The organism is Polaribacter vadi (genome assembly GCF_018861005.1).
In the GTDB taxonomy this organism is placed as follows: Bacteria; Bacteroidota; Bacteroidia; order Flavobacteriales; family Flavobacteriaceae; genus Polaribacter; species Polaribacter vadi_A.
Map to the genome: position 1 here is coordinate 57672 of NZ_JAHKQL010000001.1, position 57671 is coordinate 115342.

General features: G+C 28.2%; 44 protein-coding genes and 1 other RNA gene (2 of these 45 cut by a window edge). 20 read left to right on the forward strand and 25 right to left on the reverse strand.

Annotation, left to right across the window (positions count from 1 at the left end; translation table 11 throughout):
• Positions 1-1521, reverse strand: the 5' portion of a protein-coding gene (locus KO506_RS00215) for a tetratricopeptide repeat protein (protein ID WP_215992914.1). The gene continues 1515 nt to the left of window position 1, outside the view; only the first 1521 of its 3036 coding nucleotides appear in the window; the start codon lies at positions 1519-1521; the stop codon falls past the left edge of the window.
• 161 nt (positions 1522-1682) lie between these two features.
• On the opposite strand from KO506_RS00215, the gene KO506_RS00220 reads away from it, so the two are divergent.
• The 3 genes from KO506_RS00220 to KO506_RS00230 are packed head-to-tail and all read left to right on the forward strand — an operon-like array spanning position 1683 to position 4052.
• The gene (locus tag KO506_RS00220) at positions 1683-2369 is read left to right on the forward strand and encodes a cell division ATP-binding protein FtsE (protein WP_215992915.1); all 687 of its coding nucleotides are present in this window, start codon (positions 1683-1685) and stop codon (positions 2367-2369) included.
• Positions 2369-3247 (forward strand): glycosyltransferase family 2 protein, encoded by an 879-nt coding sequence (locus tag KO506_RS00225; RefSeq protein ID WP_215992916.1) that lies wholly within the window; start codon positions 2369-2371, stop codon positions 3245-3247. Before KO506_RS00220 ends, KO506_RS00225 begins: the two co-directional genes overlap by 1 nt.
• Complete coding sequence (locus KO506_RS00230; protein ID WP_215992917.1) at positions 3240-4052, forward strand: 2OG-Fe(II) oxygenase; 813 nt, start codon at positions 3240-3242, stop codon at positions 4050-4052. The genes KO506_RS00225 and KO506_RS00230 overlap by 8 nt, the downstream gene beginning before the upstream one ends.
• Before the next feature lie 2 nt (positions 4053-4054).
• Here the strand turns inward: KO506_RS00230 and KO506_RS00235 are convergent, their stop codons facing one another.
• The 3 genes from KO506_RS00235 to KO506_RS00245 form a co-directional block, all read right to left on the reverse strand.
• A complete protein-coding gene (locus KO506_RS00235; protein ID WP_215992918.1) occupies positions 4055-5131 on the reverse strand; it encodes a glycosyltransferase in 1077 nt (358 codons plus the stop codon).
• Between the two features lie 168 nt (positions 5132-5299).
• Entirely contained in the window at positions 5300-6643 is a 1344-nt protein-coding gene (locus KO506_RS00240) for a sensor histidine kinase (RefSeq protein WP_215992919.1), read from the reverse strand.
• Positions 6633-7970: a sigma-54-dependent transcriptional regulator gene (locus KO506_RS00245; RefSeq protein WP_215992920.1), complete on the reverse strand. Its 1338-nt coding sequence runs from the start codon at positions 7968-7970 to the stop codon at positions 6633-6635. The genes KO506_RS00240 and KO506_RS00245 overlap by 11 nt, the downstream gene beginning before the upstream one ends.
• Positions 7971-8176: 206 nt before the next feature.
• Here KO506_RS00245 and KO506_RS00250 point away from each other — a divergent pair, with 206 nt between their 5' ends.
• The 5 genes from KO506_RS00250 to KO506_RS00270 all read left to right on the forward strand — a co-directional run bounded on the left by KO506_RS00250 (position 8177) and on the right by KO506_RS00270 (position 16651).
• Positions 8177-9427, forward strand: coding sequence for an efflux RND transporter periplasmic adaptor subunit (locus tag KO506_RS00250; protein WP_215992921.1), 1251 nt, complete (start codon positions 8177-8179; stop codon positions 9425-9427).
• A 133-nt stretch (positions 9428-9560) separates the two neighbouring features.
• Complete coding sequence (locus tag KO506_RS00255; protein ID WP_068363072.1) at positions 9561-10238, forward strand: ABC transporter ATP-binding protein; 678 nt, start codon at positions 9561-9563, stop codon at positions 10236-10238.
• Positions 10239-10282: 44 nt separating this feature from the next.
• The gene (locus KO506_RS00260) at positions 10283-12727 is read left to right on the forward strand and encodes an ABC transporter permease (protein ID WP_215992922.1); all 2445 of its coding nucleotides are present in this window, start codon (positions 10283-10285) and stop codon (positions 12725-12727) included.
• A 32-nt stretch (positions 12728-12759) separates the two neighbouring features.
• On the forward strand, positions 12760-15159 hold the full coding sequence (locus KO506_RS00265) for an ABC transporter permease (RefSeq protein ID WP_215992923.1): 2400 nt from the start codon (positions 12760-12762) through the stop codon (positions 15157-15159).
• Positions 15160-15229: 70 nt separating this feature from the next.
• Entirely contained in the window at positions 15230-16651 is a 1422-nt protein-coding gene (locus tag KO506_RS00270; protein WP_215992924.1) for a TolC family protein, read from the forward strand.
• A gap of 44 nt (positions 16652-16695) precedes the next feature.
• Here the strand turns inward: KO506_RS00270 and ssrA are convergent.
• Positions 16696-17089, reverse strand: a transfer-messenger RNA (tmRNA) gene (gene ssrA / locus KO506_RS00275).
• Between the two features lie 153 nt (positions 17090-17242).
• Here ssrA and KO506_RS00280 point away from each other — a divergent pair.
• The 3 genes from KO506_RS00280 (at position 17243) to KO506_RS00290 (ending at position 19965) form a co-directional block, all read left to right on the forward strand.
• Positions 17243-18451, forward strand: coding sequence for an NAD(P)-dependent oxidoreductase (locus KO506_RS00280; protein WP_215992925.1), 1209 nt, complete (start codon positions 17243-17245; stop codon positions 18449-18451).
• Positions 18438-18674 carry a DUF3820 family protein gene (locus tag KO506_RS00285; protein ID WP_215992926.1) on the forward strand — a complete coding sequence of 79 codons (237 nt, stop codon included), beginning with the start codon at positions 18438-18440 and terminating at the stop codon, positions 18672-18674. The genes KO506_RS00280 and KO506_RS00285 overlap by 14 nt, the downstream gene beginning before the upstream one ends.
• Positions 18675-18738: 64 nt before the next feature.
• Positions 18739-19965, forward strand: a complete 1227-nt coding sequence (locus KO506_RS00290; RefSeq protein WP_215992927.1) for a mechanosensitive ion channel family protein — start codon at positions 18739-18741, stop codon at positions 19963-19965.
• Positions 19966-19971: 6 nt separating this feature from the next.
• Here the strand turns inward: KO506_RS00290 and KO506_RS00295 are convergent, their stop codons facing one another.
• From KO506_RS00295 to KO506_RS00320, 6 genes are all read right to left on the reverse strand, one after another.
• Positions 19972-20337: a DUF2809 domain-containing protein gene (locus KO506_RS00295; RefSeq protein ID WP_215992928.1), complete on the reverse strand. Its 366-nt coding sequence runs from the start codon at positions 20335-20337 to the stop codon at positions 19972-19974.
• Positions 20338-20842: 505 nt separating this feature from the next.
• Positions 20843-22258, reverse strand: coding sequence for a DUF4153 domain-containing protein (locus KO506_RS00300; RefSeq protein WP_215992929.1), 1416 nt, complete (start codon positions 22256-22258; stop codon positions 20843-20845).
• A 2-nt stretch (positions 22259-22260) separates the two neighbouring features.
• Positions 22261-22734, reverse strand: coding sequence for a Coq4 family protein (locus KO506_RS00305; RefSeq protein ID WP_215992930.1), 474 nt, complete (start codon positions 22732-22734; stop codon positions 22261-22263).
• 54 nt (positions 22735-22788) lie between these two features.
• Positions 22789-23085 (reverse strand): winged helix-turn-helix domain-containing protein, encoded by a 297-nt coding sequence (locus tag KO506_RS00310; protein WP_215992931.1) that lies wholly within the window; start codon positions 23083-23085, stop codon positions 22789-22791.
• Between the two features lie 29 nt (positions 23086-23114).
• On the reverse strand, positions 23115-23723 hold the full coding sequence (locus KO506_RS00315) for a hypothetical protein (RefSeq protein ID WP_215992932.1): 609 nt from the start codon (positions 23721-23723) through the stop codon (positions 23115-23117).
• 71 nt (positions 23724-23794) lie between these two features.
• Entirely contained in the window at positions 23795-24361 is a 567-nt protein-coding gene (locus tag KO506_RS00320) for a hypothetical protein (protein WP_215992933.1), read from the reverse strand.
• Positions 24362-24392: 31 nt separating this feature from the next.
• Between KO506_RS00320 and KO506_RS00325 the strand changes: the two genes are divergently transcribed.
• A complete protein-coding gene (locus KO506_RS00325) occupies positions 24393-24764 on the forward strand; it encodes a DUF1801 domain-containing protein (RefSeq protein WP_215992934.1) in 372 nt (123 codons plus the stop codon).
• Between the two features lie 27 nt (positions 24765-24791).
• Here the strand turns inward: KO506_RS00325 and KO506_RS00330 are convergent, their stop codons facing one another.
• A complete protein-coding gene (locus tag KO506_RS00330; protein ID WP_215992935.1) occupies positions 24792-25748 on the reverse strand; it encodes a transglutaminase domain-containing protein in 957 nt (318 codons plus the stop codon).
• 263 nt (positions 25749-26011) lie between these two features.
• On the reverse strand, positions 26012-26830 hold the full coding sequence (kdsA, locus tag KO506_RS00335; RefSeq protein WP_215992936.1) for a 3-deoxy-8-phosphooctulonate synthase: 819 nt from the start codon (positions 26828-26830) through the stop codon (positions 26012-26014).
• 69 nt (positions 26831-26899) lie between these two features.
• Between kdsA and KO506_RS00340 the strand changes: the two genes are divergently transcribed.
• The 3 genes from KO506_RS00340 to KO506_RS00350 are packed head-to-tail and all read left to right on the forward strand — an operon-like array spanning position 26900 to position 28832.
• Positions 26900-27934 (forward strand): M28 family peptidase, encoded by a 1035-nt coding sequence (locus KO506_RS00340; RefSeq protein ID WP_215992937.1) that lies wholly within the window; start codon positions 26900-26902, stop codon positions 27932-27934.
• A 50-nt stretch (positions 27935-27984) separates the two neighbouring features.
• Positions 27985-28467: a DUF4136 domain-containing protein gene (locus tag KO506_RS00345; RefSeq protein ID WP_215992938.1), complete on the forward strand. Its 483-nt coding sequence runs from the start codon at positions 27985-27987 to the stop codon at positions 28465-28467.
• An 8-nt stretch (positions 28468-28475) separates the two neighbouring features.
• Positions 28476-28832: a TfoX/Sxy family protein gene (locus KO506_RS00350; RefSeq protein ID WP_215992939.1), complete on the forward strand. Its 357-nt coding sequence runs from the start codon at positions 28476-28478 to the stop codon at positions 28830-28832.
• Positions 28833-28834: 2 nt separating this feature from the next.
• Here KO506_RS00350 and KO506_RS00355 read toward each other — a convergent pair whose 3' ends face one another.
• The 5 genes from KO506_RS00355 to KO506_RS00375 all read right to left on the reverse strand — a co-directional run bounded on the left by KO506_RS00355 (position 28835) and on the right by KO506_RS00375 (position 42145).
• Complete coding sequence (locus KO506_RS00355) at positions 28835-29914, reverse strand: nucleotidyltransferase family protein (protein WP_215992940.1); 1080 nt, start codon at positions 29912-29914, stop codon at positions 28835-28837.
• A 118-nt stretch (positions 29915-30032) separates the two neighbouring features.
• The gene (locus KO506_RS00360; RefSeq protein ID WP_215992941.1) at positions 30033-30212 is read right to left on the reverse strand and encodes a hypothetical protein; all 180 of its coding nucleotides are present in this window, start codon (positions 30210-30212) and stop codon (positions 30033-30035) included.
• A gap of 26 nt (positions 30213-30238) precedes the next feature.
• Entirely contained in the window at positions 30239-34624 is a 4386-nt protein-coding gene (locus KO506_RS00365) for a DUF6923 family protein (RefSeq protein ID WP_215992942.1), read from the reverse strand.
• Between the two features lie 334 nt (positions 34625-34958).
• The gene (locus KO506_RS00370) at positions 34959-35405 is read right to left on the reverse strand and encodes a hypothetical protein (RefSeq protein WP_215992943.1); all 447 of its coding nucleotides are present in this window, start codon (positions 35403-35405) and stop codon (positions 34959-34961) included.
• A gap of 101 nt (positions 35406-35506) precedes the next feature.
• Positions 35507-42145 (reverse strand): MG2 domain-containing protein, encoded by a 6639-nt coding sequence (locus KO506_RS00375; RefSeq protein ID WP_215992944.1) that lies wholly within the window; start codon positions 42143-42145, stop codon positions 35507-35509.
• Positions 42146-42315: 170 nt separating this feature from the next.
• Between KO506_RS00375 and KO506_RS00380 the strand changes: the two genes are divergently transcribed.
• A complete protein-coding gene (locus tag KO506_RS00380) occupies positions 42316-43668 on the forward strand; it encodes a UDP-N-acetylmuramate--L-alanine ligase (RefSeq protein ID WP_215992945.1) in 1353 nt (450 codons plus the stop codon).
• Here the strand turns inward: KO506_RS00380 and KO506_RS00385 are convergent.
• The 6 genes from KO506_RS00385 to trkA form a co-directional block, all read right to left on the reverse strand.
• A complete protein-coding gene (locus KO506_RS00385; RefSeq protein ID WP_215992946.1) occupies positions 43652-44764 on the reverse strand; it encodes a nucleotidyltransferase domain-containing protein in 1113 nt (370 codons plus the stop codon). The genes KO506_RS00380 and KO506_RS00385 overlap by 17 nt on opposite strands.
• Positions 44754-45881 carry a hypothetical protein gene (locus KO506_RS00390; protein ID WP_215992947.1) on the reverse strand — a complete coding sequence of 376 codons (1128 nt, stop codon included), beginning with the start codon at positions 45879-45881 and terminating at the stop codon, positions 44754-44756. The genes KO506_RS00385 and KO506_RS00390 overlap by 11 nt, the downstream gene beginning before the upstream one ends.
• A gap of 95 nt (positions 45882-45976) precedes the next feature.
• On the reverse strand, positions 45977-46147 hold the full coding sequence (locus tag KO506_RS00395) for a hypothetical protein (RefSeq protein ID WP_215992948.1): 171 nt from the start codon (positions 46145-46147) through the stop codon (positions 45977-45979).
• A gap of 27 nt (positions 46148-46174) precedes the next feature.
• Positions 46175-49051: a lamin tail domain-containing protein gene (locus tag KO506_RS00400; RefSeq protein ID WP_215992949.1), complete on the reverse strand. Its 2877-nt coding sequence runs from the start codon at positions 49049-49051 to the stop codon at positions 46175-46177.
• A gap of 174 nt (positions 49052-49225) precedes the next feature.
• On the reverse strand, positions 49226-50725 hold the full coding sequence (locus tag KO506_RS00405) for a TrkH family potassium uptake protein (RefSeq protein WP_215992950.1): 1500 nt from the start codon (positions 50723-50725) through the stop codon (positions 49226-49228).
• A 4-nt stretch (positions 50726-50729) separates the two neighbouring features.
• A complete protein-coding gene (trkA, locus tag KO506_RS00410) occupies positions 50730-52076 on the reverse strand; it encodes a Trk system potassium transporter TrkA (RefSeq protein ID WP_215992951.1) in 1347 nt (448 codons plus the stop codon).
• 169 nt (positions 52077-52245) lie between these two features.
• Here trkA and KO506_RS00415 point away from each other — a divergent pair, with 169 nt between their 5' ends.
• The 4 genes from KO506_RS00415 to KO506_RS00430 are packed head-to-tail and all read left to right on the forward strand — an operon-like array spanning position 52246 to position 57413.
• Positions 52246-54492 (forward strand): tetratricopeptide repeat protein, encoded by a 2247-nt coding sequence (locus KO506_RS00415; RefSeq protein ID WP_303435690.1) that lies wholly within the window; start codon positions 52246-52248, stop codon positions 54490-54492.
• Between the two features lie 38 nt (positions 54493-54530).
• Complete coding sequence (gene radC, locus KO506_RS00420; protein WP_215992952.1) at positions 54531-55217, forward strand: RadC family protein; 687 nt, start codon at positions 54531-54533, stop codon at positions 55215-55217.
• Positions 55218-55256: 39 nt separating this feature from the next.
• The gene (locus tag KO506_RS00425; protein WP_215992953.1) at positions 55257-56561 is read left to right on the forward strand and encodes a polysaccharide deacetylase family protein; all 1305 of its coding nucleotides are present in this window, start codon (positions 55257-55259) and stop codon (positions 56559-56561) included.
• The gene (locus KO506_RS00430) at positions 56562-57413 is read left to right on the forward strand and encodes a hypothetical protein (RefSeq protein WP_215992954.1); all 852 of its coding nucleotides are present in this window, start codon (positions 56562-56564) and stop codon (positions 57411-57413) included. It begins immediately after the preceding gene.
• Here KO506_RS00430 and KO506_RS00435 read toward each other — a convergent pair.
• Positions 57383-57671, reverse strand: partial view of a polysaccharide biosynthesis C-terminal domain-containing protein gene (locus tag KO506_RS00435; protein WP_215992955.1) — the 3' portion only. It continues 977 nt past the right edge of the window; the window shows 289 of its 1266 coding nt (coding positions 978-1266); the start codon falls outside the window, past its right edge; its stop codon occupies positions 57383-57385. The genes KO506_RS00430 and KO506_RS00435 overlap by 31 nt on opposite strands.

The following is a 57671-nucleotide window of genomic DNA, read 5'->3' on the forward strand; positions in this document are numbered from 1 at the left end:
ATCTATCAAAGAAAACTCTACCTTATTTATTGATGTTAAATTGTTTTTTGCTGATTTAAATTTGGCTAAAGCTTCTGTATAATTTTCTAAACGATACAGAGTTTCTGCTTCCCAATAATTTGCTTTTTGAGAAATTTCTGCATCATTTGCACTTTTAGCAGTTGTAAAATAAGGTAGAGATTGTTGTAATTTCTTTTGATTAAATAACTGAATTGCTCTGTATAAAGAAACTTCTGATGTTAGTGTTAAATTTTCTTGCGATTTTTTCTTTTTTAAATAATCTAATGCACCTTGATAATCTTGTTGATGTAAAAATGATGAAACTACCAATTCATTAATTTCGTTATAAGAAGTTGAGTTTGGATATTTTTTTAGATAATTCTGTAAAACATCAGAAACGTTTTCAAAAGGGTTACCTTCTTCGTAACTCAATTTAGCATAATTTAAAGCAGCATCTTGCTGAATTTTAGAGCTAAATGTCATTTCGCTTGCGGTTTTAAAAGCATTTAAAGCTTCGTTTTTTTTATCTGTATTTAAATAACATTCAGCTAAATGATAATATGCATTTTGTGATACTTCATTTTTTTGAGTGATGATTTTATTAAAATAACTAATGGCGTTTTCAAAATCGTTTTGCTTAAAATAGGCATAACCTAATTGATAATAATCTGTGTTATTCCATTTACGAGCTTTGCCTTTATATGCAATAAGGTAAGGAATTGCTTCTTCGTATTTTTGTAAGTTAAAATAACTTTCACCTACAATTTTTGATATTTCTGAAATGTCTTTTCTTTTGGCTGTTTTTAAAAGTTCTGGCCCCACTTTTACACAACGTTCAAATTGCCCAGCTTTAAAACTGATGTCTAACAAATAATAAGAAATTTCTGATTTGTAAGATTTATTATCAGCAATTTCTTTTAACGTAGATTCTGCAATGCCATAATCTTCTTGTTTGTATGCTATATAACCATAATAATACCTAGAATCATTACCATATTTAGCATCGTTTATTAATGGTAAAAAACGATCTTTAGCTAAGGTTAGTCTATTCGCAACTACATAACCATAACCCATTTTAAAATTTAATTCCTTTCTGTTATCCTCAGAAATTAAATCCATATTTACTTTTTGATACCATTTTAAAGCGTGTGCTGCTTTTTTATTGGCAAAGTAGTAATTACCTACATTAAAAAACGCTTTGTTTTTTTTATTACTTGTTGGGTTTTCATCAACAAAAGTTAAAACTTTATCATCTGCATTAGTTTGGTTTAATTTTACAGCACACATTGCATCGTAATAAGAAGCGTCTGCTTTTAAACTAGAACTTTCTTTGGCATCTGTTTGTACTTTTTCGAAGGTTTTTTGTGCAGCAGCATACGCTTTATTATTATAAAGTTTAAGTGCATTATTAAAGTCTGTAATTACACTAGCCTCTGCAATAGATTGTTGTGAAAAAGCAACAAAAGTTGATAGTAAGAAAGTAAATGATAAAATAGATTTTATACTAAAACTAAATTTCATACAATTGTTTTTGTTATAACCTAATTAACGAACATTTTTTTAATTTGTTGGATGATGTCTAAAAAAATATTCAAAATAATTTACTGCAAAAATAAGAATTATTGAATTTTTGTATGCTAAAATCATAAGAAACTAATAAGTTTGTAAAAACGACTATTTTTATGGAAAAACCAGTTTTACAATTAGAAAATGCAGATATCTATCAAAGAGATAACTTGGTGTTATCTAAGGTTAATTTAACCATTCAAAAAGGAGGTTTTTACTATTTAATTGGTAAAACAGGAAGTGGAAAAAGTAGTTTAATGAAAACACTTTATGGAGATTTAAGACTGCAAAAAGGTACAGGTTCTATTGTTGATTTTGATTTAAGAAACCTAAAGGATAAAGAAATTCCGTTTTTAAGAAGAAAAATAGGAATCGTTTTTCAAGATTTTAAATTATTAAGTGATAGAACAGTTTTTGGAAATTTAGAATTTGTTTTAAAAGCTACTGGTTGGAAAAATAAAGAAGAAATTAAAGCAAAAATAAATGAGGTTTTAGATAAAGTAGGTATGCAATCTAAATACTATAAAAATACTTTTGAACTTTCTGGGGGTGAGCAACAAAGAGTAGCTATTGCAAGAGCTTTGTTAAACGATCCAGAATTAATTTTAGCAGATGAGCCTACAGGAAATTTAGATCCAAAAACATCGTTAGAAGTTATGGGCCTTTTAAATGAAATTCATAAAAGCGGAAAAACAATTTTAATGGCAACTCACGATTATCAATTAATTGTAAAGTTTAAACACAATACATTAAAAGTAGAAGCAGGAGAATTGTTTGAGGTAGTGCAACAAGCAACAGTTTAATGCTTTCTGTATTAATACCAACATATAATTACAATACCTTTTCTCTGGTTAAAGAACTTTACCAACAATTAATTTTAGAAAATATTAATTTCGAAATTCTTTGTTTTGATGATGCTTCAAATTCTGAATTAAATTTAGAAAACCAAAAAATAAATATTTTACCAAATTCAACTTTTAAAAGCTTACCACAAAATTTGGGCAGAAGTGCTATCAGAAACTTATTAGCTAAAGAAGCTAAAAACAAATGGTTGCTTTTTTTAGATGCAGATGTTTGCCCAAAAAGCAAAGACTTTATTAAGCAATATATTACAAAATTTAAAGTTACAGATACTGTTTTTTGTGGTGGATTATTATATGAAGACACACAACAAAATAAACAGTTGTTACGTTATAAATTTGGTAAAAAACACGAAGCAATACCCGTAAAAGAAAGACAAGCTAATGCAGAAAAGTATTTTTTTACGTCTAATTTTTTAATTGAGAAAGCAGTTTTTAAATCAGTAAAATTTGAAGAGAAATTAATAAAATACGGAAGAGAAGATTTATTATTTTCTTTAGAATTAGTCAAAAAAGGTTTTAATATTGAGCATATTACTAATGAGGTATATCATTTAGGTTTAGATGATAATGCTACTTTTGTTGCTAAAACAAAAAAGGCAATGGAAAACCTTGTTTTTATTGAAAAAGAACAACTAATTGCATCAGAAAACATAACTTTATTAAAATTTGTAAATCAACTTAAAAAGGTAAAACTGAATAAAACTCTAGGTAAATTTTATACTTTATTTGAGAGGTTAGCTATAAATAAATCTTCAGTTTTTTACTTAAGCTGTATGAAAGTTTGCTATTTGTGTTACCTAAAATCGAGCTATGAATAGAATTGAAATAGGACATTTAATTTATAAAAACTTACTTAAAAATAAAGCTGTATTAAAAGAACAGTATTTATCTTCTAAAGATAAAATTGGGTATTTTTTTATTGATGATATTCTGCCAAAAGAATTAGCAGAAAGTATTTATAAAAAATTTCCTAAAACTGAAGATGCAATAAAGAAAAAGAATTTAAGAGAGTTTAAGTATTTAGCCTATCAAATGGATAAGTACGATGATCTTTTAGAAGAAGTTATTTATGCTTTTCAAGATAAAAAAGTAGTAGAAATTATTGCGGAAATTTGTGATTTGCCTTCTATTTATCCTGATGAAAATTTGTATGCAGGAGGTTTATCATTAATGGGAAAAGATAATTTTTTAAATCCGCATTTAGATAATTCGCATGATAAAGACAGAAATAGATGGCGTGTTCTAAACTTATTGTATTATGCTACTCCAAATTGGCAATTAGAAAATGGTGGTAATTTAGAATTGTGGCAAAATGGTTTAAAAGAAAAACCATTAACTGTAAAAAGTAAATTTAACAGGCTTGTTGTTATGGCAACACATAGTAATTCTTGGCATTCAGTTTCTAAAATATCTGAAGAAAATGTAAGAACTTGTGTGTCTAATTATTATTTTTCTGATAAACCAATTTTTGAGTCAGATACTTTTCATGTTACAACCTTTAGAGCAAAACCATCAGAAAAAATAAAGGATTCTTTGCTACAAATAGATAATACTTTAAGAAGTACTGTTAGAAAAGTTTTTAAGAAAGGAGTTAGAGAAAATCCGCATCAATATAAAAAGTAAAATTATTTAAAATGAGATAACAAGAGTTGTTCTTGTGCTTCCCAAATTAATTCTGATTTTGCTTTAACAAGTGCATTGCTAAAATCTTTTTTAAGCATGGTTTCTATTTGATTGGCAATTGCTTCTGGAGTTCTTTTTTCTATAATTTCACCAACTTTATATTCTGTAACAATTCTTTTCATTTCTGGTAAATCAGATACTAAAATGGGTATTTCTGCTTGAATGTAATCAAATATTTTGTTGGGTAATGCATATCTATAATTGAGTCCTAAATCTTCTTCAAAACTAATTCCAATATTAGCATTAGGTGTAAGTTTATGTAATTCTTCTGGATTTAATTTTCCTAAAAAATAGACTTTATTTTGTAATCCTTTTTCTGTAATTTTTGTTTTTAATGATGTTGCTATATCTCCATCACCAATAATTACTAAAATCGTATTATTTAAAAATGGAACAGCATCAATCATTAATTCTAAGCCTCTACCAACATTTAAAACTCCTTGATAAAGAATTACATTTTTGTTGGTTACATCAAAAGAAAAAGCATCTTTTATAACTTCTTTTTTCTTTGGTAGATTTCTTATCGTGGTAAAATTAGTTTGATAAAGGTTTTTGTAATACTCAGCAATACTATTACAAACTGTATACGTGTGTTTTAGTTTGGGTAAAATCATTTTTTCTAAACCCACCCAAATACTTTTCTTAAAAGGTTTGTTTACCAATTCTGGCACTTCAGAAAATAATTCATGACTATCGTAAACTAATTTTTTTTGCTGTAATTTGCTTACAAGAAAATTAGCTAATAAAGTATCTAAATCGTTAGCTAATAGTATGTGTTTCTTTTTAAAAAGGAGAAATAAAAATAAGCGAAAATTAAATTCGGCATAGAATAAAAAGCTCTGATTAAAAACTAATTTTAATCTTTTTGTTTTGTAGTTTCTGTCAATTTCTATTGATGATTTTAATTTTCTACCAACAAGTAGAACATCAAAATTGTTTTCTACTAAAGTAGTACAAACCTTGTGTACTCTTTGGTCTGTGGTTAAATCATTGGTAACAGAAACAATTACTTTTTTCAATTTTTTTCTTTTGTGCAATATAGAAATAAAAAACCCACTCCTCAGTGAGGAGTGGGAAAATTGCTATGAAAAAGAATGATAAGATTACTCTTACCATATACTAGGACGTATCTTTATTTAAAAAATTACAATCAATATTGATTTTAACATTTTTTTAATAAAAAAGGACTAAAAACTCAGACTAAAAACGGTCCCTTCATTTTCTACACTATTCACTAAAATTTTCCCCTTGTGTAATAACATGATTTGTTTACAAAGACTTAAGCCTATTCCACTCCCTGTAGATTTACTGGTAAAAAAGGGTATAAAAATATTTTCCATAATATCTTTGGGTATTCCTGTTCCGTTATCAAAAACTTTAATAATTGTATTGTGGTTTTGGGTTTGAGAAGCTGTAATTTTAATTAACGGTTTTTCTTGTTTTTGGCAAGCATCTTTTGCATTTAAGATTAAATTGATTAATACTTGTTCTATTAAATGCACATCAATATCTAGTTGTAATCTTTTAGAAGAAATTGAAAACTGAATATCAATATTTTTAGCTTTTATTGATGGAGCCATTAACAATTCAATATTATTAAAAAGCTCAGAAACTTGTGTTTTTTGAAGATTTAAGTTGGTTACTTTACTTAAACTTCTGTAAGTTTTTGCAAATTTTAATAAACCTTGACTTCTGTTTTTTATCGTTTTAATACCTGCATTTAAATCTTCTACCTCTAAAGAATTTTCATTAGGTTTCTCAATATTTAATTCTAGATTTCTTTGTAAAGTATCTGCTAAAGAAGAAATAGGCGCAATAGAATTCATTATTTCGTGTGTCATTACACTTAATAATTTTTTCCAAGCTTCAGATTCGTTTTTATTTAAAGTATTATCAATGTTTTGTAGTACAACTAGTTTAAAAGAATCTTCTTTTATCTGAAAAATGGTGTCAGAAATTAAAACTTTTAAACGTTCGTTTTGGAGTGCTATTGTAATTGAGTTAGGTTCTCTATTATAGGTTTCAAAAATAATATTGTATAATTCTGGTTTTCTATTTTCTACAAAACGAATATTTTTAAATGATGGAAAATCGATAATTTCTTTAAAGGTATCATTTAGCCATAAAACATCTCCAGTTTCTATATTATAAGCGATAATTCCAACATCAATCATTTCTAAAATTTTTTGCAGATAGATGTATTGTGTTTCGTTTTTAATGTTTATTTCTTTGATAGTTCTATTTACTTCATTAAAACCAGTATATAAAAAACGAATGTCTTTAGGACCTCTATCTTCTGGAAACCATCTAGAAAAATCTCTGTATTTTACAGATTCAAAAAAATCATCAATAGCAGAAAAACGTCTTTTTATAAATTGATATAAGTTTACAATGGCAATTATTAAACCAAAACTTAGTAAAATTGTGTATGTAATTTTATCTTGATAGATAAAATAAATGAGTCCCAGAATTAATGCAATAAGTATAAAAATTCTGAAGAATAGTTTTAAAATGTATCCTTTATAATTCATACTTTTCTAATCTTCTGTAGAGTGCAGCTCTTGTAATACCTAGTTCTTTGGCAGATTTAGAGATGTTGCCATTGTGTTTTTCTAAAACAGTTAGAATTGCATTTTTTTCTAAATCATCTAAATTTAGTGTTTCTGGAATATTGTTTTCTATTGATCTTTCTATGGATGAAAAGACCAAATCTTCTGCTTTTAAAATAGTGCCATCAGTCATAATTACAGCTCTTTCTAAAATGTATTGTAGTTCTCTTACATTGCCAGGAAAATTATGGTTTTTTAGTTTTTTAGTAAAACTTACATCAAACTCAAAAGTGCTTTTATTGTATTTCTCTTCATAAAGATTTACAAAATATTTAGCGAGTAAAACAATGTCAGTTCCTCTTTCTCTAAGTGGAGGTATTGTAATATCTAAAGTGTTAATTCTATAAATTAAATCTTTACGAAACTTCTTTTCATCAGCTAGAACATTAGGTTTTTCGTTGGTAGCACAAATTAAACGAATATCAATATTTATAGGTTGATTAGAGCCCAAAGGCGTTATTTGCCTGTTTTGTAAAACCGTTAATAAACGCACTTGTTGACCAAGAGAAATGTTACCAATTTCATCTAAAAATAAAGTGCCACCATTTGCAGTTTCAAAACGTCCTTTTCTATCTTCATTTGCACCTGTAAAGGCTCCTTTTTTGTAACCAAATAATTCGCTTTCAAATAAGGTTGTTGTTAATGCACCAACATCAACTTTTACAAAAGGCTTATTTTTTCTGTTAGAATTTTCGTGTAAAGCTCTTGCAATTAAATCTTTTCCTGTTCCATTTTCACCTAAAATTAAAACGTTTGCATCTGTTGGACTAACTTTTTTTAGTTTGATAAAAACATCTTTCATTACAGCACTTTCACCAATAATAGGAATGCTATTTGAAGAAAAATTGTCTTTCGATTTTTTTTCTGATTTTAAAATGGATTTAATTGTATTTATAATTTTCTCATTCTTCCAAGGTTTTATTAAAAAATCAGATGCGCCTTCTTTTAAACCTTTAACAGCTAAATCAATATCTGCGTAAGCTGTCATTAAAACTACAGCAATATTTGGGTTAAATTGTTTAATTTTATTCAACCAAAAAATACCTTCATTACCAGTATTTACTAAACCATTAAAGTTCATATCTAGTATAATTAAATCGAACTTTTTACTTTCAATTTGAAAATTGATATTACTCGGGTTTTTCTCTATTACAATTTCATTAACCAAAGGTTTTAGTAAAAGTCTGATTGCTGTTAAAACATCAACATCATCATCAATTACCAATATTTTTGCTTTTTTCAAAACCATATTTACAATATTACAATTTTATAATCAAGATTTTAAATTGATGAAAGAAAATTATTAAGATGATTTTTTTTGTATCAAAACCGAACAGAAACTGTATCAAAACCGAACACTTTTATTTTTGATGAAAAATTTAAAATACTGATAATCAGGATATTTAATTTTTGGCATCATCTTGTCTATGAAGTAAGAGAAATAAAAAAGTAAAAATGGACATTCAAATAGAAAAAAAGAAATTTTCTACATCAATAATATTAAAAATTAGTGGAATTGCACTTCTATTACTATTAATTATTTATGTGATTTATGCAACCTCTGGAGGCTCTAAACTTTCTGTAAATAAAGAACGAATTGCAATTAATACAGTTAAAAGTGGAGTTTTTCAAGAAAATATACCTGTAAGCGGAATTGTGTTACCCATAACAACTATTTATTTAGATGCTGTAGAGGGTGGTAGAGTAGAAGAGAAGTTTGTAGAAGATGGCGCAATTATGAAAAAAGGCGAGCCAATTTTAAAATTAGCAAATACAGATTTGGAGTTAAGTTTAATTAACCAGGAAACTTCTGTTTATAATTTATTAACGCAAATGCAAATTTCGCAGAATGCAGCAAGACAGAATACAATTAATAGATTAAATCAATTTACAGATGTAGAAAATAATTTAATTGAAGCGAAACGTTTGTTCGATTTAAATTCAAAATTATATGAAAAAGGGGCTATTGGGCGTCAAGATTATGAGTCTTCAGTAAATAATTACAACTACCAAAAGCAAAGAATGAAATTAACGAATGAAATTTTACAAGAAGATTCTATTGCTACAAAACAAGAAATTCAACAAGCTAAAAACTCATATCAAAGAACCCAAAGTGCTTTAAAATTGATGCGAAAAAAGGTAGAAGATTTAGTGGTTAGAGCTCCTATTGATGGGCAATTAACTTCTTTAGATGCAGAAATTGGTCAGTCTAAAAATAAAGGAGAAAGATTAGGGCAAATAGATGTAGTTACAGGTTATAAAGTAAGGGTAGATATAGATGAACACTATATTTCTAGAATATATACAGGACAAACAGGAACATTTAACCTAAATAACAAGCAATATACTTTGGTGATAAAAAAGATTTTTACACAAGTTACAAATGGACGTTTTCAAGTAGATATGGTTTTTGAAAACGAAGTGCCAAAAGGAATTAGAAGAGGTCAGAATTTACAAATTAGAGTGGCTTTAAGCGCAGAAAAAGAGGCAATGTTAATTCCTGTTGGTGGCTTTTTTCAAAAAACAGGTGGTAATTGGATTTTTAAATTAAGTGAAGATGGTTCTTCTGCTTATAAAGTAGACATTCAATTAGGAAGCCAAAACACAAAATATTACGAAGTAATTAGCGGATTAAATGAAGGTGATAAAGTAATTACATCTAGCTACGATTCTTATGACGAAATAGAGCAAATAATTATAAAGTAGTTAGATTTTAGACGAGAGAAAATAGAATAAAGAAAATAGATAAAAGAGTTAAGAATTAATATCAAAAGAGAAAAAATCAAATTTAAAAATCCAAAGCTAATAGCGAAAAGCGAACAGCGTAAAGCCAAAAATAATGATAGAAATTAACAATTTAGAGAAATTTTATAGAACAGATGAGGTACAAACCATAGCATTAAACAAGTTGTCTTTTGAAGTTAAAAAAGGAGAATTTGTTGCAATTATGGGGCCATCAGGTTGTGGAAAATCAACTTTATTAAACATTTTAGGTTTGTTAGATGATCCTGATGCTGGTAGTTTTAAATTTAATGGAGAAGAAGTAGCTGGTTATAATGAAAGAAAAAGAGCTCAATTAAGAAAACACAATGTTGGTTTTGTTTTTCAGAGCTTTAATTTGATTGATGAATTAACCGTTTTTGAAAATGTAGAGCTGCCTTTAATTTATACAGGTGTTAAAACATCAGAAAGAAAAAAACGAGTAGAAGAAGTTTTAGAGAAAATGCAAATTATGCACAGACGTAATCATTTTCCTCAGCAATTATCTGGAGGTCAACAACAAAGAGTTGCTGTTGCAAGAGCAGTTGTAAATAATCCTAAATTAATTTTAGCAGATGAGCCAACAGGAAATTTAGATAGTACAAATGGTAATGAAGTTATGGATCTGTTAATCGATTTAAATGAGGCTGGTACTACAATTATTATGGTAACTCATAGTGAGCACGATGCAAAATACAGCCATAGAATTATTAGAATGTTAGATGGCCAAAAAGTAACAGAAAATATTTTAGTGTAAGCGTTATTGCCTAAAATTAAAACCAACCCATAAAAACTGAGCAAATGTTTAAAAATTATATAAAAATAGCATTTAGAAATATGATGAATCACAAGGTGTTTTCATTCATAAATGTTATTGGTTTAACTATTGGTTTTAGTGCTTCTTTTATAATAGGTTTAATGGTGTATTACGATTATACTTTTGATGATTTTCATAAAGATGGAGATCGAATTTATAGAGTAGTTACCGATTTTAAATTTCCAGAAGGTGAGTTTTCTAATTCAGGAGTAACTTTAGCATTAAAAGGTGCTATACAAGATAATTCTAATTTTGATGTAGTTAGTGAGTTTTATTTAGAAAGACCAATGAAGGTTAATAATAGAACAGAAGATTTAGAATTTAAATTACCTAAAGATGTAATCTATGCAGATGAAAATTATTTTAAAATTTTTGATTACAAATTTATTGCTGGTGATGCTATTAAAACGCTACAAAACCCTAACGAAGTAATCTTAACAGAAGAACGCGCATCTAAGTATTTCCCAAATACAGCAGTTTCTGAAATTATTGGTAAAACCTTGGTGTATAATGATTCTATTAACACAAAAGTTACTGGAATTGTAGAGGGTTTTAAAAACAGAACAGATATTATTTTTCAAGAATTTATTTCTCATCCAACTTTGTTGCAAACAAGATTGCGTGGAAATATAATTGGTAAAAGATGGAATAATACTAATTCTAATTCTCAATTGTATGTTAAGTTGAGTGCAAACGCAAATAAAGCATCAATAAAAAATAATCTTAAAGAAATAGCTATTGAACATAGAGATGAAGATGATATAAAATATGGTGAAGAAAGAATATTTAACCTTCAACCTTTAAATGATATTCATTTTAATGAAAATTACGGAACTTATGATTGGTCTAGTGGACAAGCAAGCAAGTCTTTATTAAAAAACTTAGTATTTGTAGCCATCTTTTTATTGTTGTTAGGTTGTATTAATTTTATCAATTTAAACACAGCACAAGCTGCACAACGTGCCAAAGAAATTGGTATTCGTAAAACGTTAGGAAGTTCTAGAAATCAGTTGATTGGGCAGTTTATGGGAGAAACATTTTTGTTGGTTTTAATTGCTGCACTTTTATCATTAATACTTTCTAAATGGTTAATTAATGTATTTTCAGATTTTGTGCCTGCAGGCTTAAGTTTCGAATTATTTAAAGTACCTATAGTAGTAATTAGTATAATTTTATTATTAGTCTTAGTAACTTTTTTGTCTGGTTTTTATCCAGCCATTGTTTTATCAAAAATTAACACGATTTCAGTTTTAAAAAATCATTTAGGAGTTGGAGATAAAAAGGTGCGTTTAAGAAAATTTTTAACTGTATTTCAGTTTACAATTGCACAAGTTTTTATAATAGCCACACTTTTAGTAGGCAAACAAATTAATTTTTTATTGAGTAAAGATATGGGTTTCAAAAAAGATGCAATTGTATCTGTTTATAAACCTTTAGAAGAACAAAGTTTTGAGAAAATTAAACTGTATTCAGAAAAATTAGCAGCAATACCAAGTATAAAAGAAATTAGTCTTGGCGCTAATCCACCTGCATCTCAAAGCAGTAACAGAACTGATATGAGAAGAATGGTTGACAACCAAGAAGTGTATGGAGAAATACAATTACTTGCTGGTGATACCAACTATTTAAATCTTTTTGAAATTGATTTACTTGCTGGTCGTGTACAAAGAAATGATACCATAAAAGAACTGGTAATAAATGAAGCTGCAAGAAAATTTTTTAGATTTAAATCTGCAGAAGATGCTGTTGGTAAGTCTTTACTTTATGATAAAGAAAACTTGCAAATTGTTGGGGTTATTGGAGATTTTCATCAACGTTCTTTAAAGTCAGATATTAAACCTCTCACTTTGCATGGAGATTGGTACAGAGGTGAATGGTCTTATTTTCAAGCAGTGCATATTTCATTACAAAGCAATTCCACCGAAAATTTAAAAAATAGTCTTTCAAAAATTGAAAAAGTTTATAAAGAAGTATATCCAGGCACTAATATGAGGCTAGAATTTTTAGATGAAACCATTGCTAAATTCTACAAAAAAGAACAAAAAGTATCGAAATTATTAAACTGGGCAACAGGTTTATCAATATTAATTAGTTGTTTGGGGCTATTAGGTCTTGTAATTTATACAACTAATAGACGTGTTAAAGAAATTGGAGTTCGTAAAGTGTTAGGTGCATCTTTATTTCAAATTAACGCATTGTTGTGTAAAGAATTCTTAATCTTGGTTGCAATTGCTTTTGCTATTGCTGCACCAATTGCTTGGTATGGAACGTACAATTGGCTTCAAAATTTTGCTTACAAAACCAGTATTAGTTTTTGGGTGTTTGTTGTAAGTGCTTTTGCCATGATTCTATTTGCTTTAATTATTATTAGTGCAAAAACATTACAAGCTGCAAATGCAAACCCAGTAAACTCTCTACGTTCAGAGTAATAAAATTATTAAAAATTAGAAAACTTAAATTTATGTTTAAAAATTATATAAAAATTGCACTCAGAAATCTCCTTAAAAATAAGGTGTATTCGCTAATCAATATTTTAGGTTTAGCCATTGGTATTACAGCTACTGTAATGATTGGTTTGTGGATTAACGACGAATTGAATTACAATAATCATTTTGAAAACAGTAATACCATAGCACAAGTATTACAAAATGAAACCTATAATAACAAAACCGAAACTTCAGAAGCAATTCCTAGAGCCTTAGAATTTGCTATTAAAAAAGATTATGAAGATAATTTTAAACATTTAGTGATGTCTTCTTGGACACAACCTAGATATTTAAAATATGGAGAAATCAATTTAAATTTTCAAGGAAACTTTATGCAGAAAGGAGCTTGTGAAATGCTGAGCTTAGAGATTGTTTCTGGAGTTAAAAATGGAATAGATGACCAAAAATCAATAATGATTTCTGAATCAACAGCAAAAGCGTTGTTTAAGGATATAAACCCTATAGGAAAAATTGTAAGAATAAACAGTACAGATGATTTATCTGTAAGCGCAGTTTATAAAAACATACCTAATAATAATAGTTTTTCGAATTTAGATTTTATTGGTTCTTGGGATTATTATGTGGCTTCAAGAACTTGGATTCAAAATGCTAAAACTTCTTGGGGAAATAACTCATTTCAACTTTTTGTACAAATTAATGAAAACACAACAATGGATGCTGTTACAGCAAAAATTATTGATGTTAAAAAAATAGCATCTCCAGAAGAAGCGCAGTTTAATCCGCAAATGTTTTTATTTCCAATGAAAGATTGGTATTTGCGTAATAAATTTGATGAAGGAATACAAACAGGAGGAAGAATTGAAAACGTTTGGTTATTTGGTATAATTGGTGTGTTTGTGTTATTGTTGGCTTGTATCAATTTTGTAAATTTAAGTACTGCAAGATCAGAAAAAAGAGCCATTGAAGTTGGAATTAGAAAATCTATAGGATCAAAAAGAAGTCAGTTAATAGCACAGTTTTTAAGTGAATCTTTTTTAATAGTGGTACTTTCTTTTGTGTTATCAATTGGTTTGGTATTGTTATTTTTAAATGGTTTTAATGATTTAGCAAGTAAAAAAATAGTTTTTCCTTGGTCAGATTATCAATTTTGGGGAGTTTCTTTTATTTTCATCATCATCACATCATTTTTAGCAGGTAGTTATCCAGCTTTATATTTATCATCTTTTAATCCTGTAACTGTTTTAAAAGGGACATTTAAAACTGGTCGTTTTGCAGCTTTGCCAAGAAAAATATTAGTAGTTACTCAATTTACAGTTTCAGTTGCATTAATTATAGGAACTATGATTGTAATAAATCAAATAGATTATGCAAAAAACAGACCAACAGGTTATAACAAAGAAGGCTTAATACAAATACCTGTAATGACCTCTGAATTTAATGGGAAACAAGAGATGATGCGAAATCAATTTATAGCATCTGGTGCAGTTATAAATATGGCAGGTACAAGTAGCCCAATGACAGATGTTTGGTCTAATTGGAGTGGTTTTAAATGGGATGGGAAAGATCCTGAATTTCAAGAAGAATTTGCCTATACAAATGTTTCTTATGATTTTGTAGAAACTTTAGGGTTAACAATAATTGAAGGTAGAGGTTTTTCTAGAGATTTTGCTTCTGATTCTACTGCTGTAATTTTAAATAAAACAGCTGTAGAATATATGGGAATTGAAAACCCTATAGGAAAATACGTTAGAGATTCTGATGATGAAGACCCAAGAGAACCATTAAAAATAATTGGTGTTATAGATGATATTCTTGTACAGTCTCCTTACAGCCCTACAAAACAAGCTTTTTATGTTTTTGATAATAATGAATCAGCTAGTTATTATAACTTAAGATTAAACCCAAGCAAAAGTATTGCAGATAATTTATCAAAAATAGAAAGTACATTTAAAGCAAATTTTCCAAACTTACCTTTCATTTACCAATTTGTTGATGAGCAATATGGACAAAAATTTAGATCTGAAGAAAGAGTAGCAAACTTATCTAAAGTATTTACAATACTTGCCATTTTTATAAGTTGTTTAGGCTTATTTGGTTTAGCTTCTTTTGTAGCAGAACAACGTACCAAAGAAATAGGAATACGTAAAACATTAGGTGCTTCTGTAAGTCAATTATGGATTTTGTTATCCAAAGATTTTTTAAAATTGGTTGTAATTTCATTATTAATTGGTTCTCCAATTGCATATTTTATGATGAAAGAATGGCTGCAAAAATTTACTTATAGAACCAATATTTCTTGGACAGTTTTTGCAATTGCTTGTTCTGGTGCTTTATTGATTACTTTAATTACAGTGAGTTATCAGGCAATTAAATCTGCAATATCAAACCCTGTAGACTCTTTAAAAACAGAATAAGTTACAACTTAAGATTCATCAACAATAAATTTATTTCTTAGAACACTATAACAGCTTAAAAGTATTAAAAATGATAAAAAGAAGTTTCGTTTATTTAATTGCATTTGCTTTTAGCATTTCTATGTTTTGCCAAAATGAGCAAGAAAAAAAATATTCGCTAGAAGAATGTATACATATAGCTCTAGAAAATAATTTAAGTTTAAAATCAACCAAAAATACTGCAAAATCAACCAAAATAAATTATCAACAATCTAAAGCAAATTTATTACCAAATGTAAATGCAAATTACAATTTAGGTATAAATAATGGTAGAAGTATAGATCCGTTTACAAATGATTTTATCAATCAACAATTAACATTTTCAAACGCAAGTTTAAGTTTAAATGCAACTGTTTTTAATGGTTTTAGGTTGTTAAATACCTTAAAACAACAAAGATTAAATACCCAAGCTGCAAATTTAGAAGTTGAGCAAGAAGAACAAAATTTAATTCTTTCAGTAACTTTAGCCTACTTGCAAGTTTTAAATAGTAAAGATTTATTAGCGTTAAATAAACAACGATTAATAGCTACAAATAAGCAATTAAAAATTCAAAAAGATTTGTTTGATGAAGGTAGAGAAAACCCTGCAGATTATACAGATTTGTTAGGCCAAAAATCTTCGGATGAAACTAATATTCTTTCTGCAGAAATTGCTTTAAATAATGCAAAATTAAGTTTAACATCACTTTTAAATCTACAAGTTAAAATGGATGTTAGTGGAGATACTTTTTTATTAAGTTTAGATAAATACAAATTTACACCTAACCAAGTGTTTAATGATGCTTTAGAAAATTTGTCTACTTTTAAAGCAAGTGAATTACGATTAGAATCTGCAAAAAAAGGAGTAAGTGTGGCAAAAGCTCAATACATACCAGAAATATCTTTGTTTGGTGGTTTAAATACGAATTATTCAAGTGCAGCAGAAACTTTTACAGAAACAGGAACAACTATTGCAGAAACAGGAGATTTTGTGTCAATCAATAATCAAAATTCACCAGTTTTAACCAATCAAACCTTATATAGTACTCAGAATATTAATTATTTAGATCAGTTTGATAATAATTTTAATTCTGTAATTGGTTTTTCTGTAAGTGTACCAATTTTTAATGGTTTTCAGGCAAAAAACAATGTTGCTTTAGAAAAAGTGAATGTAGAAGAATCGTTAATTGCATTAGAGCAAACTGAATTAGATATAAAAAATGCCATTCAACAAGTACATTTTGATATGGAAGCTGCTTTTGCCAGATATCAAAGTTTAAAAAAACAGGTAGTTGCTTTTCAAAAATCTTTTGAGATTAATGAAACTAGGTTTAATAACGGAGTTTCTAATTTCTTGGCTTACATAACCAGTAAAAACAATTTAGAAAACGCAAAAATTAATGTTTCTATTGCCAAATACGATTATTTTTTAAGAGTAAAAGTTTTAGAATATTATAGAGGAGTTAATTTGTAGTTTTATAATAAAAAAACCTGTAAAATATTAATTTACAGGTTTTTAAGTGGAGACGCCGAGAATCGAACTCGGGTCCAAACAAGCAGCCAAAAAGCTTTCTACATATTTAGTTCTTATTTGGTTTTCGTTTAAAAGCTGATTAAGAACAACCCACTTATAACTTAGCTTTTTTAGTTTCGAAAACTTACCAAAGCTTTAAGTTTTCTATGTTTATTTTTACGATGCCCAAAAATGAAACGCCATAAACCAAGGCTTTTCGTGGACATAAAGCTTGCTCACCTTGTGAGCCTAGGCTAATCCTACTATGATTCGGATTAAGCAGCTAAAGCGTAGTTATCTTCGCCGTTTAAAAAGTTGAAATTAGGTTTTACGAGTGTTATTTCATAACTCGATATGCTTACAAATTCACTGACCTTGCTGTCAAAACCAGTCGTCCCCAAAATGTCAAAGAAATATTTTATATAAAATAAAATACGGTTTGCAAAAGTATAAAAAAATACAATTGTTAATCTCTTTAAAATCTAATATCTTCGAACAAATATTATACCAACTTTTACAGCAGTAATTTCAGTAACCTTTAAATCAATTATTATGAAGTTTGGCATCATTAAAGAACGTAAAAATCCACCTGATAGAAGAGTCGTATTTTCACCGGAAAAATTACAAGAGTTTAAAAATCAATTCCCTACAGCTTCCATAAAAGTTGAAAGCTCAAATATTCGAGTTTTTTCTGATGAAGCTTACAAAAAAGCCGGTTTTGAAATTACTGAAAATATGTCAGATTGCGATGTTTTATTTGGTGTAAAAGAAGTGCCAATTGATGCTTTAATCAACAATAAGAAATATTTTTTCTTTAGTCATACCATCAAAAAGCAACCTTACAATAGAAAGTTATTAAACGCAATTTTAGATAAAAATATAGTATTGTTCGATCACGAAACGATTGTAAAAGAAAACGGAATGCGTTTAATTGGTTTTGGACGTTATGCAGGTATTGTTGGTGCATACAATGGTTTTAGAGCAATTGGTTTAAAGAATAAAAATTTTAGCCTACCAAAGGCTGAAACTTTAGATTCACAAAAGGAATTAATTTCAAAATTAAAAAAAATAACGCTACCTATAAATTTTAAAATTCTTTTAACGGGTAATGGAAAAGTTGCTTACGGAGCCAAAGAAATGTTAGATGCAATAGCTATTAAAGAGGTTTCTGTTGATGATTATTTGAGTGAAAATTTTACTGAACCTGTGTATTGTTTGGCAGATGTTTTAGATTATAATAAAAGAAAAGATGGAAAAGTAATTGATAATTTTGATTTTTACGATCATCCAGAGAATTACGAATCAGATTTTATGCGTTTTGCAGAAGTATCTGATTTCTTTATTGCTGGACATTTTTATGGTAATGGAGCACCTTATTTGTTTACTAGACAAGATGCAAAATCAGAAAAATTTAAGATTAAATTTGTAGCAGATATTTCTTGTGATGTTGATGGTCCTGTTGCATCAACCTTAAGAGCATCAACTATTGCAGATCCTATTTATGGTTATAATTCTAAGACAGAAAAAGAAGTAGATTATACAGATGATAATGCAATTACTGTTATGGCTGTAGATAATTTGCCTTGCGAGTTACCAAAAGATGCAAGTGAAGGTTTTGGAGAAATGTTTCTCAAAAACGTAATTCCTGCTTTTTTCAATAATGATAAAGATGGAGTTTTAGCAAGAGCAAAAATGACAGAAAATGGGAAGTTGACAGAGCGTTTTGCCTACTTACAAGATTTTATTGATGGAAGAGAATAATTTTCAGAATAGACAATTCTTATTAGATTTAGCCAAAGCAAAAATGCCTTTTGGTCAGTTTAAGAATAGATATTTAATAGACTTACCAGAACACTATTTGGTTTGGTTTAAGAATCAAGGTTTCCCAAAAGGTAAATTAGGTTTACAAATGGCAAGTGTTTATGAGCTTAAGCTAAATGGTTTAGAAGATTTAATTAGAAATATTCAACAGACCATGCCTTAAATTTAAGATTATATAAAAAAAGTATATATTTACTTTTAATCTAACAAATTACGCTCATTACATTATGATATTAAATTATGTTTATTTTGGAATTTCTTTATTAGGAATTTTTCTATTTTTCTTCATTTTTAAAAAAATATTCAAAAAATTACAAACTAAACTAGATAAGCTAGATAGAAATGTTCTCTTCAAAAATAAAGAAGTTGCTAAACTCTTTCGTTTTATTACACCTAGAAGAGAAAAACATATTCTAAAATTTGCAACGAGAACTATTAGAATTGGTTTTAGCATTGTTTTTTTAGTATTGTATTTACCTTTTGTTTTTAAATTTATTCCAGAAACTAAAGAAATAGCAGATACCATATTTTCTTATGTTTTAAAACCAGTACATTTTGTTGTTGATGGTTTTTTAGAATTTATTCCTGGGTTGTTTTTTATTTTGGTGATTGTTTTTGCTACTAAATATTTATTAAAATTCTTAAAATATTTAACTGGCGAATTAGAAAGAGAAGCTGTTCGTTTAGAAGGTTTTCATGCAGATTGGGCTAAACCAACTTTTAATTTAATTAGAATTGTAATTATTGCTTTTGCAGCAGTAGTTTGTTTTCCATATATACCTGGTTCTGGTTCTGATGCTTTTAAAGGCGTTTCTATCTTTTTTGGAGTGCTTTTTTCTTTAGGATCTACAGCTGCTATTTCTAATATTGTTGCAGGTGTTGTAATTACTTATATGAGACCATTTAAAGTGGGGGATAGAGTAGAAATAGGCAATACAGTTGGCGATGTTACAGAAAGAAGTTTATTAGTAACAAGAGTTAAAACCATAAAAAACTTAGATGTAACTGTACCTAATTCTACCATTTTAGGGAATCATATTATCAATTTTAGTAAAAATGCAGCAGAAGAAGTTGGGGTTATATTACATACTTCTGTAACAATTGGTTATGATGTACCAAGTGGAGATGTTATACAGGCTTTAGTTAAAGGTGCTAAAAACACACAAATGATTTTAGACAAGCCAGAACCTTTTGTTTTGGTAAAAAGTCTTGACGATTTTTACATAAATTACGAAATTAATTGCCATACCAAACATCCAGAGAAATCTGCAGTAATCTATTCTTATTTACACGAAAGTATTAAAAATGAGTTACACAATGCTGGTATAGAAATATTGTCTCCACATTACAGCGCAATTCGTGATGGAAATGTTTTAACTGTTCCACCAGAAAATGTACCTAAAGATTATGTTAAACCAGGTTTTAAAGTGGGTAATTTTAATATTGGGAGATAACTTTTATTATTTAATTATTAACTTTTCAACGATTAAAATGGTTGCAACACCTAATGTATAAGCCACTAAATCTGGAATAGAAAAAGAGGTGCCTAAAATAAGTTTAAGAATACTTCTATATTTTAATGGATATAAATTTTCAAGATTTGTCAATTGTAAAAATTCAATTATATAAGCGATTAACAAAACAAAAAATCCTGCTTTAATAGTTGATATTTTTACAATGCTTTTAATAAAAGTGTATAATAGCATTACAGACAAATAATCTCCAAAAGTATGTCTTAAAAATCCTGTTGCATATTTTGCAATTAAAATTTCTGATACAAACAGAATTATAAAAATTACGAAATATTTTATATTGAATTTTATCATAATTTATTTTTAAAAAGAGCAAGGCTATTTACTTTAAAGTCTAAAGCCTTGCTCAAATCAACTTACTACTAACTAACTAACTAACTAACTAACTAACTTTTTCTGATTAAGTTTTTTTATTTATTTCTGGTTTGCAAAGCCAAACCCAAGCTTGTATTAATGTAAAAAAAGCTGTTATAAAGAAAATGCATACAAATATTTGAAATTTTGAAATTATAATTGAATAAGCACAAATACAAAAAATTACAATTGCATTATAGGGGAAAAAACGTCTAAAAAATTCATTATTACTCATCTTATTTCTAACAGAATAGTACAAAATTAAAATGCAGAAAAAAATAGTAAGAGAACATATAATAAATATTGGTATTATTGATAAAAAAACATAAGGTATAATTCCTATTACAGTACTATAATCTTCAAAAAGAATCTGTACCCAAAATATGATTGCAGATAAAACAGATGCTTTCAATAGTAATTTTGGTATTTTATTAGAATTTTCCATCTACTTTATTTTTAGATTATCAAATATCATTTCTTGCCAAGAATTACTCTCTAAATCAATTAAATAAAGTCTGTGTTTTTCATCAATTTTAAAATTTTTAATATCATTTTTCACAATGTAATCTTTTAATAAAAACACGTTGTTGTTTGATAGGTTAATAAGATATTTTAAATCAATTTGTTCAGCATAATTAATGTTATTATAAGTTATTATTTTATCCCAATTTATTGTTGAAGAAATAACAAGTATTACAAATGCAATTTGTGTATTTTTTCTAAATAAATACCATAAGTTTTTAATTTTTGTTACCTTAAAATAGGTTGTAATTAGGCCTATTGCAGTTAATAATAAAAAAAACAAAACTCCAATTCTTTTATAGGTTAACCCAAAAGAAAAAATATACTCAATGTTTTTTATTGCTGTAATTATGATCATTATAAGATTCAGAAAAATCCATATAAAAGTTAATATTTTTAAGTTTTTATTATCTTTTATAAAGTTTAAGCTTCCTCTAAAAAAATACAGAATTAATACAATTGCTAGTAAATTTGAAAAGATTAATGCATTTACACCTGTATGTACTTGTTCAGAAAGCTGTGGAGCTGTCATTTTATGAATTTCAAATAAGTATAATGTATCAGTTACCAAGAAAAGTACAATTAGAATATTTAAAGTAATTAATAATATAAAACCCATTTGTTTCTCACTTTTTATTTTTTTGGGTGATGTATATTTTAATTCTTCTTTAAGCAGGTTATTGCCAGTTTTTAAATCTGTAGAAGTTACAGGTTCTATTTGTAAGGGATTTGTAATATTATAGAATAAATAATACCCTAAGCCTGTAAAAACAAACCATTGAAAATTGATATAACTTAAATCAATTTTGGTTATTAAAGCATCAAATTTTGGATTTCCATTTCTGTATAAACTGATAAAAACTATTACTATTATTAAAGGAATTCCAGCAGTTTTAAACCAATAAACATAATCTATTTTTTTTCTTTTTTCTGGTTCTTTATTGCTATTTATTTTATCAAAATGTAAAGAAAAAACAGCAACAATAGTAGTATATAAACCGTTAATCCATTGTATATAAATTGATGATTTTTGTTCAGAAATACTACCTATAAGAGTAATAAAAGTAAGAATATTTGCAATTATTGTTAAGTTAGATTTAAAAAGAAAAATAGTAATACCTGTAATAAAATAACCAACAGTTATAAATAAATTTTGTTTTTTATTAAAAGATTTAGGTTTATGTATAGCCAATATTATAACAGTTAATACTGAAAATAAGAATAGATTTAAACCAAAATTTTGCTGATAAAAAAGTAGGCTAAAAAATATAGCACCTAATAAAATTACTAGTTTCATCCATTTTTTAGATGCTTCTTGTTTTTGAATATCAATTTCCATAGTTATTGAATTTGTAGTATTTGTTGTTTATTAAAGATTGCTTCTCTAATTTCTTGAAAAGAAAAGTTTAAAAGATTTTTATAATTAAAGTGATAAAATTGGTTGCAGTTTTTACCTAATTTGTAAGACTTTATATAGTATTTGTAGTATTCAGGCAGTATTAATGTGCCAGCTAAAAGCACACCAATTAAATACGGACTTCTTTTTCCATTACCAAAGCATACATATTGTAACGCAATTTCATCTTCCACAGTTGTTCCATAACCAGTTATTAAATGATAACAATCGTGTCTTTCAACTTTTGGTAACAACTCAAAGTTGTTTTCAATTAGTAGTTTTCCTAAATGATAACCAAAACTCTCTTCTGAATAGGTTAATAGTTCTTCTGAACTTATTTCCCATGGATTCTTGTTTTTATATTTGATATAAATTCTTTGAGAACACTCAAACAACCAATAAATAAACTTCTTTCTCATATTTTATTTTTTAAAAGAACTTTGAAATACAAAGTAAGTTGATAAAAAAATATTCTATTTATTTTTAATTAATTTTTCAAGAGCATCAATGTGTTTTTTAAACTCTTTTTTTCCTAATTCTGTTGCAATGTATTTTGTGTTTGGTTTTCTACCAATAAATTGTTTTTCAACCTTAATAAAATCTACTTTTTCGAGCGCTTTTGTATGGCTTGCTAAATTACCATCTGTTGCACCCAATAATTCTTTAAGCGTATTAAAATCTGCAAATTCATTAACCATTAAAACAGACATTATTCCTAATCTAATTCTATGATCGAATGCTTTATTAATATTTAAGATGATGTTTTTCAAAAACCTATTTTTAAGTTGCTAAATTACATCTATTTTCTATCGTACTTGTAGTACATAGATGCTCCATAAATAATATGCATAAATCCAAAACCAATTACCCAAAACCAAAACCCATAACTAGGGAAAACAGCACAAAGTAAACCTAAAACAATTTGAGTGTAACCTAAATATTTAACATCTCCCAAAGTATATTTTGATGCATTTAGCAATGCCAAACCATAAAATAAAAGCATTAAAGCTCCTGTTTGCCCATATTTTTGTTGATTTAAAATAATAAGTATATAAATTCCGCCAGTTAATAAAGGCACAATAAAACTTGTTAGTAGTCTTTTGGTTAATGAATCCCATATTTTTTCATCGTTTTCTTTTGCCTTTTTTGTAGTTAAAAGAATGGCAGTTCCTATACTTAAAACCCCAACAACAAGTAAGTCTAATATAAGAAAGTTGAAAATTTCACTTTCTATTACAATATATTCATTACCATCTAGTGTATAAAACCAATAAGCAAAAGAGGCACCAATTAAGGCGTATAAACCTGCTAAAATACCAGACAAACCACTCAATGAAATGAATCGTGATGATTTATTCATTAATGTTTTAATTTCTGATATGTCTTTTAAATAATCTTCTGAATTCATTTTTAAAGAACTTTGAAATACAAAGTAAATAATTATTTTTTACATTAGCAATAAAAATGATAAATAAATTTCTAATTACTTTTTACCACCAAACCATAAGTTATATGGGCAATTCCTAAAATTAAAAGTGATGAATACCAATAATTAGGAATCAAGAAACAGATTAAGGCTAAAAACAAAGAAACACCTACTAAAATAAAAAGATTTTTACTGTTTTTAAGTTTTAAAAAGAGTAGGGTTACAGCATATAATAATAAGAAAATTGGTGCTAAATAATCACTGTAATTAAAGAATATTAGGTAAGTAAGCACCAAAAAAATAACAATAAAACTAATCAGGTATTTCCATAAAATAGTTTTTGTTTTAGAGTTCCATAGTTTATAATCTAATTTTTTAGACTTTGCTTTTCCGTTTAAAAATAGGGTTACAGAAGAGAAAATAAAAGTTGTAAATATTATTGTTAGAATAAAAATTTCTATAATTTGAGGAGATAAAGCTCCTATAGGATTTCCATCAACTAAAAAGCCCATTATTAATTTTTTTATTAAAAAAGTAGCAACTAAAAAATAGATTCCTATTAAAATACTTGAATAACCTTGTAAAGAAAAATTTGATTGAATATTATCTTGTTTCGCCATAAATATTTAAATTGGGCTAATATACAATAAAATGAAACCTGCAGAAGAATACATTTTAAATCAACCAGAACCTTTTAAATCTATGTTAATGCATTTACAGATTTTAATTGAAGGTTCTTTTCCTGAAGTTGATTTAAAATTTAAATGGAAAATTCCCTTTTATTATTTAAATGATAGACCTTTTTGCTATTTAAACCCATCTAAAAAGAAAGGATATGTAGATGTTGTTTTCTGGGTTTCTGCACATTTAACTAAGTATAATGAGTATTTGATTTCAGACAACAGAAAAGTAGTAAAATCTCTAAGATATTTTAAGTTAGATGATATTAATGAAGAAATTCTATTAACGGTTTTAGATGAAGCACATCAACTAAAAGAAAAAGGATTTTATAAAAGGAGTTAAAAGTTGTGTCTACAAGTCTTTTTGATCTTACCTAACCTTAACTTTAAAATGCAAAGCATCTTCTTTATTGATAAATAAAACCAAGTCTGTATTTCTATTCGGGTTTTTTATTGATAATGTAGTAATACCATTTTCCGATTTTATAACTGGTTTTAATGCAAATTTATTTCCTTTTAGAGTATAAAAAATAAGTGCATTTGTATTTAGATTTTTAAATTTTAAAGTGATGTTCTCTGATGATTTTAGGTTGATTATTCCAGTTTTTGGTGCAATTAATTCAGCTTGTAAACTCAAAAAAGTCTGACTATAAATTGGCTGATTGTAAAATTCTTGAATGCTCATTCTACCAAAACGTAACACCCAAAGGTTGTCTTCTGGAAAATGGGTTTTAAAAATTTTATCTTTAGGCATATTAAAAAAGTAGTTGTTAAACTTTCTAATCCATTTGCCATTATATTCGTAACCAGCTGCCCAAGTTGCATCTAAAATTATCCAACCATCATTAATTTTTACAGCATTCCAAGCATGATTTGTGGAGCTTTCTATCTTGCCAATTTCATTGGAATTACTTCTAACATTGCCTTTTATTACTTGAGATTCAATCTTTAATAAATCACATATTTTCTTAAAAGATTGTGCATATTCTTCACAAACACCCATTTTTGTTCTAAAAGCTGTATTGACCAATTCATCTTTAATAGCTTGTAGTTTTAGTACTTTTTCTTCTTCGGATGCATATCTAAATCGATATTTTCTTTGCCTAGGATTGTAGTATTCTTTTAAATTATATCTGATGTTCTTTGTCAGCCAAAAAAAGGCAGCTCTTACTTTATCAACATCTTTAGTAAAATCGCTTTCAATTTTATTGGCTAAATCATCAACCTTAGAAAATCGTGGATATTGTAAAACTTTGGCATCAACTTTTTCAAAATCTTGAGAAAAAGTAGCAGTAGAAATTAAAAGAAAAAAGATGAGTTGTTTCATTATAGTGTATTAAACAACTTAAGAAATCAAATATTGTGCCTTGCCTGAAAGGTTTCTTTAAAAGCTTCTAGGTTTTCTGTTTTAAAGAATAAATGCCTACAAGGTGTTGGAAACCTTGCAGGATATATGTTTCTGTTTTATGGAATTGAGTGAGCGCGTTAAGGATTGAGTGGTCTGTTTGAGCTCTTTTTTCTTTTTCAGAAAAAAAGCGAGTAGCGAAAGCCTGTTAAAACGCCCAAAAACTATTTTAAAATAAATTGTATTTATAAACTATTAATCGTTTTACGAATTGTAACCAAATTACTTAAAAGACTTTCTAAATTGTCTAAATGTAACATATTTGCACCATCAGATTTTGCGTTTGCAGGGTCAAAATGTGTTTCAATAAATAAACCATCAACATTATTTACAACTCCAGCTCTTGCAATGGTTTCTATCATTTCTGGTCTTCCACCTGTAACACCTGCAGTTTGATTTGGTTGTTGTAAAGAATGGGTTACATCTAAAACAGTAGGTGCAAATTGGCGCATTTCTGGAATTCCTCTAAAATCTACAATCATATCTTGGTAACCAAACATTGTACCTCTATCAGTAATCCATGCTTTTTCAGAACCTGCATCTTTTACTTTTTGTACAGCATGTTTCATGGCAGCTGGACTCATAAATTGCCCCTTTTTTAAGTTGACAACTTTACCTGTTTTTGCAGCAGCAACTACCAAATCTGTTTGACGAACCAAAAAAGCTGGAATTTGTAAAACATCTACATATTCTGCAGCCTTGGCAGCATCAGAAACTTCGTGAATATCAGTTACTGTTGGTACGTTAAAAGTTTCTGAAACTTTACGTAAAATCTTTAATGCTTTTTCATCTCCAATTCCTGTAAAACTATCAATTCTACTTCTGTTTGCTTTTTTAAAACTTCCTTTAAAAATGTAAGGTATTTCTAATTTATCAGTAATAGTAATTACTTTTTCAGCAATTCTTAATGCCATTTCTTCGCCTTCAATGGCACAAGGCCCACAAAGCAAAAAGAAATTATTAGCATTTGTATGTTTTATATTCGGAATTTCAGATAATATCATTTGTAAAATTTTACACAAAAATAAGCATTTAAATTAGTTATATTTATGCTTTAAAATATTAGAAATATTATGACGAAAGCATTTAAAATATTAGTTGTTTTAGGATTGTTTTTATTGAGTAGCTGCAAAATAGCTGTTAAAGGAAATGATGGTAAAGATGGTGTAGATGGAGCATCAGCAGAAAAAACTAGCAATTTAAAAAAGGAAGTTTTACCATTTTTTATTGATTCTGCAACAGTAAAAAAACACTTATACACATTAGCTTCTGATGATATGGAAGGTAGAAAATCTGGTACAAAAGGTATAGAAAAAGCTGCACAATATATAGAAAATGAGTATAAAAAAATTGGTTTAACCACTTTTAATGGTTTAGATTCTTACAGGCAAATTTTTAATTTTACACCAAGAAGAAGTAAAGAAGAAATTACAAGTGCAAATATTATTGGTGTTTTAGAGGGTAAAAGTAAAAAGGACGAATATGTAATAATTTCGGCACATTATGATCATTTAGGAATTAGAAAAAAAGAAGGCGAATTAGATAGTATTTATAATGGCGCAAATGATGATGCTTCTGGTGTAGCTGGTGTTTTAGCTTTGGCAGAATATTTTAAGAAAGTGGGTAATGAAAGAACTATTGTTTTTGCTGCTTTTACTGCAGAAGAAATGGGGTTAGTAGGTTCTACTCATTTTGGAAAAGGAATTGATGCTAGTAAATTTGTAGCTGGTATTAATTTAGAAATGATTGGCAAAATACCAAGTTTTGGGCCAAATACAGCTTGGTTAACAGGTTTTGAAAGATCTGATTTTGGTAAAATAATTCAGAAAAATTTAGAAGGAACAGGTTATCAATTATTTCCTGATCCGTATAAAAAGTTTAATTTATTTTTTAGATCAGATAATGCTTCTTTGGCTAGGTTAGGGGTACCTTCTCATACTTTTTCTACAACACCTATTGATGTAGATAAAGATTACCATAAAGCTTCTGACGAAGTAGAATCTTTAAATATGACAGTAATTACGCAAACTATTCAGGCAGTTGCAAAAGGTACAGCAAGTATTATTAATGGAAAAGATACACCAACAAGAGTAGTGTTAGAAGAGTAATAATAACAGTTTAAATGAAGTATATTAAGTTTCTTTTTTTGTTTTTATTGATGAGTTGCTCATCATCTAAAGTGATAGCAGATTACGACTCTGAAATCGATTTTAATAACTTTAAAACCTATAATTTTTTCGAAGATTTAGGTAAAGGATTAAACGAGTTAGATATAAAAAGAGTTTTATCAGCTATAAATACAGAGCTTAATAAAAAAGGATTAACGCAAAATGATAATCCTGATTTTTATATCAATGCAATTGCTAATTATTCAGAAGCTCAGAACTCTAATTCTATAGGAATTGGTATTGGTTCTGGAAATAGAAATGGTGGTTTTGGAATTTCTGGAGGAATACCAATAGGAGGTAAAAAATTAAATGAAGAATTTATTATTGAGTTTGTAAATGCTAAATCCAATGCAATTATTTGGGAAGGGATTTTAAATTCTACCATTAAACAAAAACGAGAGCCAGAAGAGAAAGAATTACATTTTAAAAATATTATCAGCAAAATTTTAACCCAATATCCTCCAAAAAAATAATATACTAAATGGCTTATAATGAGTTTTTAGCAGATAGAGTTGCGAATTTTTTTATAGATAAAAAGGTTTCTTTTAATGAGAAAAAGATGTTTGGTGGTACTTGTTTTATGATAGACGATAAAATGTGTGTAGGTGTTATGAAAGATGAAATTATGGCTAGAATTCATCCTGATAAATATGAAGAATCTCTAAAAAAGGAAGGTTGTAAAGAAATGAACTTTACAGGTAGAACAATGAAAGGATATGTTTTTTTGTCTGTAGATGCTTATGATTTAGAGGTTGATTTACATTATTGGTTGCAATTGGCCTTAGATTTTAATCCGCTTGCAAAAGCGAGCAAAAAGAAAAAGGTTATAAAAAAATAAAATTAAGCTGCCATTTTTTTAAGTTTTAACCTTATTAATAAATCATTAATAAGCCAATTTCTATATTCTTTATGTGAAATTGTTTTTAAGATAAAATCTCTTTTTCTGATAAGATATAGTTTCAATTTAATCTTCTTATAATCTTTTTTACGTTTTTTTTCATCAACTAAATACAAGTTAAAATCTTCTAAATACTGTTCTATTTCTGAGTTAGACTCGTAAGTTAGTGAGTCAATCTTATTAAATGTTTGATAGCATGAGGCTAAAAAACAATTTAAAGGATGTTTTAAGTGATAGAATTGTTGAAAAGTCTTTTTAGCATTCGTTTTTTTTGATAATAAATATGCATCATAAGCGTGTTTTAAAGTAAGGTTTTTTATATAATAACCATCATCATTTATCTGATTAGAAAGTATAGATAAAGTCAATTGATGGTCGTAGTTTAAAACAGTTATATCATTAATTTTAATGCAGTTTTTTTCAATAAGATTAAAATTAAATTCGTCAGCAAATTTTTGAATTAAAACCTCTTTATGAATTTCTACAGGAGCTACACAATTTTTTTTATGTAATCTTGGGTGGTGTCTGAATATAGGTGAATGATGTTTAAATTTATTTACTTTAGTGTAACCAAATTTCTTAACTAAGATAATTGTCTTGATGTAATTTTCTTTAGAAACTATAAAATCAATATCAGCAATCATTCTTTCTGCAATATCATCATAAATATCTTGAAAAAGACTTCCTAAACCTTTCAAAAAAATTGGTGTAATATTATTCTCAATTAAAAGTTTATTTAATTCTTTAGCCTGTTTTAAAATTTCTAAATTTCTATCGAGATTTAATTGTGTAATGTGTTGCATAAACTCAACTAAATCTGATGGTAAATAACTAAGAAGATTGGCTTTTTTAAGATTGCAGTATAAAGCAGGGAAAACATAGTGGCTTGTGCTTAGTTTTACAACTGCTTCCCAATTAATAGCTTCGTTTTTTAACTGATGTTTTATAATTTCTAGATTATGTTTTTCTCGGTTAATTGTTAAACATTTACCAATAAAAAACAGCGTTTCTTTATAGTTCATAATCTAATATTTTAGAAACAGTTGTAATCATTTTGTTTGGTTATCAGTTTTTTTTAATCCTAGTTTTAGAATATTTTAAAAAAAGCACCTCATTTTTAGGAGGCGCTTTTTATAATTTTTATGAACCCCAATCATCACCAGGTGTAGCTGGGCCACCACTAAATGCTTGTACTTTTTTTGGGTTTAAAACTACATAAGTGCCTAATGCAGTTAAAGCTGCATATTTACTATATTTACCGAGTTTTTTTAATGCTTCTTTTCTTGTAATTTCTTTAGATTTTTGTTCTGAATTTTTCATTATTAAATTTTAAAAAAGTTAGGGGATTAATTGATGATTATCTTTTTTGATAATTGTATTTCATTATCATCTAAATTTACAATATAAATACCTTTAGATAGTTTTGGAAGTTTTATTGTGCTCAAACCAGTTGATGTAATTTTAGTATTTAATACTTGTTTGCCATCTATTGCGTACATTTTAATTTCTGCATTTTTAGCTTGTAAACCTGCAATAGTTAAAATGTTTTTTGATGAATTATAGATATTTATATAGTCTGTACTTACACTAATATCATCTGTACTTAAAACACTGTTTGTAGTGGTATGTATATAAAAACGACCAATACCATTTAAAGAAGCATTTAAAGTGATTTTAAAATCTTCTAGACTTAAATTTGTAAAAGTATTGTTTTCTCTATCTTCTAAATAAACATTTATGTCTGAAGGTAGGTTATTTATTTCTGCATTAATGGTAATTTCTTCGCCTATAGCAGCAGTTATTCCTACAGGTACAACCATGTTTTCATAATCAGAATTTGGTAATGATTGTACTTGAAATTTTACACCTTGAAACTCTACATTTGAGTTGCTACTTAATAAATGGGTATAAATATCTAAAGGATTTGCAATTCCGTGAAAAGTTCTACCATCTAAACCATTGTCAAACTCTGTAGTAGCATTTTGATTATAGTATATTTTAGCAACTCTATTTTTATTACCATCAGTCATATTTAATATAATTTCTGATTTTGCTGTTTTTTGAAAACTACCAGAACACGAATGACATCTAACATTTTTATTAATTGTAATATTTGTGTTGTTTCTAGCTTTTACTAAAAATCCTTGAGTTGGAGCAGCAATAAAATCATCAGCACCAACATAAACTTCATAATTGTCTTCTTGTTGATTCCAAACCCAAACAGCTTCCATTACTAAATCAGAGGTATTGTCTTGTAATAAGTCTTGAGTGCTAATATTTGTAGAGTAAGGATTAGAGATTAAATTGTAACCACAACCTGTGTTTAAAACAGGTATTGTAACATTTTCTGTATTTAAAGTTCCTGTAAAAGTTAAAGGTTCTTCTGTATTATCTCTTTTTATAGAATAACCAACACCAGGTGTAGCATTCAATGAACCACCTGTTTGTAAATAGCTCCATGAATCTGTAGGTGTAACATATTCTGCAATTGCTATATCTGTATTTAAGGTTGGTATATTGTTAGCTGTAACAAACTCATCATTAAAAGTATGTCCATTAAGTGGAGATCCCATTAAGTACCAGTTTGTAGAAGTGGTTTCTCTTTCTTGCCTAACTTTACCAGAACAAGAAGATAAAGAATTAAATCTTGCACCAGATTTTATTTTTAGAGATTTTAAATTTACTGGGCTATAAGATGTTGGGTAATTTGTAACTCCTGTATTTGGTATTGTTACATTGTCGCAATATAAATTTTTATGTGTATTATTTTTCCAATTGCTACGTTTATGAAAGTCTTCACTATCATTACCAACCCAAACATTTTTTATAGGTGCTTCTCCACAACCTCTTAATCCTCTTGTACCTGAAGGATTAGAGTTAGTTTGTTTAAACCTTGTACTTGGGTTAGACCAACCAGAACTTGTACCTGAGCTAAAAAACTGATTGTCATTTTCATAATCTTTAATACTTAAGTTACAATTTCTAGTTTCTACACCTCCACCAGACCAAGAATCTCCTGGATCTGTTGCTGTTAATTCACCAAACATATCATAAATAGTACCACCAGAAGTTGTAATATTTGATAGTATAATGGTGTCATCACCATCAAAATTAAAATCATGCTCTATAAAAGTAACATCTCTAAGTTCATTTTCTATTAAATAATCTTCAATTTCAGAAGAACCAACAACTAAAACCTCACCACCAGAAAGTGTACCAGAAGAAATGGTTAAAGCATTAGAGTAATTTGCACTATTACCTTCTGCAACAATATTTATACATACATTATTGTTAGAAAAATTAAATGTTCCTGTTGTTGGGTTAAAAATTTCTATACCTCTTGGTGCTGTACCAGAATCAGATTCTATATACTGACTAATAATAAGGGTAGAGGTGTTTGCTGCTGCATTTGAAACAGATAATAAAGCTTGCTGAACTTCAGTAGCACAAGGATTTGAATTACCTATAACTATATAATAAGTTGTGTTATCTAAACCACTAACTACTTCTATATCTAAAGTTGCTGTATCTGCTCCTGAATATATACCTTGGTTTGTAATTGCTTCTCCACCATTTTCAGGATCACCAATATACCATTGGTAGGTAATATTGTCATTATCATTTCCTAGGTTTCCGTAAATAGGAGTACCACTATTATAAGAAGTTGCAGTTGAAGATTGACCAACTACTGTAAATGAAGCTGTTTCGTATTCTAGAACACTGCTATTAGAAGGAGAAGAAGTTATTTCTACTGTTTGTGCAATTGCTTCATAACCATTAACACCATTATAACCTCCAGAACCACCAATAACTTGACCATTTGATTGGTTATAACTTGTTCCATCTAAAACTCCATCTCCATTTGCATCAATTCCACCAGATTCAGTAACATCATAACAACCATCATTATCAGAATCCGTATCAAATGTATCAATAAGTCCATCACCATCAGTATCAGAACTCGATTCATTAGAATCTAATATACCATCATTGTCATCATCATCATCACAAGAATCAGAAATACCATCACCATCATTATCTGGGTTTCCAGATGCTACTGAATCACAAGGATTAGCAATTAATTGTGCATTTTCAGTTTCTTCTAAATTATCATTATCTAAATGTGTTAATCTTACATAATATCTGTTTGTATATAAACCTGTAGCAGAACTTATAGTTAAAGTTGCAGTATTTGTGTTAGAATATACCCCAGTATCTGTTAATGCAATGCCATCTGTATCTGGATTTCCTAAATACCATTGATAAATAATTCTAGCAGAAGCATTTCCAGGAGAATCGTAAACAGGACTTCCGTTTAAATAATTGGTTGCTTGCTCTGCTGTAGCTATTACTGAGAAAGAAGCAGTGCCACCAAAGCCAGTAGTATCATCTGATGGAGATGTAGTAATAGTCATTCTGTGAGCTTGGTTTTCTGAACCACTAGAACCATTGTATCCTCCAGATCCACCAGTTACTTTACCTTCAGAGTCAAAACCATTTCCATCTAACATTCCATCACCATCATTATCTACACCTCCAGCTTCTACAACATCGTAATAACCATCTGCATCAGAATCTAAATCTTGAGAGTTAGGTGTACCATCATCATCTGTATCTAAACAAACTTGGTTACCAGATAAATCTACACTTAAAACTTTTGCACCATCATTTGTGTTTGAAGCAGGGCCGTTTGAAAAAACGGTGGCTGTCAATCCATTTCTTAACTCCATTATATAAATATCACCTGTAGTGTTATTACTCATGTAAAAATTACCATCTAAAGTTGTATAAATTGCTCCATAATTACCTGATGGTAGGCCAGAAATATTCCCTTCAATTGTAGCAGTTTCGTTTGTAGTATCTATTTTATGAAGTTCATTAGAACTATTTTTTATACCATAAATATTTCCATCAGATGTGTTATATCCTAAATCAATTAAATTTCCACCTGATCTAGAAAAAGAAGAAACTTCTGTTTTATAAGTTGGAGAATCTGGATCACCATCAAAAACTTGAACTAATGAAGGAGTAGCAGTTACATATTGTTTTTTAATTGGGTCATAAGCTCCAGAAACTGCAGAATCACTGATGTTTAAAGTATCAACAATGTTAAAGGTATAAGGGTCAACTAAAACTACTTGATTAGAACTTTTATTAATTGCCCAAAAATAACCATCATCTTCGTTTACAGTTACTCCATTAATATAGTATGAAAGTGTTTGATGCAGCGTAGAAACACCAGTATCTAAATCAACTAAATAAACATTCGTTGGGTTTCCTTGAAATAAGTAACCTTTTTCTGCATTTGGGAAACTAGTAACTGTGTTAGCACATGCTTCGTCTTCATCTAAAATACCATCATTATCATCATCTAAGTCACAGATATTGTTAACTCCATCACCATCAGTATCATTGGCAGTAGGTGTGCCTATAATAGCACCATCAGTACAAGGGTCATTTTTGCCTATAAGACTCTTAAAGAAATTACTTTTCGAAGAAGGTTTTTCTTCTGAAATAGTTTTGTCTATTGTTGGGGCTTCGTTTTCTGAAGTTTTAGTAAAAACATTTTTATACCATAATTCTGTATTTGTATCAGAATTTAAAATAGTGTTCTCAGTAAAATTTGAAAAATCATTTTGAAGATTATTCTCATTTAAGTTATTTAATTGAGCATGTAAAGAAAAAGACATAACGTTAATAATAACGAAAAGTATAATGTTGGGGGACTTCATAAGTATTTAATTTAGTAGTTTTTTTAATTCATTTATTAATGTTGATAATTTTATTTTAAATTATAAATACGTTAATAATTAGTCTATCACAGAAATTTCTGGATATTACTAATTATTTGTAAATAAGCTAGTTATTGTTTTGCTAGTTATTTATGTAAAATGTTGTGAAAATGTTTGTTGTAAACTAAGATTAGAGAAAATCTGATAGTAAAAAAGAAAGAAATCATATTATTTGTTTTGGGGGTTAAACTAAAATACAAGACGAATATATGTAAAAAAAAATAAGAATTACTTAAAAATGTTAAATAATTCTTATTTTTTTTATTGAATGTGCTTAAAATTGGTATCTAACTGATAATGCTACATTTGAGTTTAAACCATCTAAACCACCAGCAAAACCTATTTCTGGTCTGTAATCGATAGATAATAAGATTGGTGCATTAAAATCATATTCTAGACCAATAACTCCAGAACCATAAATACCTGTTCCGTTTGCAGAAACAATTCCACCACCAGCACCTGCGTACCAGTTTAATTGGTCTTCTAGACTCCAAACCCATTCATATAATCCAGTTGCTTTAAAGTTAGAGAATTCGTTAGCTAAACCTAAATCAATTTCTAATCTATTGTTACTGCCTAAAGCTTTTTGATAAGAAATTTCTCCTCCAACACCATCTCCACCACCAAAACGTAAACCAATTGCATTGTCAGAAATACTTTGTGCGTTCATAGAGATTACAGACGCGAATAATAAACCAATTGATAAGATATATTTTTTCATAATATTAGTTTTATTTTAAAATTAATAATGATGCAAATCTAAATTTAATAGTTTTACTTTTTTAACTCATATGAATAAGATATTGTTAAAATCGATAAAAATTAATTCTCAATCTTTAAACGTATACCCTCTGAGTGGCTACTAAATTCTGGTGCATACATACTTTGTATGGTAGAGATACCATTGCTAAAATTACCAGCGTTATTTACTCTAACATCATATTCAAAAACATATACACCTTTTGGTAGTCTATCAAAAAAGAAATTGGTAGCAGCATCTTTTGTGCTTTCATAATACCCTAAATTGTCTTGCCATTTGTATTTAGAAAATACATTTATAGGTTCTACAGCAGAAGCTCTCATATCTTTTAAATGAATAAATTCCATATTTCTGTCTGAGCTTAATTCAATTCTTACTGTAATTAAATCTCCAACTTTTAAATGTGTTTTATCAGTAATTTCTTTTAGTTCTTTACCAGTATCAGAATTTACTTTTAGGAATAGTTTTTTCTTTAATTTTAAAGGTGTTTCTGCGGATGTAATTTTGTCTAAATCTTCAAAATATTGCCAATATAAACCACCCCAAGCAATACCATTATTTTTTTTACTGATGGTAACAGTTGCCATTTCTGGAGTAATTTCACTACCATTCCAAGAAGTTTTATAATAACCAGTTCCAGCTTCAACTTTTACATCATCCAACTTTGTTGGGTCTATTTTTCGATTTCCGATTTTTATATCTACTAGTTCAGTAGTAGAAATCCAGTTACTGCTATTTAAAAGTAAAGCATAAACAGCTTCTGTTGTTGCTTTTGTGGTTTTCCATCTGTTAGTTTGCTTATTTTTTAGTAACCAAATTTTTAAATTATCAATAGTTTTTTCATCATTTTCTATTTCAGAAAAGGTTTCTATTAATAAAGAATGTGTTTCTACAGGTGCTTGATAAAAGTAATAACCAGCAGTATTATTTTTCCAATACATACCTAATTCATCAGAAATAATAGCGTTTTCTTTTAACGATTTTAGAATTTTATTAGCTATTGTTTTTTCATCATTTCTAAATAATGTTAAAGCAATTTGTCCTTTTGCATACAAATTATAGTCTTTCCAGTAAATAATTGTTTGCTTTTGATAGTAATTAAAAGCGGTTTTAAGATTGTCATCCATAGAAAAATCAGCATAAAAACTACGCATATACAAGTATTGAATGGTAAAATAATTCAAGTTATTGTTTGATAAATATTCTTGATACGCTTTTTCTCCTTTCTTTTTTGTTTTTGCTTTTTGTTTTGCTTCTTCTGCTTTGTTTAATAGCTTTTTATATTGTTCAACTATTTCATCATCTAAAAAATGAACAGCATTTTTAATCATATTTTCTGTTGATGAATTAAAATCTGTAATTCCCAATTTTTGTAAATGTCCAAAACCAGTGGCAATATGTTGGGTTATAAAATTACTTTCGTAAGTAGCTCCCTTAAACCAAGGAAACCCTCCAGAATTCATTTGAATGTCTTCTAATTTTCGAATCGCTTTTTCTTGTTCATTTTTCATTTTATTTAAATCGAACAACAAGGCAATACGTTTCTTTTGCTCGGTTTCTGATTGTGCATCTCTTAACCAAGGTGTTTCTTGAATAATTAAAGATTTTAACTCTTGATTTTTTTCTAAGTTCGATAAAAGCGCATCCGAAGATTTCCAAGCATTAAAAACTTCTTGAATTTTAGGATTTGAATTTGCTACAAAACTTGCTAAAGTATTTGCATAATATCTTGAAAAAGTTTGCTCTGCACACTCATAAGGATATTCCATTAAATAAGGCAAACTTTGAATTGCGTACCAAACAGGATTTGACGTTATCTCTAAAGTAAACTTATGATTTTTTAAGGTTGATGAGGTGTTGTTTTTCAATTTATCTAACGTAAAAGTTTTGGTTTGATTAGAACGAACCCACATTGGTAATGTCTCTGTAACCAGCATTCTGTTCGTTAAAACTGGTAATACATTTTGTTCTCCATCAGAAAAATCGCCAGCTTTTGCAACAATTTTATACTGTACAGTTTGTATGTTTTCTGGTATTGCTAAATGCCAAGATACGTTAGTATTGCCATCTTTGTCTACAATAAAATTTTTGTTAGCATTTTTGTTTTGTAACTCTGTATTAATTACTTTTCCAGAAATACCATCCGTTAAAATTAGTTTTGCAAAACCACTTAATTGGTTATTTGTTAAGTTGGTAATTTTTGCACTGAATGTAATTGTATCTTTTTCTCTTAAAAAACGAGGTGCATTAGGTACAACCATTAACTCTTTTTGGGTAATAGTTTGCATTGTTTTTGATGCATATTTTACATCAGTAGTATGTGCTAGTAATTGCAATTTCCAACGAGTTAAAACTTCTGGCATCGTAAAAGAAAAACTTACTTTACCATTTTTATCTGTTTTTAATTGCGGATAAAAGAAAGCTGTTTCTTTAAAGTTTTTACGTGCTTTAATATTGCTTAACTCTTTATCTAGTTTTGCTTGTCCTTCTTTTGTGTTGATAATTACAACTCCGTTTGCAGCTCTAGAGCCATAAAGAGCAGTTGCTGAGGCATCCTTTAAAATATTAATCTGTGAAATATCATTGGCACTTAAATCAGGATTTTCTACAATAACACCATCAACAATATACAAAGGTGCTTTGTTTTTGTCTAAAGAATTTGCTCCTCTTAGAGTTATATTATCACCATTTTTAGATATTGAATCGCCTGAAGTAAATCCATTTAAAGCAGTAACCTCTTCTGAAATTGTTTCAGCTTCAATGTCATCAGTACTAATTACTGAAACAGCACCAGTTACTGATTTGTTTTTTGTGGTTCCATAACCCACAACCACAACTTCATCTAAATCTTCTAAATTTTTTGCTAAAGAAACATTTAATGTAGAGGAATTTTCGGTTTTAATTTCTATGGATTGATAACCCAAATAGCTAAAAATTAAAACATCATCTTTTTTAGCAGTTATGCTGTATTCACCATCAAAATTGCTAATGGTTATATTTTTTGTGCCTTTAATTAAAATGTTAACACCAGCTAAAAGATGCCCTTTTTTATCAGAAACTCTTCCTTTTATAGTACCTGTAAATTCTCCGGATTTATTATAGGTAGATTTTTCTTTTTCTTCTTGAAATTTAAGGGCTATTTTGTTTAAATACTGTTGATTAACCCATCTGTTTTTTCTAAAACTAAAACCAAACCAATTGTAAGTTGTGTTTTTTATTGATGGAAAATTATAATAATTCCTTTGATTATTTTTTATGTAAAAATTTGAATTCCCAAAACTTTTATATGCGCTGCTAGAACTATAAGAATAATATTTAGGTTTATTAGGTGTTGGGTTAAAACTCCAATGATGTGTTTTAAATTCATCTAAAGAAGCATCATACATAGAGGCTAAAACTTCTGCAGCAATAGCATCGTTTTTATCATCTTTTATGGTAAAACTCCAAGTTTCTTCTTGGCCAGGTTGTAATTTATCTCTAAAAATATTTGTGGTAATACCAATGTTGTTTTTAGGCGGATATGGAACATTAATTAACAAATTTCCGCTTTTAAAATAGTTATAATTTACAAAGTGATATTTAATTGCAAAACCACCAATATCTTCTTTGTTTATCGGAATTTGAATTGTTTTGACATTATTGTTTAATTGTATAAATTTTGTGTCTATTATTTTATGATTTTTTTCAATTTGTACAACTACAGTCATGTTTTTAGAAGCAGAACCTAATTGCAGTTCAACAATATCATTAATAGTATAATTCGCTTTAATATTACTGATAGTAAACAATTGATTGTCTGAAACTTTATTTTCTGTTGATGAAAAAAGAGTAATAATTTTTTCGTCTTTAACATCTTGCCCAAATTTGTCTTTACTTTCTAAAATGATGAGGTATTTACCAGAAACCCAACTTTTGGTATTGTTTAGAATAATTTCTTTAGAATTTTCTGTGTTAAAATCCGCAGCAAATACTTGTTTTCCTTTTTGCCAATTTTTAGCATCAGTTTCATCCTTTAAATAAGAATCGTTTGGAAATAAAGTTTTAAACGTATTTTCAGAAATATCTTGATAATCTGGTGCAGCCCAAGGTCTTTTTCTTAATGGATTTTTAGGAGCTTGTAATTTGTATATTTTAAGTGTTCCTTTTGCCTTAACAAATTCATTATTTAAATTTTTTGTATCAATTTTTAAAATTGTTTCTTTTTGGTTTTTATCAATTTTGCCATCCACAGAAAAAGAAGCTATTAAAGAATGATACCCAACTTTAATAATTGAGGTCGCTGAGCGACTTTCGCCATTAACATCTGTAACATCCGCAGTTATTTCGTAGCTAAAAATTGGTAAACTTTCTTTAGAAACATTTTCATCAGGCAAAGCCTTAAACTGTATTGAAAAATTACCTAAATGATCTGTAATACTTTCTCCATTTGTAATTTCTTGAGAACTTGAATATGAATTTGGATTTCGCCAATAATACCAACTAGGGTATTGCACTTTTCTATGAACTCTATACACTACTTTTGCATCAGTAATATTGGCACCAGAAAATGCTTTTGCAAAACCATTTACAGTTACAGAATCATTAATTTTATAACTTTCAGTTACTGGTTTAAAATCAGTTTCAAATTTTGGTCTTTTGTATTCTTCTACAGAAATTTCTTTGTAACTATCTTCGAAATAAACATTTTCACGATCATAAAATTTACTTTTAGATTTGGAACTTTCATCCACTTCTATTTCAAACTCACCAGTTAAACCATTGTTAGGCAATATAAATTGACCTGCTACAGAACCGAATTCATTTAATTTTAAATTTAGTTCTTTAACAATTTGGTTATTTACATCTGTTAAGCTAATTGTTACATATTCGTTTTTTAAAACTGAAGATTCATCAGCTTGTTTTTTAATAGCAATTACTTTAAAGTATACAATTTGTCCAGGTCTGTAAATACTTCTATCAGTAAAAATAAAAGGCTTTATGGTTATTTCATCATCTGTTTCTATATTATCTTTAGCACTTTGATTTCGGAAATAATAACTGCCAAAAATTGCAGCATCATTTTTGGTTTTTACAGAAATATTAACATTATTAGAATAGCTTTTGCTTTTAAAAGATGCGAATCCGTTTTTGTCTGTAATTAGTTTTTTGTAAAAATACTGACCTCTAATTCTTTGCTTATTGTTAAGATCTAATACTGCGTTTTCTATCGGTGTTCCTGTATTTCTATCAACTACTTGATAATTGTACTTTTCATTAAAAGTGTTTTCTATTAAAGTTAAATTGGTAACTTGAATAATAGACGTTCCGTAAATTGATTTTTCATCTAAATTTTCATTTTCAGAAGCGACAATTAAATACATTCCGTTTTCTAATTTCGGAACAATTATTTCTGATGAATGTGCTAAATAATCACCTTTATTTCTTAATTGATGTTGCCAATTTTTATGTTTTTCAAGCTTTTTTAAAATAGCTTTTCTATCTTCTATTCTGTAAGTTTTATTAAAAGTTTCTTGCTGTTTTTCATTGATTTTATAACTCGTAAAAAAAAGTTTTTCTATATTTTTATAAGTAACTAAAATTCTAGAGTTTGTATTTATAGGGATGTATTTTTCTGATTGAATAGAAAGTGTTTTTGCTTCAATTTGCTTTTTTAATAGGATACATTTTTCTGCACCAAAGCTGTCATTAAATTTATTTATTATGTTTTCACAAATTTCTAAAGCTTGTATGTTTTTAGCGTTGTTTTTGTGAATTTTTGCAATTTCAAAAGCAAATAAACCACTAGCTTTGTGGTTTGCAATTTGCTCTTGTGCGTTTTTAAAAGTTTGTAAAACTAAATCACTTTTATTCTTAAAAATTGCATGTTGTTTTATAAAGTTTAAACGTTCTATATCAATATTGGCTAAAGCATTTTTATTGTTTGTTTTGATATGAAATGCAAGTAATTTCTGATAGATTTTTAAAGCATTTAATTGAAGTGATAAACTGTCTTTAGAAGCAATTTTTAAGTTTTTAAAAGTATTTGCATCATTTAAAAAATCAGGATTATCAATTGTAAATTTGTAAGTAGGTCTTGTAATTGAATTTTCTGATGTTTTATAGAAATTAAGTGCGTTTTGTGCTAAGAAATCGAATAGAGTAGGTGTGTACTCTTTTGTTGTTTTTTGTATTTGAAGAATATCAGAAAAAGCTTCTATTTCTATTTTTTGTAGTGCTTTTTCATCACCTAAAGAAACATTGAAATAGTCATTAATTTCTTTAAATAAAGTGTCTAAATCCCAAGTTCTAAAATCATCAATATTAGTTTTATTATTTGTTTTTGTTCGGTTATAAAATTTATATCTATTTTGATTGTAATATTGCCAATATAAATTGGCTAAAATATTTTGTAATACATTACTGGTAGGAAAATTACTATTAGCAATTTGCTTTTTAAAACTATTAATAATTTTTAATTGTGCATCTTCTTCTAAAGTTAACGCAAACTTACTTTTATAAAAAAGTGATTTTATAATTTGAGGCGAATTGTTCTCTATTTCTGCTTTTGCGTATATTTCTTCTACGATTTTTAATGCTGATTTTGGTAAATCATCCACCTCAAATTTTTCAACTTCTAGCCAGAGGTTGTCAAAACTATTTTGAGCAGATGTAATTGTAGAGAATAATATAAGCATTAATAAAGTAGTTGTAATTTTTTTCATAATCAATAGATTTAATGTTGTAAAGCACGTATAAATCATTTAGTAAAACAATTAATAATTAGTAAACTGTTATTTTGAGTTCGTAAAACTATTTTTTAGTTGAGTTTAGTTCTAAAGATAATTAATATTGGGTAAGCTTTTGTATTTTTACTTTTTAATAATTTTTAGACATGAACATTCATTTTATTGCAATTGGAGGAAGTGCTATGCACAATTTAGCAATTGCTTTACACCAAAAAGGATACCAAGTTTTTGGTAGTGATGATACTATACACGATCCATCAAAATCTAGATTAGAAAAATATGGATTATTGCCAAAAGAATTTGGATGGTTTCCTGAGAAAGTAACTGCAGATTTAGATGTAGTTATTTTAGGAATGCACGCAAAAAAAGACAATCCTGAATTGTTAAAAGCACAAGAATTAGGGTTAAAAATATATTCTTATCCTGAGTTTTTGTATGAACAATCTAAAGATAAAACTAGAGTTGTAATTGGTGGTTCTCATGGTAAAACTACCATAACTTCTATGATTTTACACGTGTTAAATTATCATGAAAAAGAAGTAGATTATATGGTTGGTGCACAATTAGAAGGTTTTGAAACCATGGTGCATTTAACAAAAGAGAATGATTTTATTGTTTTAGAAGGAGATGAATACTTGAGCTCACCAATTGATATGCGACCTAAATTTCATTTGTATAAACCTAATATTGCACTTTTAAGCGGAATTGCTTGGGATCATATTAATGTTTTTCCAACGTTTGAGAATTATAAAGAACAGTTTTCTGTTTTTACTGATTCTATGGTAAATGGTGGTAGCATGGTTTATAATAGTGAAGATGATAATGTAGCTGAAATTGTAGAATCTTCTGAAAATCATATTAAAAAATACCCTTACGAAACTCCTAAACATTTTATAGAAAACGGAATTACCTATTTAGAAACAGCAGAAGGAAATTTACCTTTAGAAATATTTGGTAAACATAACTTACAAAATTTAGCTGGAGCAAAATGGATTTGTCAGCATATGGGAATTGATGAAGATGATTTTTATGAAGCAATTGCTAGTTTTTCTGGAGCAAGTAAACGTCTAGAAAAGATTGCTGAAAGTAATACTACTGTAATTTTTAAAGATTTTGCACATAGCCCAAGTAAGGTTGCTGCAACTACCAAAGCTGTAAAAGAACAATACTCTCAGAGAACAGTTTTGGCTTGTTTAGAATTGCATACCTATTCTAGTTTAAATGCAGAATTTCTGTCAGAATACAAAGGAGCATTAGATTTTGCTGATAAAGCTGTTGTCTTTTATTCGCCACATGCAGTTAAGATTAAACAATTAGAGGAAGTTACAAAAGAGCAAATTGCGAATGCTTTTCAAAGAGACGATTTGATTATTTACACGAATCCTGCTGAATTTAAAGAGTTTTTGTTTAGCCAAAACCTAGAAAATTCTTCAGTAGTATTAATGAGTTCTGGCAATTATGGAGGTTTAGATTTTAATGAAGTTAAACGTTTGGTTTAGTTTTTTTTAGGCCGAATTCTATCATTTTTTTTCTTAACCATTTTTTATCTGTCATTGTGTTTTTAAACCAAATTCTATGTTCTTTACTAACAATTGATTTATAAGTCATAAACACTCTATGATTTAAAATTATTTTTTTACTTATTTTTTTATGATGTGTTTTTCGTAAAATGTCATCATTAAGAAATTTGTTAAATAATTTAAGATAAGATTTAGTGTTTTCATTTGATGAATATCTTAAAGAATTAGGTTTGTTAAAAATCACATAACAACTGGATAAAAAGCAATTTAGTGGTTTTTTGAGTTTAGCTAAATTATTGAAAGCTGCTAAAGCTTTTGTTTTTTTAGAAAGTAAAAAAACATCATAAGCATTTCTTAATGTTATATTTTTATACAAAAAACCATGATCGTTTATTTGTTTAGCAATTATTGATAGTGCTAATTGATTTTCAAAACTAAGTACAGTTATATTATCTATATTTTGAGTGTCTTTTTCTATTAAATTAAAATTAAACTCATTTGCATATTTTTCAGTTAAAAGTTCTTTATGTATTTCAACAGCTGCGATATTATTTTTTTTATTTAATCTTGGGTAATGTTTAAATTGTGGGAAATCATAATCAGTTTTATGCACTTTTTCATATCCAAAATTTGCTAAAACTTTAATTGTTAGGGGGTAATTTTGTTTTGAAATAATAAAATCAATATCACCAACCATTCTTTCAGCAATATCATCATATAAACCTTCTAATAAATTTCCAGTTCCTTTTAAAAAAATAGGAGTGATATTATTGGCAAGTAATAACTCATTAATTTCTTTGGCTTGCTCAATTATTTGTTGATTTCTTTCTCTGTTTAAATCAGTGATGTGTTTCATATAATTTACCAAATCAGCTGGTAAATAATTAAGAAAGTCAGCTTTTTTTATGTTGCAGTATAAAGCAGGAAAAACAAAATGAGCTGTACTTATTTTAACAACAGCTTCCCAATCAATAGTCTCTGACTTTAATTTCTTTTCAACTATTATTTTATTACTTTCTTCTTGGTTAATAGTTAAACATTTTGCAATAAAAAAAAGCGTTTCTTTATAAGTCATTAGAAAATAATTTATGAACAGTGTCTATCATTTCTTTATTGTTAGAATAAGTTAATTGATAACAATTTAAATTAACAAACCAATCTAAAAATACTTGTGCATTTTCTGTTTTAGGTGAAAGCCAAGAATCAGGAATTAACTGCTGAAATGCATCAATTTTAGAAATTTTTGTACAAGTGAGTTCACTATCTTTTTGATATTTAATAAAAACCAAATCGTTGCAAGGTAAGTGAGCAAAGTAATTAGTGTTATTGGGTTTTAAGTACCTAACAATTTTATTTAACTTAACCAAGTTGTATTCTTTGCCATCTTTAAGTTCAGGGTAAATAGGTAATAAAGTTTCTAAACTATTTTTTTTGATGGAGATTGCAGCAGGAAAGCTATATACTTCTTGTTTTTTAACATCTACAGGTACAAAATCATCAGCTAAACACGTAAAACCATTGGCTTGTAAAAGTGCAAGTGAAGTACTTTTTCCATTACCAGAATCACCTAAAAAAAGTATAGATTTTTCTTCATTACTTACAGCAGAAGCATGGAATACTCCTAACCATTCATTTTCTTCTTTTTGATGAATTCTTTGAATGAATTCCATAGAAAATTTACCCTGAAAATAGTGCACATTATTATGACTCCATGAATCTATATGTTTATTATTTACGTATAAGAATATGAAATTGTTATTAATGAAAACTTCAAATTCGTTTTCATAGTTTTCGGTTTTATCAATAATTAAATGAGAGAATTTTGGATGTATTAAATCGAGTTCAGTCTCACTTAAAAATGAAATTTTAAAGACAACATTATTTACTTTATAATAATTTACAAAATTATAGTTTCTAGGTTTTTCTATATCTCTGTAATCATTAATGATTGCTTTTTTATTGCTTTTTTTTGGGTCATTTAGCTCCTTTTTTAAATGAATTATAAAGTCAGCAGCTTTTTCTAAAGGAACGTCTAATTTTTTAGATAATGAAAGCGCAATTTCTTTAACCGAAATTCCCTTATTTAATCGTTTTAAAACATCAGCAGTTGTGTTTTCTAGTATTAAATATTCATTTCTGTCTTCAAACCAAGTAATGGTTTTATCCTCAATTTTTTTATAGAGTGTCTTCATTTATTTCAATATCGATAAAAATACTTATTTTATATTTATATCAAATAAAAAACGCCTCAAAAAATGAGGCGTTTATAAGTTTATTTTAAATTTAATTAAAATCCAGTTCCAGGATCTGAAGGTCCTGAAAATGCTTGTGCTTTCTCTGGATTTAAAATCATATAAGTACCTAATGCAGTTAAAGCTGCGTATTTACCGTAATTACCTATTTTTTTAATAGCTTCTTTACGAGTAATTTCTGGATTGTTATCTTTAATATTTTTCATAATGTAGTAAGTTTTAAATTATCGTAATTATTCTAAAGTAATTTTTTTATTTAGTTTTCCAGTTTCAGTTTCTAATTGAACAATGTATATTCCTTTAGTCAAAGTTGGTAAAGAAATATCTTTAATTCCATTAGAAGTAAAAGTAGTTTTTAAAACCTGTTTACCAAGAATGTTAAATAATTTAATACTAGCTTTTCCTTCTGATAATCCAACAATTCTTAAATTTGAGTTGTCAGTTTTATAGATACTTACATTGTCTAAATCTAAATTTTCAATATTTAAAGCAGAAGATCTTGTATGTAAGTAAAAACGACCAGTACCATCTAAAGCTACATCAGAAGTAAATTTATATTCACTATTAGCTTCATCTAACCTTGTAAAAGTATTAGTAAATCTATCTTCTAAAAACACTTTAATTCCTGAAGGTAAATTTAAAGCTTCAGCTGTAAAAGTAATTTCTTTATTAGCTTCAGATGTAATACCTATAGGAATTATCATAGTTTCTAAATCTGAATTTGGTAAAGATTGTACTTGGTATTTTTTACCAACATTATTGCTAATTAAATTGGTGTACAATTCAAAACTATTTTTTATACCTCCAAAAATTTCACCATCATAACCATTATCGAAGCTTTTAGTAGCTGTTGGGTTGTAGTACATTTTTACAAATCTCTTATTGGTACCATCAGTTACATATAATTCGATTTTAGCATTTGCAGATTTTTGAAAAGTACCTGCAGTAGAAGTTTGGTAAGATTCTGCTAAAGTTAAATTAGTAGCAGTACTTGCGCTAACAAAAAATCCTTGAGTTGGTGCTAAAATAAAGCTTTCACCTGTTACATAAGCATCGTAAGTGTCTGTTCCTTGATTCCAAACCCAAATGGTTTCGCTAGTTAAATTAGCAGTATTACCAGATAAAAACATAGCAGAAGAAAGGTTAGTAGTAAAAGGATTACCTATTAAGTTATAACCATCATTTCCACCAGTTGCAACTGCAGCAGAAACATCTGAAGTGTTTAAAGTACCTGTAAAAGAAACTGTACCTGTTGCATCTTGTTTTATAGAAAAACCTTTGCCATTTGTAAAAGCTCCACTGCCACCTGTTTGTAAATAAGACCAAGTATCATCTGTAGTGGTATAAGTTGCAATACCAATATTACCATTAGAACTTGTAGTATCATCTATATTATTATCTATCACCCAAGAACTATCATAAGTTTCACCAGAAACAGGACTAGACATTAAATACCAATTGTCTGTTGCTAAAGATCTGTTGTATGTTACAGAACCTGTAAAAGTTGATTGAGCTGTTAGGGTAGCTCCAGAAGCTATTGTAACTGAATTTACTGTAACAGCTCCAGAAGCTAAAGGTTGATTTGTAGTATTTATAATTTGAACATCATCTCCGCTTCCTGGAACTGTTCCTAAGCTCCAGTTTGAAGCTTCTGTCCAAGAAGTATCTGTTGCTCCTGTCCATGTGTTTGTAGTAAATGGCTCTCCTGTTGTATTGTATCTTCCTGGAGAAAAATTAACTGGATTAGAAACTATAGAATTATGACCAGTTCCAGTACCAGTTAAATCAAAATTTCTTGCAAAACTTTGATTACTTAATGAAGAGTATGTGACAACATTAATAGTTGTTCCTTCAGAATTCTTAAGAGTAACTGTTTCTCCACTATTTGATAATTCTAGATTTCCTGAGGAAGATGTAACAGATAAGCCAGGGATATCAGTTGGTATACCTCCTCCAAAAACGACAATACTTCCACCAGCAGGCAAGTTCGTTGGATCAGAAAACGTATGAACTACTCCATTAGTTTCAGAAATTGTATAGCCACCTATATTTACAATTGTAGTTTCTAAGTTAACAATTTCAATGAATTCGTCTTCTCTAGAATCTGGTCTTAATCCATCTCCGTTAGCATCTCCAAAATTACTGTCACTAGCTGTAGTTGATGTTCCTGGAGAAGCCAAAATTTCATTAATAATAATATTAGGTAAATCATCGTCTGTTATAGTTAAAGTATGAGTAGCTTGAGATATCACTAAACCAGTAACAGAGCTTGTTTCTGTAATTGTAAAAATAATAGTTTCATTATCTGTGTCAACATCATCGTTAATATCAATAGTTATATTTTGAGTACTATCTGATGAAAAAAACAAAGATTGTGTAGTATAAGAATAGTCAGCAGGTTCTGCTGTACCTCCAGTAATAGCAACATCTATGTCTATTTGGTTTCCATCGTAGTTTGTTACACTAATAGGAATATTAGCACTCGTAAAAGTAGCGTCTGTTTCTGTTTCTGTACTTGTTGCAGAATCGAAAGTTATTGTTGGGTCAGTAGATGCAGGATTACCCTGTACTAAGATGTCATCAAGCCTATGATATTCAGTTCCAGCATTATTATTCATTGTTACTCTAATTTCTAAGGATCCTCCTGAAAGTCCTAATTGAGATACAGTTGCACTTGTAAAATCATCATTTAATAAACCATTTGTTGAAGCAGCAGTCCAAGTACCACTATCTATCCTATATTCTGTATTAAAAATATCAGCAGCTTCCATTGTTCCGTCTTCAACAGCAGATAATGAAAATTGAACGTTTGTAAATCCAGAAATATTTATTGAAGGAGAAATCCAGATAGCATCACCATCTATATCTCTTGCTTCAAAAATTTCGCTTGTAACTTTAAACCAATCAGTATTTGCGCTTAAATCGGTATCAGAAATGTCTACTGTCCAATCAACACCAGACAAATCTGTAGTAGGTGTAGGTCCAATAGAACCTTTATCATCTTGTCCTGTGAAGTTTTCAGAGTAAATTGTCGTTTGAGCATTCAAATTAAATGTTGAAATCCATGTTAAAAAGAATAAAAAGATTTTTAAAAAGTTTTTTTGTTTCATGAGTTTTTGATTTTTTCAGTGATAAATGTACAAAAAAATATCACTAAAACCTTATTAACGATCTATTTAACAGTAAGATAATGTTATGGTAAAATAAAAATAATATTTTTATTTTTTTCGCAAAAAAGAGTGTGTGATTTTATCAAATTCTAAAAAATAAAAAAGAATTAAATTTTAATTTTTCCTCCAAAAGAAAGGGGTAAATAAAATTAAAACAGTAAACAATTCTAGCCTACCAATTAGCATTAAAAAAGAGCAAAACCATTTTGCACCAGCAGATAAATGTGCAAAACTATTTACAGGGCTAACAGAACCTAATGCTGGGCCAATATTACCTAAAGAAGATGCAGCAGCACCTAAAGCAGAATAAAAATCGAGACCTAAGAATGTTAATATTACAGAAGATACTATAAATATTAACATGTAAATTATAAAAAAAGAAAGTATGTTAAAAACAATATTCTGACTTACAGATTTACCATCATACCTAACAGGAATTATCGCATTTGGATGCAAGGCTTTTTTAAATTCTAAAAAACTGTTTTTTAGCATTACAATATGTCTTACCACTTTAACTCCACCACTTGTAGAACCAGCAGAACCACCAGTAAAAAATAAAGCAAAGAAAATACCAGTTGCAAAGAAACTCCACATGGTAAAATCTGCGGTTACAAAACCAGTTGTTGTTACTACTGAAGTTACCATAAAAAGAGCGTGTCTTATGGCGCTTTCTGCTTCTCCATAAACTTTAGGATGCGCAATTGTGGTTTGTAAGTTTGGGTCTTGAAAAAAGTAAATTATAATTACAATGATTGATGATACCCCAATAATACCAAGTAAGTAATATTTAAATTCTTCACTCTGAAAAACTTTTTGAATCTTACCTTTCAAAGCAAAATAAGTTAATACAAAGTTTGTACCTGCTACCAACATAAAAAAGATGATTATATATTGTATAAAAGGTAAATTATTATAAAAAGCTACACTGTTATTTTTAGTAGAAAAACCTCCTGTACTTACTGTTGCCATTGCATGGTTTATTGCATCAAACCAGGTCATACCTGCAACTTTTAATAGAAAGAATTGCGCAAAAGTTAACAGGACATATATTAAATACAAACGTTTTGCTGTGTCTGTAATTCTTGGGTGTAATTTATCTGCAGATGGCCCAGGTGCTTCAGCTAAAAAAAGTTGCATACCACCAATGCCTAATAATGGTAAAATTGCAATTGTAAGCACGATAATTCCCATTCCTCCAATCCAATGTGTGGCAGACCTCCAGAAAAGGATTCCTTTTGGCATTGCTTCAATATCTGTTAAAATGGAAGAGCCAGTTGTAGAATAGCCAGAAATAGTTTCGAAAAATGCATCAGAAACATGTGGAATTGCACCAGATAATAAATAAGGTAACATGCCTGTAATTGATAGTATTAACCAACCTAAAGTAACAATTAAATACCCTTCTTTTTTTTGAATATTCGTGTTTTTTGGCTTGTTAAGGAAAAATAATAAAAGTCCTATAAACATGGTAATAACAGCTGCATTTAGAATTCCCCAAGCTGCATCTTCATCAGAAAAAAAACTAAAAGGAAAAGCAATAAACATAAAAAAACCGTTTAATATGGCTGTTACGCCTAAAAAACGATAGATTACTTTTAAGTTTAAATTTCCCATTTTCTTATTTAAATAAACGCTCTACAGCTGTTATTGCTTCTGGTAAACAGAAAACAATTACTTTATCTTCATTTTGAATTTGCATATCACCATAAGGCATTAAAGCCTCACCATTTCTAATTACTCCACCAAAAACAGCTTCTCTAGGAAAACGTAAATCTCTAATTGGTTTTTCTGTAACTTTTGCTTTTGGTTGTACTTCAAACTCAAAAACTTCTGCATCAATATTGTGTAAATTTGCTAACTCTAAAATTTCACCTTTTCTAATATGTTTAAAAATATTACTGGCTGCAATTAGTTTTTTGTTGATGAGTGACTGAATACCAATTGTCTGAGAAATATCAATATAATCCATATTTTCTACTAAAGCAATTGTCTTTTTTACACCTTTAGATTTGGCTACCAAACAAGACATTATATTGGTCTCAGAATTACCTGTTACAGCAATAAATGCATCAGTTTCTCTTATGTTTTCTTCTTCAAGTAACTCTAAATCTCTACCATCACCATTTATAACTAGTGTGTTGCATAGCGTTTCTGCCAAAGATTCTGCTTTTTCTCTATTTTTTTCAATAAGTTTAACCTTAAAATTATCTTCACAAAGATTTCTTGCTGTTTTTTCGCCAATACTACTACCACCTAAAATCATAACGTTTTTAATCTGGAATTGAGTTTTACCAATTATAGGATATAAATCTGTCATACTATAATTTGGTACAGAAAAATATACTTGATCATCTATTTGATAAACAGTATCTCCTCTTGGTATTATAGTTTGCGAAACGTTTTCTCTTTTAATGGCAATTGTCGTAAAATCTACGCTAGAAAATTTCTGATTACCTTCTTTAACAGATAAATCTACCAATGGCGATTTATAATCTAAAGTGGTACCTAAAACGTTAATCAATCCACTTTCAAACTCTACAGTATCATTAAACGAAGATTGATTTAGCAGCATTTTAATTTCGTTAGCAGCTAATTCTTGAGGAGAAATCATAAAGTCTAATCCGAATTTAGAAAAATCGACCTCACATTCATTTAAAAACTCAGGGTTATCTATTCTAGCAATGGTTTTTTTTACTCCCAAAGATTTACCAATAACAGAAATTGTAAAGTTGGTGTTTTGGCTATCTGTTACAGCAATTAACAAATCTGCAGAAGCAATACCAACTTCTTTTAATAATTTTATAGAAGTTGCATCACCTTTTTTGGTAATAACATCTAAATGATTATTAAGGTAATCTAACTTATCACCATCAAAATCGATAATGTAAGTGTCTTGAGACTCGTAAGAAAGAAGCTTGGCCAAGTGAAATCCAACATCTCCAGCACCAGCTATAATAATCTTCATATAAAATAAATAGAATATAGTATGCAAAGATATGAAGAGTTTTATTGGAAATACAAATTAATAGAATTTTTCAGTTGAGTAACAATTAAATATTATATGATAATTATCTTCTTTTTTTTTAAATAGAAGTTTTAACTTTACTTTATAATTAATCTTAACACGCAAATTTGTGAACACAAAACAGCAGAGTTTATCCGTTATTTTTGCCAGTATAATTTTAGTTTTGTTGTTTTATTCTTGTCAGAAAAAAGAAGACTACAAAGAGGTTAATACAAAAAAAAGCGTATTTCTAACAGGTGAAGTTATTCCAGATAGCCACTTTTTAGGTGATCAAAAATGTAAAGAATGTCATCAAAATGAATTTAAAAAATGGAAAGGTTCTCATCATGATAAAGCAATGCAAATTGCAGATAGTGCTACTGTTTTAGCAAATTTTAATAATAAAAAATTTACAAGCCAAGGTGTAACTTCTCACTTTTTTAAAAAAGGAAAAGATTTTTATGTAAACACAGATGGGCCTGATGGTAAAAACCATGATTACAAAATTATTTATGTCTTTGGAATAACACCTTTACAACAATACATTGTTCAATTTCCTGATGGACATTATCAATGTTTAAGAACAGCTTGGGATTCTGTTAAAAATAAATGGTTCGATTTATATCCAGACTTTAAAGTAGTGCATTCAGAATGGTTGCATTGGTCTAGAGGAGGTTTAAATTGGAACAACATGTGTTCAGATTGCCATTCTACAAATGTTCGTAAAAATTACGATGTAAAAACACACAGTTATAATACCAAATTTGCAATTATAAATGTGAATTGCGAAGCTTGTCATGGGCCAGGAAAACAACATGTTACAGATGTTGATAAAATGGGAGAGAACTATGTTTCTAATGGGAGTTTTCAAATGACTTCTGAAACAGAACCTAAAGAATTGGTAGATAAGTGTGCACGTTGCCACATGAGAAGAGAGCAATATTCTGAAACTTTTAATTTTGAAGGAACTATGTTAGATCATTATTACCCTCAATTATTAGAAGAAAGATTATATCAAGCAGATGGGCAGATTTTAGATGAAGTTTATGTTTATGGTTCATTTACACAAAGTAAAATGTATCAAAATGATGTTACTTGTACCAATTGTCATGATGCGCATACATTAAAACTAAAGTTTGATGGAAATAAATTGTGTGCACAATGTCATGTTCCAGAAACTTATGATACTCCAAAACATCATGCTCATCCTTTAAATACTGAATCTTCAAAGTGTGTAAGTTGTCATATGCCAGGACGTGTTTATATGGGGAATGATTTTAGACCAGATCATAGTTTTAGAGTACCAAGGCCAGATTTAAGTGTAAAATATGGAACGCCAAATGCATGTTCTGGTTGTCATAAAGACAAAGATGATGTTTGGGCAGCAGCAAGTTTTACAAAGTTATATGGAGCTGTAGATTCTGTACATTATTCAGAAAAATTAGCACCAGGTATTACAATGCAACCAAATGCTCATTTAGGTTTAATTGAGTTGATGAACGAAAAACATCAACCAGAAATTGTAAGAGCATCAGCAGTAAAAGCATTATCTAATTATGATGTAGATAGTTTTATTGATGAGTTTACGAAACTTTTAAAAGATGAATCTGCCATTGTTAGAGGCGCAAGTGTAGATGTTTTAAATTTGATAAACAACACAGATTATACAGCTTATTTTTTACCGCTTTTAGAAGATCCAAAAAGAAGTGTTAGAATTAAAGCATTCTTTGGTTTAGGTACTTTAGATGCTTCATCAATTCCTAAAGTCTATCAAGAAAGTTATCAAAAAGTAAAAAATGAATTTTGGACCCATATTAACACCAATTCAGATTTTGTAGGTACAAGAATGAAGAAAGGAGATTATTTAATTAAACAAGGCAAACTTTTCGAAGCAATAAAAAGTTACGAAAGTGCACTTGATATTGATGATATTAATAATCAAATTAGAGTAAATTTAGCAACTTTATATTATAATACTCAACAGTTTGATAAAGCTGAAACCACTTATAAAGAGATTATTAAATTTCAACCAGATTATGGACCTGTTTATTATTCTTTATCACTTTTATATGCTGAGCTTAATAGAGTGGATGGAGCTATTGAGCAATTAAAGAAAGCCCAAAAGTTAATGCCAGAAAATATAAGAGTCTATTATAATTTAGGATTGTTATATGATAAAAAGCAAGATTTTAAACAAGCAGAAAAAACAATAATTACAGGTTTAAAGGTAGATAATACTAACGAAAGTTTGTTGTACGTTTTAGCTTATATTTATGGAAAATCCAATCAAAAAGAAAAAGCAAAAAACATTGTAAAAAAGTTAATTGATTTATACCCAAATAACCAACAATACAGAGTTTTTTTAAGTCAGTTATAGTTTCTTTTCGTTTTTTGTACTTTTATAAAAAACTGTTTATGGAAAAGTTAACGATTAAATCTTGGGCTTTAGATGATAGACCTCGCGAAAAATTATTGGCAAAAGGTAAAAATGTTTTGTCTGATGCAGAACTAATAGCTATTTTAATTGGTTCTGGAAATAGAAACGAAAGTGCTGTGGCTTTGTCTAAAAGAATTTTACAATCTGTAGAAGGTAATATTAATGCATTGGCTAAACTATCCGTAGAAAAACTTACTAAATTTAAAGGTATAGGAGAAGCCAAAGCTATTGCAATAATTACAGCTTTAGAATTGGGTAAAAGAAGGCAATTAGAAGTAGCTTTAGAGAAACCTAAAATTACCAGTAGTAAAGATGTTTTTAATGTAATGCAACCAATAATTGGCGATTTAGATCACGAAGAATTTTGGGTTTTATTTTTAAGTAATTCAAATAAAGTTATTGCAAAATCTCAAGTAAGTAAAGGTGGTTTAACAGCTACAATTGTAGATGTTAGATTGTTGTTTAAGAGAGCTTTAGAGTTAGCTTGTGTAGGTTTAATTGCTTGCCATAATCATCCTTCAGGAAAATTAGTGCCTAGTAATGCAGATAAAAATATTACTCAAAAAATAAAAGAAGCAGGTACTATTTTAGATATAAAATTGTTAGATCATTTAATAATTACTCAAAAAGCGTATTTTAGCTTTGCAGATGAAGGGATTTTGTAAAAAATAGAAATTCGTAAATCAAAAATTGTAATTCGTTTAATGATATTAGTTTATACACATAAAATTACACCTAGAGTTCGCTATATTTTTAAGCATATTCTTACAAGAACTTTATTAATTTCTGTAGACTTTACCAATAAAGTAGAAGAATTTGTTGCACATAATGGACCTAAATTATCATATACAAAAACACCTTTAGGAACTGAGTTTTTTATAAAAAGTAATGAGCTGTTATTTGAACAGGGTTTAAATGATGTTGAAATAATGATGAATAAATGGGAAGATGTACCTTGCTTTTTTGCAACAAATTCAAAATCATCTATTCCTTTTGATATTTTTGCGGCTAGTTTTTACTTAATTACACGTTATGAGGAATATTTGCCACATGTAAAAGATATTCACGGACGTTTCACAGCAGAACAGAGTTTAGCCTTTAAAAAAGGTTTTTTAGAAAAACCAGTTGTAGATATTTGGGCATTTAAATTTCTAGAATTATTAAAAGAAAAGTTTCCTGATTACGACTATGAAAAGCGGACTTATAATTTTATTTCTACTATAGATATAGATAATGCTTTTGCCTATAAACACAAAAGTTTAGTTAGAAGTGTAGGTGGTTTTTTTAACGATTTATTTCATTTTAAATTGTTGAATGTTTGGACACGTTTTGTGGTTACTTTTAATATAAAAAATGATCCTTTTAATACGTTTGCTAAACTGCTTAGGTTTAAAAAAGATTATAATGTAAAGACAATATTCTTTTTCCTAATAGGCGATTATACTACTTTAGATACCAATGTTTCTGCATCAAAAGAAAAATACAGACTGCTTATTAAAGAAATGGTAGATTACGCAAAAGTTGGTTTGCATCCTTCTTACTTTTCTATGCAAAATTTTGCAATGCTAAAGAAAGAAAAAGAAAGGTTAGAGGGTATAACAAATACACCTGTAAAAAGCTCTAGACAACATTATTTACGTTTTAGTTTGCCAGAAACCTACCAACATTTAATAGATTTAGAAATAGAAGAAGATTATTCTATGGGGTATGCAAGTAACGTAGGTTTTAGAGCAAGTACATGTACACCTTTTTATTTTTACGATTTAGATTTCGAGATTCAAACTCCTTTAAAAATCTATCCTTTTGCAGTTATGGATACAACTTTAAACGATTATATGAAGCTTACTCCAAAACAATCTTTAGGTAGAATTAGAGATTTAAAAAATGAAGTAAAAGCGGTAAACGGAACTTTTATCACCTTGTTTCATAACGAAAGTTTAAGCGATTATTTACGCTGGAAAGGTTGGAAACGTTTATATGAATCTATGCTTAAAATAGCTACTTCTTAAATGATTGAATACATTAAAAGAAAGGATTTAGAAGATGCTAAGTATAATGCTTGTATAAAAAATTCAATACAAAGTAGAATCTACGCTTTTTCGTGGTATTTAGATATTGTTGCAGACAATTGGGATGTTTTAGTGCTGGATGATTATGATGCTGTAATGCCAATTATTTGGAGCCAGAAATATTTGATAAAATATATTGCACAACCACCATTTTGTCAGCAATTGGGTGTTTTTTCTTTAGATGAAATATCCGAAGAAATTCAACAAAATTTTATTGCTAAAATTCCTTTAAAATATTTAAAAGTTCAGCTAGTTTTTAATAGCAAAAACCTAATTATAAAAAAGAATTTACGAGTAAATTACGTTTTAGATTTATCAAATGAATATTCAGAAGTAAAAAAACAATTTTCTAAAGGTAGAAAACACGCCATAAAAGTTGCAGAAAAGAACTGCTTAACTATAAAGGATGTAAACATAAGCAGTTTAATAGAAATACAGAAACAACATTACAATTACATTATTTCTGAAACTAAATTTAAGAATTTGGCTATAGCTCTTATCAACAAAAATAAAGGTCAAGTTTTAGGTGTTTTTAAAGATGATGTTTTAATTGGTGGAGGTTTTTTTATAAAATCTAAAAGTAGAATTATCTATTTGTATTCTTCTTTTAATGCTGATGGTAGAAAATACCAAGCTGCAAGTTTTTTGATTAATTATGTTATTCAGAAAAATATAAAAAGCAATTTTTATCTAGATTTTGAAGGTGGTAATTTACCAAATATTGGTAAATTTTATAGAAGTTTTGGGGCAGAACAAGAAGATTATTCCTTTTTAGAAAGAACTTTGTTGTAATTTATTTGAAATAAAATTGCAGATAAAATTCCTGTAAACCACATTAAAACAGCAGAGGTAATTGCGGCTCCTGTAATACCATACTCAGGTATTAGATAATAATTTGTAATTACATTAATAATTATTGCAATGCTAGAAATGTAGTAATTTATATGTGCTTTACCTATGGAGGAAAGTAAGTTGCCAAACAAACCTCTAAAAATAAAAATACCTGTAATACCTAACATCAAAATTATAAAAGGTTCTGTATAATTGATA

What these genes read in the sequence shown, in the direction of transcription:
- KO506_RS00220 (WP_215992915.1), top strand. Translation starts at nt 1,683, where the DNA reads ATGGAAAAACCAGTTTTACAATTAGAAAATGCAGATATCTATCAAAGA.
- KO506_RS00225 (WP_215992916.1), top strand. Translation starts at nt 2,369, where the DNA reads ATGCTTTCTGTATTAATACCAACATATAATTACAATACCTTTTCTCTG.
- KO506_RS00230 (WP_215992917.1), top strand. Translation starts at nt 3,240, where the DNA reads ATGAATAGAATTGAAATAGGACATTTAATTTATAAAAACTTACTTAAA.
- KO506_RS00240 (WP_215992919.1), bottom strand. Translation starts at nt 6,643, where the DNA reads ATGAATTATAAAGGATACATTTTAAAACTATTCTTCAGAATTTTTATA.
- KO506_RS00245 (WP_215992920.1), bottom strand. Translation starts at nt 7,970, where the DNA reads ATGGTTTTGAAAAAAGCAAAAATATTGGTAATTGATGATGATGTTGAT.
- KO506_RS00250 (WP_215992921.1), top strand. Translation starts at nt 8,177, where the DNA reads ATGGACATTCAAATAGAAAAAAAGAAATTTTCTACATCAATAATATTA.
- KO506_RS00255 (WP_068363072.1), top strand. Translation starts at nt 9,561, where the DNA reads ATGATAGAAATTAACAATTTAGAGAAATTTTATAGAACAGATGAGGTA.
- KO506_RS00260 (WP_215992922.1), top strand. Translation starts at nt 10,283, where the DNA reads ATGTTTAAAAATTATATAAAAATAGCATTTAGAAATATGATGAATCAC.
- KO506_RS00265 (WP_215992923.1), top strand. Translation starts at nt 12,760, where the DNA reads ATGTTTAAAAATTATATAAAAATTGCACTCAGAAATCTCCTTAAAAAT.
- KO506_RS00270 (WP_215992924.1), top strand. Translation starts at nt 15,230, where the DNA reads ATGATAAAAAGAAGTTTCGTTTATTTAATTGCATTTGCTTTTAGCATT.
- KO506_RS00280 (WP_215992925.1), top strand. Translation starts at nt 17,243, where the DNA reads ATGAAGTTTGGCATCATTAAAGAACGTAAAAATCCACCTGATAGAAGA.
- KO506_RS00285 (WP_215992926.1), top strand. Translation starts at nt 18,438, where the DNA reads ATGGAAGAGAATAATTTTCAGAATAGACAATTCTTATTAGATTTAGCC.
- KO506_RS00290 (WP_215992927.1), top strand. Translation starts at nt 18,739, where the DNA reads ATGATATTAAATTATGTTTATTTTGGAATTTCTTTATTAGGAATTTTT.
- KO506_RS00295 (WP_215992928.1), bottom strand. Translation starts at nt 20,337, where the DNA reads ATGATAAAATTCAATATAAAATATTTCGTAATTTTTATAATTCTGTTT.
- KO506_RS00300 (WP_215992929.1), bottom strand. Translation starts at nt 22,258, where the DNA reads ATGGAAATTGATATTCAAAAACAAGAAGCATCTAAAAAATGGATGAAA.
- KO506_RS00305 (WP_215992930.1), bottom strand. Translation starts at nt 22,734, where the DNA reads ATGAGAAAGAAGTTTATTTATTGGTTGTTTGAGTGTTCTCAAAGAATT.
- KO506_RS00315 (WP_215992932.1), bottom strand. Translation starts at nt 23,723, where the DNA reads ATGAATTCAGAAGATTATTTAAAAGACATATCAGAAATTAAAACATTA.
- KO506_RS00320 (WP_215992933.1), bottom strand. Translation starts at nt 24,361, where the DNA reads ATGGCGAAACAAGATAATATTCAATCAAATTTTTCTTTACAAGGTTAT.
- KO506_RS00325 (WP_215992934.1), top strand. Translation starts at nt 24,393, where the DNA reads ATGAAACCTGCAGAAGAATACATTTTAAATCAACCAGAACCTTTTAAA.
- KO506_RS00330 (WP_215992935.1), bottom strand. Translation starts at nt 25,748, where the DNA reads ATGAAACAACTCATCTTTTTTCTTTTAATTTCTACTGCTACTTTTTCT.
- kdsA (WP_215992936.1), bottom strand. Translation starts at nt 26,830, where the DNA reads ATGATATTATCTGAAATTCCGAATATAAAACATACAAATGCTAATAAT.
- KO506_RS00340 (WP_215992937.1), top strand. Translation starts at nt 26,900, where the DNA reads ATGACGAAAGCATTTAAAATATTAGTTGTTTTAGGATTGTTTTTATTG.
- KO506_RS00345 (WP_215992938.1), top strand. Translation starts at nt 27,985, where the DNA reads ATGAGTTGCTCATCATCTAAAGTGATAGCAGATTACGACTCTGAAATC.
- KO506_RS00350 (WP_215992939.1), top strand. Translation starts at nt 28,476, where the DNA reads ATGGCTTATAATGAGTTTTTAGCAGATAGAGTTGCGAATTTTTTTATA.
- KO506_RS00355 (WP_215992940.1), bottom strand. Translation starts at nt 29,914, where the DNA reads ATGAACTATAAAGAAACGCTGTTTTTTATTGGTAAATGTTTAACAATT.
- KO506_RS00360 (WP_215992941.1), bottom strand. Translation starts at nt 30,212, where the DNA reads ATGAAAAATTCAGAACAAAAATCTAAAGAAATTACAAGAAAAGAAGCA.
- KO506_RS00365 (WP_215992942.1), bottom strand. Translation starts at nt 34,624, where the DNA reads ATGAAGTCCCCCAACATTATACTTTTCGTTATTATTAACGTTATGTCT.
- KO506_RS00370 (WP_215992943.1), bottom strand. Translation starts at nt 35,405, where the DNA reads ATGAAAAAATATATCTTATCAATTGGTTTATTATTCGCGTCTGTAATC.
- KO506_RS00375 (WP_215992944.1), bottom strand. Translation starts at nt 42,145, where the DNA reads ATGAAAAAAATTACAACTACTTTATTAATGCTTATATTATTCTCTACA.
- KO506_RS00380 (WP_215992945.1), top strand. Translation starts at nt 42,316, where the DNA reads ATGAACATTCATTTTATTGCAATTGGAGGAAGTGCTATGCACAATTTA.
- KO506_RS00385 (WP_215992946.1), bottom strand. Translation starts at nt 44,764, where the DNA reads ATGACTTATAAAGAAACGCTTTTTTTTATTGCAAAATGTTTAACTATT.
- KO506_RS00390 (WP_215992947.1), bottom strand. Translation starts at nt 45,881, where the DNA reads ATGAAGACACTCTATAAAAAAATTGAGGATAAAACCATTACTTGGTTT.
- KO506_RS00395 (WP_215992948.1), bottom strand. Translation starts at nt 46,147, where the DNA reads ATGAAAAATATTAAAGATAACAATCCAGAAATTACTCGTAAAGAAGCT.
- KO506_RS00400 (WP_215992949.1), bottom strand. Translation starts at nt 49,051, where the DNA reads ATGAAACAAAAAAACTTTTTAAAAATCTTTTTATTCTTTTTAACATGG.
- KO506_RS00405 (WP_215992950.1), bottom strand. Translation starts at nt 50,725, where the DNA reads ATGGGAAATTTAAACTTAAAAGTAATCTATCGTTTTTTAGGCGTAACA.
- trkA (WP_215992951.1), bottom strand. Translation starts at nt 52,076, where the DNA reads ATGAAGATTATTATAGCTGGTGCTGGAGATGTTGGATTTCACTTGGCC.
- radC (WP_215992952.1), top strand. Translation starts at nt 54,531, where the DNA reads ATGGAAAAGTTAACGATTAAATCTTGGGCTTTAGATGATAGACCTCGC.
- KO506_RS00425 (WP_215992953.1), top strand. Translation starts at nt 55,257, where the DNA reads ATGATATTAGTTTATACACATAAAATTACACCTAGAGTTCGCTATATT.
- KO506_RS00430 (WP_215992954.1), top strand. Translation starts at nt 56,562, where the DNA reads ATGATTGAATACATTAAAAGAAAGGATTTAGAAGATGCTAAGTATAAT.